At 42.8% G+C, this 57,671-nt stretch carries 53 protein-coding genes (1 of these 53 only partly in view); 2 read left to right on the top strand and 51 right to left on the bottom strand.

Translation table 11 applies throughout. The annotated features are described in order from the left end of the window. From DP73_RS07215 to DP73_RS07180, 8 genes are all read right to left on the bottom strand, one after another. Positions 1-546: the 5' portion of an HlyD family efflux transporter periplasmic adaptor subunit gene (locus DP73_RS07215; RefSeq protein ID WP_034598507.1), read on the bottom strand. It extends 387 nt beyond the left edge of the window; the window shows 546 of its 933 coding nt (coding positions 1-546); its start codon is at positions 544-546; the stop codon falls past the left edge of the window. Positions 547-592: 46 nt separating this feature from the next. Beyond that, on the bottom strand, positions 593-1,966 hold the full coding sequence (locus tag DP73_RS07210; protein WP_034598506.1) for a HAMP domain-containing sensor histidine kinase: 1,374 nt from the start codon (positions 1,964-1,966) through the stop codon (positions 593-595). Positions 1,967-1,973: 7 nt separating this feature from the next. Beyond that, positions 1,974-2,660, bottom strand: coding sequence for a response regulator transcription factor (locus DP73_RS07205; protein WP_034598505.1), 687 nt, complete (start codon positions 2,658-2,660; stop codon positions 1,974-1,976). Between the two features lie 35 nt (positions 2,661-2,695). Beyond that, the gene (gene pgeF, locus DP73_RS07200; RefSeq protein WP_034598504.1) at positions 2,696-3,511 is read right to left on the bottom strand and encodes a peptidoglycan editing factor PgeF; all 816 of its coding nucleotides are present in this window, start codon (positions 3,509-3,511) and stop codon (positions 2,696-2,698) included. Positions 3,512-3,715: 204 nt separating this feature from the next. Continuing rightward, the gene (locus tag DP73_RS07195; protein WP_034598503.1) at positions 3,716-3,991 is read right to left on the bottom strand and encodes a YlmC/YmxH family sporulation protein; all 276 of its coding nucleotides are present in this window, start codon (positions 3,989-3,991) and stop codon (positions 3,716-3,718) included. A gap of 183 nt (positions 3,992-4,174) precedes the next feature. Continuing rightward, a complete protein-coding gene (gene sigG, locus DP73_RS07190) occupies positions 4,175-4,948 on the bottom strand; it encodes an RNA polymerase sporulation sigma factor SigG (RefSeq protein ID WP_014904583.1) in 774 nt (257 codons plus the stop codon). A 57-nt stretch (positions 4,949-5,005) separates the two neighbouring features. Next, entirely contained in the window at positions 5,006-5,683 is a 678-nt protein-coding gene (gene sigE / locus DP73_RS07185; RefSeq protein WP_242865720.1) for an RNA polymerase sporulation sigma factor SigE, read from the bottom strand. Between the two features lie 48 nt (positions 5,684-5,731). Then, on the bottom strand, positions 5,732-6,658 hold the full coding sequence (locus tag DP73_RS07180; RefSeq protein WP_081962986.1) for a sigma-E processing peptidase SpoIIGA: 927 nt from the start codon (positions 6,656-6,658) through the stop codon (positions 5,732-5,734). A 508-nt stretch (positions 6,659-7,166) separates the two neighbouring features. Between DP73_RS07180 and DP73_RS07175 the strand changes: the two genes are divergently transcribed. Then, positions 7,167-8,786: a methyl-accepting chemotaxis protein gene (locus DP73_RS07175; RefSeq protein ID WP_034598501.1), complete on the top strand. Its 1,620-nt coding sequence runs from the start codon at positions 7,167-7,169 to the stop codon at positions 8,784-8,786. 71 nt (positions 8,787-8,857) lie between these two features. Here DP73_RS07175 and ftsZ read toward each other — a convergent pair whose 3' ends face one another. The 34 genes from ftsZ to DP73_RS07000 form a co-directional block, all read right to left on the bottom strand. Then, positions 8,858-9,919, bottom strand: coding sequence for a cell division protein FtsZ (ftsZ, locus tag DP73_RS07170; protein WP_014904587.1), 1,062 nt, complete (start codon positions 9,917-9,919; stop codon positions 8,858-8,860). A gap of 358 nt (positions 9,920-10,277) precedes the next feature. Next, on the bottom strand, positions 10,278-10,607 hold the full coding sequence (locus DP73_RS07165; RefSeq protein WP_014904588.1) for a small basic family protein: 330 nt from the start codon (positions 10,605-10,607) through the stop codon (positions 10,278-10,280). A gap of 18 nt (positions 10,608-10,625) precedes the next feature. After that, entirely contained in the window at positions 10,626-11,351 is a 726-nt protein-coding gene (locus DP73_RS07160; protein ID WP_034598499.1) for an FtsQ-type POTRA domain-containing protein, read from the bottom strand. A gap of 77 nt (positions 11,352-11,428) precedes the next feature. After that, positions 11,429-12,715 carry a UDP-N-acetylglucosamine 1-carboxyvinyltransferase gene (gene murA / locus DP73_RS07155; RefSeq protein WP_034598725.1) on the bottom strand — a complete coding sequence of 429 codons (1,287 nt, stop codon included), beginning with the start codon at positions 12,713-12,715 and terminating at the stop codon, positions 11,429-11,431. Positions 12,716-12,773: 58 nt separating this feature from the next. Continuing rightward, a complete protein-coding gene (gene murB, locus DP73_RS07150) occupies positions 12,774-13,679 on the bottom strand; it encodes a UDP-N-acetylmuramate dehydrogenase (RefSeq protein ID WP_205623363.1) in 906 nt (301 codons plus the stop codon). Continuing rightward, positions 13,627-14,469, bottom strand: coding sequence for a hypothetical protein (locus tag DP73_RS07145; RefSeq protein WP_034598498.1), 843 nt, complete (start codon positions 14,467-14,469; stop codon positions 13,627-13,629). Before DP73_RS07145 ends, murB begins: the two co-directional genes overlap by 53 nt. A gap of 463 nt (positions 14,470-14,932) precedes the next feature. Then, a complete protein-coding gene (gene murG / locus DP73_RS07140) occupies positions 14,933-16,042 on the bottom strand; it encodes an undecaprenyldiphospho-muramoylpentapeptide beta-N-acetylglucosaminyltransferase (protein WP_034598723.1) in 1,110 nt (369 codons plus the stop codon). Between the two features lie 62 nt (positions 16,043-16,104). After that, positions 16,105-17,199 carry a stage V sporulation protein E gene (gene spoVE / locus DP73_RS07135; protein WP_034598496.1) on the bottom strand — a complete coding sequence of 365 codons (1,095 nt, stop codon included), beginning with the start codon at positions 17,197-17,199 and terminating at the stop codon, positions 16,105-16,107. 15 nt (positions 17,200-17,214) lie between these two features. Then, positions 17,215-18,591, bottom strand: coding sequence for a UDP-N-acetylmuramoyl-L-alanine--D-glutamate ligase (gene murD, locus DP73_RS07130; protein WP_034598495.1), 1,377 nt, complete (start codon positions 18,589-18,591; stop codon positions 17,215-17,217). A gap of 31 nt (positions 18,592-18,622) precedes the next feature. Continuing rightward, complete coding sequence (locus DP73_RS07125) at positions 18,623-18,970, bottom strand: PAS domain-containing protein (protein WP_052090454.1); 348 nt, start codon at positions 18,968-18,970, stop codon at positions 18,623-18,625. Positions 18,971-19,014: 44 nt separating this feature from the next. After that, positions 19,015-20,016 carry a phospho-N-acetylmuramoyl-pentapeptide-transferase gene (mraY, locus tag DP73_RS07120; protein ID WP_034598494.1) on the bottom strand — a complete coding sequence of 334 codons (1,002 nt, stop codon included), beginning with the start codon at positions 20,014-20,016 and terminating at the stop codon, positions 19,015-19,017. Between the two features lie 21 nt (positions 20,017-20,037). Next, positions 20,038-21,450 (bottom strand): UDP-N-acetylmuramoyl-tripeptide--D-alanyl-D-alanine ligase, encoded by a 1,413-nt coding sequence (murF, locus tag DP73_RS07115; RefSeq protein WP_034598493.1) that lies wholly within the window; start codon positions 21,448-21,450, stop codon positions 20,038-20,040. Then, entirely contained in the window at positions 21,443-22,921 is a 1,479-nt protein-coding gene (locus DP73_RS07110; protein WP_034598492.1) for a UDP-N-acetylmuramoyl-L-alanyl-D-glutamate--2,6-diaminopimelate ligase, read from the bottom strand. Before DP73_RS07110 ends, murF begins: the two co-directional genes overlap by 8 nt. A 98-nt stretch (positions 22,922-23,019) precedes the next feature. After that, positions 23,020-25,074, bottom strand: a complete 2,055-nt coding sequence (locus DP73_RS07105) for a penicillin-binding transpeptidase domain-containing protein (protein ID WP_034598491.1) — start codon at positions 25,072-25,074, stop codon at positions 23,020-23,022. A gap of 52 nt (positions 25,075-25,126) precedes the next feature. After that, complete coding sequence (locus DP73_RS07100) at positions 25,127-25,606, bottom strand: septum formation initiator (RefSeq protein WP_034598490.1); 480 nt, start codon at positions 25,604-25,606, stop codon at positions 25,127-25,129. A gap of 29 nt (positions 25,607-25,635) precedes the next feature. Then, a complete protein-coding gene (rsmH, locus tag DP73_RS07095) occupies positions 25,636-26,568 on the bottom strand; it encodes a 16S rRNA (cytosine(1402)-N(4))-methyltransferase RsmH (protein WP_034598489.1) in 933 nt (310 codons plus the stop codon). A gap of 16 nt (positions 26,569-26,584) precedes the next feature. Next, positions 26,585-27,016: a division/cell wall cluster transcriptional repressor MraZ gene (mraZ, locus tag DP73_RS07090; protein WP_174278167.1), complete on the bottom strand. Its 432-nt coding sequence runs from the start codon at positions 27,014-27,016 to the stop codon at positions 26,585-26,587. A 399-nt stretch (positions 27,017-27,415) separates the two neighbouring features. Beyond that, complete coding sequence (gene lpdA, locus DP73_RS07085) at positions 27,416-28,798, bottom strand: dihydrolipoyl dehydrogenase (RefSeq protein WP_034598488.1); 1,383 nt, start codon at positions 28,796-28,798, stop codon at positions 27,416-27,418. Positions 28,799-29,057: 259 nt separating this feature from the next. Next, positions 29,058-29,762 carry a LysM peptidoglycan-binding domain-containing protein gene (locus tag DP73_RS22445; RefSeq protein WP_081962984.1) on the bottom strand — a complete coding sequence of 235 codons (705 nt, stop codon included), beginning with the start codon at positions 29,760-29,762 and terminating at the stop codon, positions 29,058-29,060. Positions 29,763-30,176: 414 nt separating this feature from the next. Then, the gene (locus DP73_RS07065) at positions 30,177-30,374 is read right to left on the bottom strand and encodes a DUF1858 domain-containing protein (RefSeq protein WP_034598486.1); all 198 of its coding nucleotides are present in this window, start codon (positions 30,372-30,374) and stop codon (positions 30,177-30,179) included. Positions 30,375-30,523: 149 nt separating this feature from the next. Continuing rightward, positions 30,524-31,600 carry a methionine synthase gene (locus tag DP73_RS07060; protein ID WP_034598485.1) on the bottom strand — a complete coding sequence of 359 codons (1,077 nt, stop codon included), beginning with the start codon at positions 31,598-31,600 and terminating at the stop codon, positions 30,524-30,526. 78 nt (positions 31,601-31,678) lie between these two features. Next, positions 31,679-33,844, bottom strand: coding sequence for a glycosyl hydrolase (locus DP73_RS07055; RefSeq protein ID WP_034598483.1), 2,166 nt, complete (start codon positions 33,842-33,844; stop codon positions 31,679-31,681). A gap of 166 nt (positions 33,845-34,010) precedes the next feature. Next, a complete protein-coding gene (locus DP73_RS07050; protein ID WP_034598482.1) occupies positions 34,011-34,439 on the bottom strand; it encodes a transcriptional repressor in 429 nt (142 codons plus the stop codon). 218 nt (positions 34,440-34,657) lie between these two features. Continuing rightward, the gene (locus DP73_RS22440) at positions 34,658-34,828 is read right to left on the bottom strand and encodes a 4Fe-4S binding protein (RefSeq protein WP_007786544.1); all 171 of its coding nucleotides are present in this window, start codon (positions 34,826-34,828) and stop codon (positions 34,658-34,660) included. A 368-nt stretch (positions 34,829-35,196) separates the two neighbouring features. Further along, the gene (locus DP73_RS07045; RefSeq protein WP_052090452.1) at positions 35,197-36,552 is read right to left on the bottom strand and encodes a VWA domain-containing protein; all 1,356 of its coding nucleotides are present in this window, start codon (positions 36,550-36,552) and stop codon (positions 35,197-35,199) included. Then, complete coding sequence (locus DP73_RS07040; protein ID WP_034598480.1) at positions 36,527-37,450, bottom strand: MoxR family ATPase; 924 nt, start codon at positions 37,448-37,450, stop codon at positions 36,527-36,529. Before DP73_RS07040 ends, DP73_RS07045 begins: the two co-directional genes overlap by 26 nt. A 62-nt stretch (positions 37,451-37,512) precedes the next feature. Continuing rightward, a complete protein-coding gene (bshA, locus tag DP73_RS07035; protein WP_034598479.1) occupies positions 37,513-38,655 on the bottom strand; it encodes an N-acetyl-alpha-D-glucosaminyl L-malate synthase BshA in 1,143 nt (380 codons plus the stop codon). Between the two features lie 74 nt (positions 38,656-38,729). Then, a complete protein-coding gene (locus DP73_RS07030; RefSeq protein WP_034598478.1) occupies positions 38,730-39,089 on the bottom strand; it encodes a YlbF family regulator in 360 nt (119 codons plus the stop codon). Positions 39,090-39,285: 196 nt separating this feature from the next. Further along, complete coding sequence (locus tag DP73_RS07025) at positions 39,286-39,975, bottom strand: hypothetical protein (protein ID WP_034598477.1); 690 nt, start codon at positions 39,973-39,975, stop codon at positions 39,286-39,288. A 74-nt stretch (positions 39,976-40,049) separates the two neighbouring features. Further along, on the bottom strand, positions 40,050-40,547 hold the full coding sequence (locus DP73_RS07020) for a hypothetical protein (RefSeq protein WP_034598476.1): 498 nt from the start codon (positions 40,545-40,547) through the stop codon (positions 40,050-40,052). Positions 40,548-40,558: 11 nt separating this feature from the next. Further along, positions 40,559-41,320, bottom strand: coding sequence for a histidinol-phosphatase HisJ family protein (locus DP73_RS07015; RefSeq protein WP_034598475.1), 762 nt, complete (start codon positions 41,318-41,320; stop codon positions 40,559-40,561). A gap of 20 nt (positions 41,321-41,340) precedes the next feature. Continuing rightward, positions 41,341-42,660 carry a metallopeptidase TldD-related protein gene (locus DP73_RS07010; protein WP_034598474.1) on the bottom strand — a complete coding sequence of 440 codons (1,320 nt, stop codon included), beginning with the start codon at positions 42,658-42,660 and terminating at the stop codon, positions 41,341-41,343. Continuing rightward, a complete protein-coding gene (locus DP73_RS07005) occupies positions 42,657-44,150 on the bottom strand; it encodes a TldD/PmbA family protein (RefSeq protein WP_034598473.1) in 1,494 nt (497 codons plus the stop codon). The genes DP73_RS07010 and DP73_RS07005 overlap by 4 nt, the downstream gene beginning before the upstream one ends. Positions 44,151-44,413: 263 nt before the next feature. Continuing rightward, positions 44,414-44,911: a GNAT family N-acetyltransferase gene (locus DP73_RS07000; RefSeq protein WP_034598472.1), complete on the bottom strand. Its 498-nt coding sequence runs from the start codon at positions 44,909-44,911 to the stop codon at positions 44,414-44,416. A gap of 254 nt (positions 44,912-45,165) precedes the next feature. Here DP73_RS07000 and DP73_RS06995 point away from each other — a divergent pair, with 254 nt between their 5' ends. Then, entirely contained in the window at positions 45,166-46,080 is a 915-nt protein-coding gene (locus DP73_RS06995; protein ID WP_034598718.1) for a Na/Pi symporter, read from the top strand. 68 nt (positions 46,081-46,148) lie between these two features. Here the strand turns inward: DP73_RS06995 and mobB are convergent, their stop codons facing one another. The 9 genes from mobB to DP73_RS06945 all read right to left on the bottom strand — a co-directional run bounded on the left by mobB (position 46,149) and on the right by DP73_RS06945 (position 57,506). Beyond that, positions 46,149-46,679: a molybdopterin-guanine dinucleotide biosynthesis protein B gene (mobB, locus tag DP73_RS06990; RefSeq protein WP_034598471.1), complete on the bottom strand. Its 531-nt coding sequence runs from the start codon at positions 46,677-46,679 to the stop codon at positions 46,149-46,151. A gap of 11 nt (positions 46,680-46,690) precedes the next feature. Then, on the bottom strand, positions 46,691-47,896 hold the full coding sequence (gene glp / locus DP73_RS06985) for a gephyrin-like molybdotransferase Glp (RefSeq protein ID WP_034598470.1): 1,206 nt from the start codon (positions 47,894-47,896) through the stop codon (positions 46,691-46,693). 163 nt (positions 47,897-48,059) lie between these two features. After that, entirely contained in the window at positions 48,060-49,991 is a 1,932-nt protein-coding gene (locus tag DP73_RS06980) for a FapA family protein (RefSeq protein ID WP_081962982.1), read from the bottom strand. 182 nt (positions 49,992-50,173) lie between these two features. Beyond that, positions 50,174-51,208, bottom strand: coding sequence for an LCP family protein (locus tag DP73_RS06975; protein ID WP_052090450.1), 1,035 nt, complete (start codon positions 51,206-51,208; stop codon positions 50,174-50,176). A gap of 194 nt (positions 51,209-51,402) precedes the next feature. Further along, on the bottom strand, positions 51,403-52,977 hold the full coding sequence (gene bshC / locus DP73_RS06970) for a bacillithiol biosynthesis cysteine-adding enzyme BshC (RefSeq protein WP_034598468.1): 1,575 nt from the start codon (positions 52,975-52,977) through the stop codon (positions 51,403-51,405). 40 nt (positions 52,978-53,017) lie between these two features. Further along, positions 53,018-54,100 (bottom strand): selenide, water dikinase SelD, encoded by a 1,083-nt coding sequence (gene selD, locus DP73_RS06965; RefSeq protein WP_081962981.1) that lies wholly within the window; start codon positions 54,098-54,100, stop codon positions 53,018-53,020. A 104-nt stretch (positions 54,101-54,204) separates the two neighbouring features. After that, entirely contained in the window at positions 54,205-55,617 is a 1,413-nt protein-coding gene (selA, locus tag DP73_RS06960) for an L-seryl-tRNA(Sec) selenium transferase (RefSeq protein ID WP_034598466.1), read from the bottom strand. Between the two features lie 566 nt (positions 55,618-56,183). Beyond that, the gene (locus tag DP73_RS06950) at positions 56,184-56,777 is read right to left on the bottom strand and encodes an adaptor protein MecA (RefSeq protein WP_034598464.1); all 594 of its coding nucleotides are present in this window, start codon (positions 56,775-56,777) and stop codon (positions 56,184-56,186) included. A gap of 282 nt (positions 56,778-57,059) precedes the next feature. Beyond that, complete coding sequence (locus DP73_RS06945; RefSeq protein ID WP_034598463.1) at positions 57,060-57,506, bottom strand: hypothetical protein; 447 nt, start codon at positions 57,504-57,506, stop codon at positions 57,060-57,062. Positions 57,507-57,671 lie beyond the last annotated feature (165 nt).

Below are 57,671 nucleotides of genomic sequence, written 5' to 3'. Positions count from 1 at the left end.
CTCATCTATATCCGAAATTTCCAAAAAGGCCATTGTTGGAATAAGGTTATTCACGATTTTCCCTATAACCTCACCAGTTTGAAAGGTATCTCCGGTTGTTTTAGCGACAGGAGTCTGGGTTAATAGCTTATTTAGATCCATCGTGATAAGGTTGTCGCTGGTAAGAATGGATTCCAGACCATCACTTTGTTGAAAAAACAATCCCCCCATAGCTGCAGTTATCGACTGATTTATTCCGCTTGCCTTAATACCTGGTGCAGCCCCCTCAGGTTTTATAGTTGCCACCTGTTCCCCACGTCTAATACGTCGCCCATCTCCTCCAATGTATTCAACTTTACCGGAAAGAGGAGCGAGTACAGACAATTCCTGGTTAGCAAAGGTTGCAGCCACAATCCGTTCATGGTTAATGGTTCCTGTTTCGGCAGTTGCAAACTTTATTGTTCCTGCAATGAATGATGAGCGATAACACCATCCAACTCCGCCGACTAACATAATGAATATTAGACCCCAAAACCAAAAATAGGGTTTTCTTCTTCTCCCCTCCATTTTACCCTCCTTGGAATTTCGAGATTCCATGTACGAACTAGGTGTTTCATTTCAATTTAGCTCTTGGTAAATAACAGGTAAAAACGGTTCCAACTCCCAACTTAGAATTTACGCTGATATTTCCGCCTAACCCCTCTACCATGTGCTTCACAATACTAAGTCCAAGCCCTGTTCCCCCTTGTTCACGTGAACGGGCTTTATCTACTCTATAAAACCGTTCGAAAATTCTCGGCAATGTCTCTTCTGGTATGCCACAACCCGTATCTCCAAATTCCAAGCGAAGAAATTCAGGTCCAACTTGAGCATTTAACCAAACTCTTCCCTCAGCCGTATATTTTACAGCGTTTTCTAATAAATTCAAAAGAAGTTGGCTTAATAAATTCTCTCCTATCTTTAGGGGAGGCAAATTGTCAGGCAAATCAACTTCTAATTGAATTTCTTTAGCTTGGGCGAAACTTTGAATTACGGGTTTTATTATTTCAAATGCATTCTGGACGTAACTTATTTTAATAGAGCTTATAGCATGATTTTGCTGACCTTCGAGGCGTGCCAGAGTCAATAAGTCTTCGATGAGTCTTTGTAAGCGCAAGGTCTCCCCCTGGATTATTCCTAGAAAACGATTTCGTAAAGAGGGATCCTCCGCCGCCCCATCAAGAAGGGTTTCTACGAATCCTTTGATGGATGTTAGAGGTGTTCTTAATTCATGTGAGACATTGGCAACAAACTCAGTCCGAATCTTTTCAAGTCTTCGTAGTTCAGTCACATCATGAAATACTATAACTGCGCCACGAGACTGACCTTGCCCGCTTAAAATAGGATTAATCTTACTTTGCACAATCCTTTGTGCAATGTTAATTTCTCTCGAGGCTGAAGGTTGGCCTGAAAGGACTTTACGAGTAAGTTGCTCTAGTTCAGTATCATAGGTCAGCTCTAACAGATATTCTAATTCCCGAACTGTTTTTTGCCGTTCAAAAATTCTCTCTGCCGCAGCATTCACTAAGACAACCCGCCCTACATGATCAACTGCCACCACACCCTCTTGCATCCCCGCTAGAATCGCTTCCATCTTCTGTGCCTCTTGAGTTCCATTTTGGACTATCATCTCAACGTGTCGTGAGAGGTTATTAAGTTCAATGGTAAATTGTCCAATTTCATCACTGGAATCTGACAAATGAATATGCTCAAAATCTCCCCTGGCAATGCGCTGGGTTGCAAAATGCAATTTCTCCATTCGGCGAATAAGTTGCCTGGTGTAGAAATAAACAATTCCTGCCGGAAGAAGCAACGCAAGAAGTACAACTCCTAAATCAATTTGCTGGCGACCGGAAATCAACCTCACACTTTCTCCAACCCAAAAAAGAAGCAATGAAAGACCAGTCATACCTAAAAAGAGGCCAGTTATTCGCCATTTAATACTCATAGTTTGACTATCCTTTGAACCGGTAACCGATTCCGCGTAATGTTTCGATATAATCCGGATTGGACGGATCCTTTTCAATTTTTAAACGCAGATGTCGAACATGGACATCAACGGTACGTGTGTCGCCATCATATTCGTATCCCCAAATTCTTTCCAATAAGTCATCTCGAGAGTAAACTCTACCTGGATGTGCTACCAGTACCCGTAGCAATTCAAACTCTTTGGGGGTTAATTCAGTCTCGATACCCCGCACATAGACCCTAAACCCTTTGACATCAATTCTTAGCTCTCCTCTAACAATTTGAGAATCCACCTCATCAGGCAGATTAATACGACGGAGACGGGCTTTGATTCTGGCTAATAATTCACGCGGACTAAAAGGTTTCGTCATATAATCATCCGCACCCAGCTCGAGCCCTAATACCTTATCTATTACCTCTCCCTTGGCTGTTAACATAATGATGGGTAAGTGTTGGTACTTGGGAATCAAACGTATTCTGCGGCAAACCTCTAGTCCATCCATCCCAGGCAACATAAGATCTAGTACTACAAGATCAGGATGTTCAGTTTCAACAATATCCAATGCTTCCTGCCCATCCTTAGCTACAGAAACAAGGTAACCTTCCTTCTCTAAGTTAAACCTTAAGAGTTCAAGGATCGGTTCCTCATCATCAACCACTAAGATTGTCGCCACCTAAATCCTCCTTACTCTATGTTCGCTATTCCATCTCACTTGGCGTGTCGCATTCTGATCCATCCCGCCATTCGTCCTGTCCGGGCACCATCTCGTCGATGAGAGAAAAACCATTCAGGATTGCTCGCAGTGCAGACTGCTGCGATATCAATGTTTTCTGGGGGTACTCCTTTTTCTAAGCACAACATTTTGTTCGCTTCCCATAGATTAAGCAAGTAGTGTCCATCCTCTTGAGGATAGAGAAAGGTCGTCTTATCATAATTCAGACGAAATTCCTCAGCTACCCGTTCATCGACTAGGTAACAACTGGGACCGATACTCGGGCCGATCGCCACCCAAGCACTTTCAGTTTGTCCGCCGGCTTTTTCAAAGTACTCTAAAGCCTTTAGACCAATTTTATTCACTGTACCTTTCCAACCGGCATGTACAATCCCTACGGCCTCAAGATTGGGGTAGTAGAAATAGAGCGGAACACAGTCCGCAAAAAAAGCCATTAGCCCCAAAGTACTCTGGGTCAGCAACCCGTCAACACTTGGAATAGCAGTTTCTAATTCATTTGCCCCTCGACCGCCGTCCTCTTCTGTAACCCAAATAACATTTGTACCATGAACCTGTTCTCCTACTGCAACTCTATCAGAAGGAACCCCCCAGTGGTTAAACCAGTATTTCCGATTTTCCAAAACCACCTTAGGATCATCCCCAACATGTAGCCCTAAATTGAAAGAGTTGTAGGGTACTTTACTTATCCCACCCACTCGAGTTGAAAACCCTAAGTCAATTCCCGCTGCTTGCCACTTGGGTATGGTGAGATAGTTTAAGCCTCCACTACTTTTTTGTCGCTTCCAGCTCATCCCTCTAACTCCTTTGTTTACATTAAATATACCATCTATTAACCTTTTGGACAAACCTCCAAAAGTCCTAGTCTAATAGTACTTTCAGCAAAAAAAAAGGACTTTAAACAATTTTCTGCGTTAAAAAGTATAATAACAAACAAAATAAGCATAAGCCTTTGCCTATTACTGACAAAAGGTTTATGCTTTTTCATTTTTCGAGGATTATCGACGATCATCATTTTCAATATTAAATTCAGGTAAATCGTTAACATCTACTAGAATAACGTCTACCCCTATTTTTTTGACATGATCCCAAGGAACAAAAAAATCTTCAGTTTTTCCGCTGCCAAAAAGTCCCCAACTGCGCGAAGGCCCGGGTACGATAACCCCTTTGACAACACCCCGCTCTAAATCAAGATCTAGATCTTTGATCGGCCCTAACCTTCGCCCGTCTTTAACATTCACAATATCTAACAATCTTAAGTCTGATACTCGCATTCTTCCCCCCCCTTTACGAGGTCGGGGCTTGAAGTTCAGAAATGAACTTTCATCCACTAGCCCCGAGCTTAAGTCCAACGATGGATTGATATCGTCATACTTTTATATCTCATCATATGAGGGGGTTCGAAAAAATAGCCTTACGTTACATAAATTTCAAAATTGAATATTGCTTAAACTGCATCACACGAACTTACGCATATGCTGCATGGCTGCCTTCTCAAGACGGGAAACCTGTGCTTGAGAAATCCCAATCTCATCAGCAACCTCCATTTGTGTCTTTCCCTGAAAAAATCGCAAGGACAAGATGAGTTTTTCTCGTTCGCTCAGTCGACGTAACGCCTCTCGTACTGCAAGCCCTTCAACCCATCCATTGTCTGACTGCTTGTCATCTCCTATCTGATCCATCACGAAGATCGGGTCGCCGCCATCATGGTAAATCGGCTCGAATAAAGAAATTGGTTCCTGGATAGCATCTAACGCAAAAACAACATCTTCCCGAGGCAACGAGAGTTTCTTGGCGATTTCAGCAACAGTTGGTTCACATGACCGTTCACTCACCAATTGATCCCTTACCTGCAAAGCCTTATAAGCAATATCCCGCAAGGATCTGCTAACTCTAATTGGATTATTATCCCTTAAATATCGGCGGATTTCCCCGATTATCATAGGAACTGCATAAGTAGAAAACTTTACGTTCTGACCAAGATCAAAATTGTCAATCGCTTTCATTAATCCAATACAACCAACTTGAAAGAGGTCATCCACATATTCTCCACGATTCGTAAACCGCTGTATCACACTCAGAACAAGGCGGAGATTGCCATGGATTAGTTTATCTCGGGCACTGCGATTTCCAGCTTGATAAATTACGAAAAGTTCTTTCATTTTTGCGCTAGATAATACAGGCAATTTTGAGGTATTCACTCCACAAATCTCAACTTTATTCAATGCCAATCTACGAGCACCTCCCCAGCAAATTCTGTTGGGAAGTATGCCCTAACATAGATTAGGTTATTCCAATCGACAAAATTCTTTCCGTAATCTACGAATAATTCTTTTCTCAAGCCGTGAAATATAGGACTGGGAAATCCCTAAACGATCAGCTACCTCTTTCTGAGTTTTTTCTACCCCGTCATCAAGCCCGAACCTTAATTCCATGATAACTTTCTCTCTATTCGTTAATCTTCCCATTGCCAGATGCAAGAGTTGACGATCTACTTGCTCTTCAATAGGCTTAGAGATAATGTCATTTTCCGTACCTAATACATCTGATAACAGAAGTTCGTTTCCGTCCCAGTCAATATTTAAAGGTTCATCAAATGAAACCTCAGACCGGGTTTTATTGTTACGTCTAAGATACATCAAAATTTCGTTTTCAATGCAACGAGAAGCATAGGTAGCCAGTTTTATTTTTTTCTGAGGATCAAAAGTATTAACAGCTTTAATTAAGCCAATCGTTCCTATAGAAACAAGATCTTCAATTCCAATCCCGGTATTTTCGAACTTTCTGGCAATATAGACTACTAGGCGAAGGTTTCGTTCGATCAAAATATCTCGAATAGAACCGTCACCCATTTCCAAACGCTCTAGTAGAACCCCTTCTTCGTCTGAGTTAAGTGGTGGGGGTAGGGCTTCACTGCTTCCAACATAATAGATTCCATTAACTCCAAAAATTTTTTGAAGCAGCATGGCCCAAAGGCCTCTGGCCTTACCATAAACATTACTCCACCACTTCATTCATCCATCTCCACCTTTCTGAACATGTTCTGGGTGTAGTAACGCTTGGTATTCACCCTCTGAGCTTAATACTTGTCTTACAAGCGCCACCGTAGCATGAATTTGTTGAGTTCCTCCGGCGCCGAAACACGTTACACTATCCGGTCTTATTCCTAGAAGCCAACTCTTACTATTAATTGTTTGAAAAGGGATGAAAACAAGACGTTTTACCAGATCGGGATTAACCTTCCACAATAGTGGCCACGGGTCTGAATAATCCTTCCAAGGGATATCCAGGAACGCTTTGATATTCTCCGGCATAGCACTTGCAGCAACCTCCTCTTCCAGCAGAATTACAGGATAGCCTGTCAATGGATCCCGCAAATGATTGCCGGTATCTAGTAAGGCCTTGATTTGAATAACCCCTTGCTCATCTCCACCAAAATTGATCTCCAGATCGAAAATATTCTGTCCTAGAAAGGACTTCTTTTCTTGCCATCGTTGCCAAAGGCGCTGTAAGGGCCACCACATCAGAGCACCTAAAGGAAGAATCCAAACTCTGTTTATAACCAGAATTAATCGTTCTTTATTCACTCCCCCATCAAATTGCGCCCATCCCCATGAAGCGTAGACAAATCCGCCTAGGCCTGCAGAAAGGAGCCAAAAGCCAACGATTTCTTTAAGAAACGCATTTAATCTTGTAGTTGGAAAAGCGACGAAGACCATAAGAAAAGGAATCAACCATTTAATGAATACAGTCCACGGTGGTAGTGAATAATAGGCAACCACAACGGGGATTTCGCCAAGTAAAACTGCCATAGAGATCCGGCTTAGACGAATTGGTAGTTTGAGCAGGCGACCAAGAAGGACAAGCAGGATAGTGTCCATTCCTCCATTAATGAGAATAGCCAGATCAAGATAGGTCTGTGCAATGCTAATTTGGTACACCCTTTCTATGCGCTTCTCTAAAAATTATACTTGAAATGCAAAGTAAAACCTGTCGCATTCAGTGGGGCATAAATGGATATTTAAGGTAAATTAGTACGAGTGGTGTAGTTTTTTATCTATGAACTCTATTCGTCGACAGTATCTGTATGCTTTAGCACGAGATTATTTGATAACAACAAATTTAGTCGATTAACTCAGCTTTCTTAAGGGAAGGTTTGGCTTAATAAAACTTATCAAAAAGAAGAGAATCTCCCATCAATATCCAACCACATCAGATACTTTAGTTAGCTGATGATTTGCACCTTTGCTTTGACAAACTATTACATTAAACGGAATTTTACGGTTATTTCTTCAAAAATAATCATTTATATGCAAATTTTATTGAATTATTGATAAGTCCGTGTTATTGTAAATTAAAATTTAGAATTTTTACATATCTCTATGTGCCTAATTACACATATTTCTCAATGCCGTTTGAACAATCAAAAATAAAGGCGGTAGATAATTAATGGCTAAAAATCTAAACTTTAACCTAAGTGACAAAAAAAACGGTCTGAAAACCATCGTTCAGATTGCCAAAGAGCTAGAAAGTATTTTGGAGCAATCGAAGGATTTTGAGAGTGCCCGTCGACCTCTGAGGGAAGCGATAGACCGTAACCTTAAGAACAATGAGTTCTTACTGCTTTGCGACTTAAAAGGGTTAGCATTAATCCACTCAAATCGCTTACGAGAAGGTATGGTCTTTAATAATGAAATTGAACTAAAGGCAGCTCAATGTAATCAACCGATTACTCAACTATATCATCGTAATACTGGAGAAGTTTTGCTAGACGCAGCAAGCCCTGTTTTTGTCAAAGGGACTCATACCTACGCCGTGCGTCTGGGTATACCACTTCAAAAAAATCTTCTGAGCAAACAAATGCTCTCAGGTATACTACCGGTTCTTCTACTCGGTGGGACATGGATTATTTTAAGTTCCTTTTCTCCCGCTTCGCTTATCTCTTCAACCATTGCCCTGGGCGCTCAACTAATCTATAGTTTCTGGCTAAAAAATAAAGTTTCATCTGCTCTTCAGGAAGCTTTTAAGGTAACAAAAGCCATTGCTAAAGGGAATCTAAAAGTTCTAGCCAAGGCCAATTCCAATGATGAATTGGGAAGCCTATCATTCGAAGTAAATAAAGTATCTCTTGGCATGAAGTCGATCATCACGGATCTGGCTTCCTTTTCTGAGCGAGCTCAAAATATGAGCCAAACTCAAGCATCCCATGCTCAACTATTCGCAGAAAATCAAGAAACCTTGGCAGCTACTCTGGAGGAATTTAGTGCAGGAGCGACTGATCAAATTCAAGGCATGCAAATGTCACAAAAGCAAGTTGACGAGATCCAATCTGCTTCTCAAAGCATTTTAATCAGCACACAGGAAGTTCTTTCCTTGACTAGATCCGCTAAATCAACAAGCCAAGAAGGCACCTTAGCGGTTAATGAGGCAATTCTTGAGATGGGCCTGATCTATCAATCAACGGAACAGGCTAATCAATCCATACACGGATTAGCTGAACAGGCCCAAAAAATCGGAGATATTATTTCTGTAATTAATGGCATTTCCGATCAAACTAATCTCCTGGCCTTAAATGCAGCTATTGAAGCTGCTCGAGCAGGAGAACATGGCAGGGGTTTTGCTGTTGTTGCAGAAGAAGTCAGAAAACTGGCAGACAGTTCAGCTTACTCTTCTCATCAGATTATGGAACTCATTTCGAATGTTCAAGGAATGGTTAACTCAACTGTCGACAAGATAAGCCAAGGAATGAACGAGGTAAACCGAGGTAAGGCAGTCATTGAAAAAGCCGGCGATGCCATTGCCTCCCTTGACGAAGTGATCAATGAAACCTCAGTAAAAGTGGAAACCAACCTGCAAAATGCTGATCACTTGTTAAATCAGAGTGAATTATTAGCTCAAACCCAGCGGCAGGCAACCACTATTGCAACTCAATTTGCCGAAGGGGCCACTCAAGCAGCAACAACTGTAGAACAACAAATGGTTTCTACTAAAGAAATCGCCTCCATATCTTCTGAACTAGCAAAAACCTCCGCTCACTTGAACCAAGTTATCCAACGATTCGAAGTGTAAACACAAAGAAAAAACCAGGTCATACCACTAGAGGTATGACCTGGTTTTTTATCTAACAAATATTATTAACCTTACCTTCTGCGCCTTAGAAACTCAGGAATGTCCACATCCCCTTCTTTAGCTACAGTCTTAATTATATTGTCTTGAACCTTACCGGGGGGTGTACCGAAACCAGCCCATTGCTGGTCGAATCCGGTAGCGATGACTGTGACTCTAAGCTCTTCCTTCAGATCCTCATCGATAACCGCTCCAAATATTATATTCGCCTCAGGATCTGCTGCTTCCGAAATAATTCCTGCCGCTTCGTTCACTTCAAAGAGGGTCAGATTTATTCCTCCAGTAATATTCAGCAGTACACCTTTTGCTCCTTCAATAGAGGTTTCCAGCAGCGGGCTGGAAATTGCCTTTCTTGCCGCATCAGCTGCCCGATTTTCCCCTGTTGCCTGACCAATACCCATTAATGCTGAGCCGGTATTTGACATAATAGTCTTAACATCCGCAAAATCTAAGTTGATTAAACCAGGAACTGCAATTAGATCTGAAATGCCTTGAACCCCTTGACGCAAAACATCATCCGCAATGCGAAAAGCCTCATGGATTGTTGTATGCTTGTCCACTACCTGTAGCAGCCGATCATTGGGAATTGTAATCAGGGTATCTACCTTGCTTTTTAATTCGGCAATGCCTTTTTCAGCTTGCATAGCCCTCTTACGCCCTTCAAAGGTGAATGGTCTTGTAACCACCCCTACTGTCAGCGCCCCCATTTCTTTGGCGACTTCTGCAACAATAGGTGCTGCTCCAGTGCCGGTTCCTCCGCCCATTCCTGCTGTAACAAAGACCATATCTGCGCCTTTTAGAACCTTAGCCAGTTCTTCACGACTTTCTTCCGCCGCTTTAGCACCAATCTCAGGATTTGCGCCTGCTCCCAGCCCTTTAGTTAATTTAATTCCTATTTGAACTTTTTCTCCCGCACGTGAGAGTTGTAATGCCTGGGAGTCAGTATTAACTGTTACGAAATCTACCCCTTGTAAACCAGCGGTAATCATACGATTAACCGCATTGTTTCCACCACCGCCAACACCAATGACCTTAATCTCTGCAAATTGGTTTAAGTCTGTATCAAATTCTAGCATTTAGGCGTTAACCCCCTCGCTCATTCTTACCTGCAATAATTTATTAACAATACAGGTTATTTCTATAATTTTGCTGTGCTTCCATATGTTCATGTGTAAACTTTCTCGCTGAATAACGGCTATATTTCTAACATTAGTCTCTAGAACTACTCCTTTAGGAGTATCTGCCATCCCATGGCTTATTGGCCAATCAATTATGTTATACACACAACATTACAAATTCTATATTCTTATCCAATAACCCTTTTTTTAATAATAATTTTTCTTTAAAAGGAACAAAGAATCTCTAAAAAACTTCCAGAATTACTTTCAAACAATTCCTCTAAAAGTGTCAAAGATATTCTTAGGTTATGATTTACTATTTTTTAAGAAGATGACGACGGATGCTCCCCAGATTCTGGAATATACGCACACCAAAAGCGACTACCGCTGCTAAATAAAGGTCAACACCAATCCGGTCACCCACATAGGCTAACAGTGCTGCAAGAAGCATATTGCTGAAAAAGCCTGTTAGAAATACAGTACTATCAAAATGGTCTTCTTGTGCAGAGCGAATCCCCCCTAAAACAGAATCTAAAGCTGCGAGGATTCCTACCGATAAGTATTTTGCATATTCGATTGGAACTGAAAAAGGACTTACATACCCAATTGCTAGTCCTAAAACTAAGCCTAATAAGGGTAACCACATATTAAAAATCCTCCTGACTTAGCGGCCAATTACCGGTTTTGCCGCTGTAAAATCAATATATCGAACCCCTTGTTGGATTGAAGTGTACCCATCGTCACTTAAGAGTTGGTAAAGTGCCATTAATTTATCTTTCCACTCATTGGCTTGTCCAAGTCGTACTTCGACCCCACTTGTCAAAAATAAAGTGATTTGCTCGATAGCATTAACATGCAACTCTCCAATCTGAGTAACTAATTCCGGCGGAGCTTGTTTAAGCAAGTTCAGACCTGCTTTAAGGAGAGAATTTTCCAGGTTCTGCCCGGGCCCAACTGTATCAGGAAGTTCAATTCCACTAATCACAGGATAATCATTTTTTGGCCAACTCTCTAGCCGGCGCAAAAAAGTCCCTTCGGAATCCACCTCTAAAACCCCTTTAGGGACTACAACTAAAGCAACAGGGGTGCGTTCAGTAACCTGAACAACCAGAGTTTGAGGGAGATTTCTTTGGAATTGAACATCTTTTATTAATGGATGTAAAGATATCTTATATTGAAGAGCCTTCCGATCAAAAAGCAATAGGTTTTGCCCTTGAATTCCGTCTGTTAACTTTAGGATTTCGCTTTCTGAAATGAGACTTAATCCTTGCACACTAACATGTTGAATAGCAAAAGCATTGGAGCGTAAAAACAGCGCCAAACCCAGGGAAAGCAGAATCGTCAATACTGCGATATAGAGAAAGGACGTATTCATTTTCTTGGGTTCCATAGTGGTATTTTCCTCCTTGTCCCAAGTATAACGAATACAGTCCTATTCTGCTATACAAAATTTAAAGTTCTTCAAAATTAATTCATAGAAATCTCACTTTTTGCCTTTTTAGAAACGCGCAAAAGCTTTGCTCCTAAACCGCAGTATTTTTCTTCAAGTTTTTCATATCCTCGATCAATGTAGTCTACCTTTTCCAGCACAGTTGCCTCCTCTGCTGCTAATGCCGCTAAGAAGAGAGCTGCTCCGGCGCGAAGATCTGTAGCTTCAACGAAAGCTCCTTCAAGAGACTTAACCCCTCGTATAATCGCTGTCCTGCCCTCAACCGTAATTTGAGCCCCCATTCTACGCAGCTCATCCACATGTTGAAAACGATTCTCGAAGATTGTCTCAGTGATTATGCTTGTTCCTTCCGCACTGGACAACATAGCCATAAACTGAGGCTGCATGTCGGTTGGAAATCCAGGATATGGCATTGTTTTAAGGTCTACCCCTCGTATCCCGCCCAACTGCTTCACCCGTACTGAATCATCCAGAAGAGTTATGGAGGCCCCGGCCTGCCGTAATTTAGCAATCACAGGTTCCAGATGTTCAGGAACGACATTTTCGATGACTACATCTCCTCTGGTCATGACAGCAGCTATCATATGGGTACCCGCTTCAATGCGATCAGGAATAACCCTATGTTCTGCAGGACGAAGGGAATCAACTCCATCAATTCTTAAAACATCCATCCCTGCTCCGCGCACTTTTCCACCCATTTTGTTGAGAAAATTTTGTAAATCTACTATTTCCGGCTCACGTGCTGCATTTCTTATGATTGTTGTCCCTTTTGCCAAAACTGCGGCCATCATAATGTTTTCTGTAGCTCCAACGCTCGGGACATCTAAATAAACATCCGCACCTTGGAGATGATCTGTCCAGGCTTCAATATAACCATGCCTTTCCTTAACCTTTACTCCTAACAGCTGCAAACCTTTTATATGCTGATCCATGGGACGGGAACCAATAGCGCATCCTCCCGGCCTAGATATTTTAACCCTACCATATCGCGCTAACAAGGGACCTAAAATTAGATTGGATGCTCGCATTTGCCGCATTAAAGCTTCATCAACCTCGCAGGACTCAAGCCCTCCAGCATCAATATGCATAGCCTCATTTTGACGTAGGACTTTACAACCAAGCCCTTCGAGCACTTCGATCATATGTTTAATATCAGCTAGCTCCGGTATCTCAAGTAAACTAGACGTCCCTTCTGCCAGTAACGATGCAGCTAATAAGGGAAGGGAAGAATTCTTTGCCCCACTAACTCGGATACTTCCTTCTAACCTTTGTTTACCTGTGATAACATAGCGATCCATCACTATAATCCACTCCCCTTTTAAACAATTCAATCCGGTTCTAACAAACTATGAGTGGCTTCCTCTAAACATCTCTTCTTCGGTTGACTTGTGCCGTTAAAATACTTTCTACTTCCGTTTGTAAGCCAATTCCATATTTCAATTGAATATCCGCCTTAATGGCTTCTATCAAGGCAAGAACATCACTGGAGGTTGCAAGGCCTGTGTTGACAATAAAATTTGCATGCTTCTCGGATACTTTCGCACCACCTATACTTCTTCCTTTCCAACCCGCGGCCTCAATCAATCGTCCGGCAGAATGTCCTGGTGGATTTCGAAAAACGCTCCCCGCATTAGGCAGCTCAAGTGGTTGATTTGCTGTCCGTTTTGTTAAGTATTCTCGCATATCCTGCAAGATTTGTTCCCGTTCACCTGCCTTGAATTTAAGGTGAGCTTCTAAAACCCAGGCATGCCCCCGCAAAGAACAGAATCTATAGGCAAACTCGAATTCATCACGCTTTAATTTCTTAATACTCCCATCCGCCCAGAGTGTTGAAACACTAAGTACACAGGAAGAAATTTCACCGCCATGGGCACCGGCATTCATCATAATGGCCCCGCCAATAGAGCCCGGAATCCCTCGTGCAAACTCCAAGCCACTCCATCCCAGTTCGCCTGCCTCTTGAGCCAAACGAGCTAATGTATATCCGGCCTCAACTCTGACCGAATGATCCCCCCAGTTAATTCCGCGTAGAGATGTTGAAACTAAGGTGATTCCAGAAAGTCCTTCATCCGGAAAGAGGACATTCGATCCACGTCCAATTAAGCGCACGGGAATTTCCGCTGCTTGGGCCCGCTGCCATACATTTAGTAAGTCCTCAATTGTTTCAGGCCAATATACAGTCTCGGCCGGCCCACCAATCCTCCACGTACTCAGTTTATGGAGCGGATAATTCTTCTCTACACGCCCCGGCATTCCATCCAAAATCATTAATATTCCACCTCAAGTTATCTGCCATTCTTTCGTTCTTCCAAATAGAGCTAAGAGCCAGCCTTATATCCAGCCAGGAAAGTCCCAGATCTATGCACATAGCTATGTTTTGAACAGCTGCTTTTTCCTCGGATAGTTTAGGCCAACGCGGCAAATGTCCCACAAACTTCTTTCTATCTTGCGAGCGGTAAAAGTCAATCTGATTTTCTCGGATCTCCCAAGCCGCTTTTGCATTTCCTCTGTCATTACCAACTCTTCTTCCCAAGGTGTTTTTTTCCATAAGACCATCTAACCAGGACTCGGATATAAGCCAATACACTCCCTCTTTCCATTCACATTGCCACTTTCCATCAGGAGTTGCCCAAAGTATGGTTGGTTCAAAGCCAGCCTGATTTAAGATGTGCGATAGCAAAGGACGTTCATTAATAAGGACTGCCGGCTCTGAAATCCAAATAATTAAGTCATCTTCTAAAAGATTATGTATAAATGATTGAACAGATTGAAATTTTATCCCCTTCGCAAAAGCCTTTTCTCTTAGAGAATCCTCCTCTTGCAGGTCAGGCCAGAAAATCAATTCTGTTACAGGGCTAAAAACTTCCGAAACTTGAACAGCATTACCATCGAAAGGCTTATCCAGCCAGTTCTCTTTAAATTCTCGGTTTAAATCCTCCTGATTCGGTTCAACCATAGAATAATCGAGCTGGATTTCTTCTAAAACTGCCCTAACCCCACTGATTCCTGGAACTGCAGAAGAAGCAGCCAGTTGTATCTTTCGCTTCGGCCACACCATGCTCACTCCTTTCATTGTTCACTGCCATATGCTATGCATCGGAGTAAAAAGGTGTGAGCGAAGTGTTAGAGGGACGGTCCTTTTAACACAGATTTATGCTATTAAAATCCAAGTCGAGAACCCTAGGCCTGCAACCTTCGCTCTAGCGAAAACTTCCAGCCGATACTCCCACAGAGGTTATCGTTACCAAAAGACTATGGAACACCGACTTTTGAAGTAGGTGTTCCAGTATTTTTAATTAACTTGTATCCTGGACTCACTCCTTTTAAAATGAGCCCAGGATACAAGTCGAGAACCACCCCTAACTTGTATTATCGCACACGGCTTTACAGTTTAGAACCTTGCTATCACCAAATATGGCAAGTTGAACCTCCCAATCTTGACTACAACGATATCACTAAACCTTTATTAAGCCAGAAAAGTAATTATCCTATGTTATTGACTTTCGAACTACGAACCACGATCAGCGCCAGGCAGTAGCTAGGCAAAGATCTACAATCTTATCTAAGGCCTTTGGCTGAGCTAAAGTTCGGGAAGCCTCTCCCATTTTTGCTAAAAGGGATGACTGAGAGATTAGCAGATTAATTTCATTCCACAGTCTTTCCCCATTACATTCTGAGTCCAAGATTACTTGAGCAGCCCCTGCTTGAACTAGAGCCTGGGCGTTATGTTCCTGATGATTCTCTGCCGCAAAAGGGTAGGGAATTAAAATTCCAGGTATCCCGGCAACCATCAGCTCAGCCAGTGATGCCGCCCCAGCCCTACCGATATACAAATCTGTACAGGCTAAAGCTTCCGGCATATCTTTCAAATATTCCACAACTCGCCATTGCGGACTTTCCCAAGGAATCTCTCTTTGTTTTAATTCTGCAATAGTTTCTGCATAGGTAACGCTTCCGGTGGCCCAAATCACTTGGATATCCCGTCGCTGGGCCAGACATTCCAAGACCTTGATCATAGCCTGATTTAAAGTGCGAGCACCTCTGCTTCCACCCGTTACAAGCAGGGTCAACCGATCCGAGCGAAGTCCAAAATGCTTTGCCCCAATTTCACGAGAATACCCACCAATTTCCTGACGAACCGGTAGTCCAACCAGTTCCATTTTATTCTTAACCCCAAAATGTGCAATGCTCTCGGGGAATGTCACCATAACTTTGTTCACTACTCTTGCCAAAATCCGATTAGTAATACCGGGCCAGGCATTTTGCTCATGAAGTAAGGTCGGAATCTTAAAAAGGGCAGCTGTCAATACCACCGGACCGGATACATATCCCCCTGTCCCGATGACTAAGTCCGGATGGAACTCACGTAAGACGTTCTTGGTTTCCCATAGGGCTTTAAAACTTTTACCAATAACCTTTATTGTATCCAGACTTAACTTACGAGGAAGTCCCTTTCCGGAAATACCTTTAAAGGCTATCCCTGCTTCCGGTACTAAACGCGCTTCCATCCCATCCTGGATTCCTACATAGAGAATTTGCGTATTAGCATCACGTGCCAACAAACCTTTGGCAATAGCTAATGCCGGATAAATATGCCCACCTGTTCCACCACCGGTCAAAATAACGCGCACCATCCATACCCCTTTCTCCACTGGAGACTATTGTGAGCCCCGAACATCCTGCCTCAAGTTCACTATCTTACTTCCCTGGAAATATTCAACAACACTCCAACACCTAACATAGTGAAAACCAAAGAAGTTCCTCCATAGCTTATAAACGGTAAGGTGATTCCCGTAACAGGCAATACCCCGCTTACAACACCCATATTGATCATTGCTTGAATAGATACCATAGCAGTTAATCCAACCGCCAGGAAACCCATGAATGGATCAGGAGCCCTCATTGCCACCCGAAAGCCTCGCCAGGCAAAAAGGAAGAAAATCAAAACCACTAAAGAAGCCCCTACAAAACCGAGTTCTTCACCAATCATAGCGAAGATAAAGTCCGTATGATTTTCCGGCAGATAAAGAAACTTTTGCCTGCTCTGCCCTAATCCTAAACCAAACAGTCCTCCGGGTCCCAAGGCTAACAGCGCCTGAATGGTCTGATATCCATTTCCCAAAGGATCTGCCCACGGATCCAAAAATGCAAAAATACGTCTCATACGGTAGGGTGCTGCTGCAATGGCAGCAACCACCAATCCTAAACCTGTTCCGGCCAAAGCCATAATGTGACTTGTCTTGGCTCCCGCAGCAATTAACATAAAAAAGGTGGTAGCAGCTATTACTAATGTCGTCCCCAAATCAGGCTGAAGCATAATCAATCCGGCAATGACTCCCATTAGACCAAGGATGGGCAAAACTCCTTTGCGGAAGGACTCAATCTTATGAGGATTAAGCGCCAAAACATGAGACATCATCAAGACCATGGAAAGCTTGATTACTTCCGAAGGCTGAATAGACAATGGCCCTAGTCCAATCCATCGATCCGCTCCATTAACCCTTCGCCCAATTCCCGGGATCTTAACAGCAATCAGCAGGACAATAGCCATAATAAGTGCAGGCTTAGCATATTTTCGCACCCAGCGCAAATCTATAACCATGCTGACAAACATTGCTACTAGCCCCATCGTAACCCAGAGTATTTCCATCTTAAGATAGTGATAAGGATCGTCATACTGAATATAGCCTCTAACAGCACTCGAACTATAAACCATAACGAAACCTATCGCTAACAGAGCTAAAATTGCCCCTAACAAGACTAAATCCGGTCGATGGTACTTTCGCATTAATAGATCCCCCTTTTATTTTTGAATGGGTTCCCTATAATGCCTACGCACTAACTCCTTAAACAATTCCCCTCTTTGCTCATAATTCTTAAACATATCCCAACTTGTACAAGCAGGAGATAATAATACGACATCTCCAGGCTTTGCTTCAGAGATGGCTTTCTCTACCCCTTCCTCGAAAGTAGAAACCCTTATAATCCTCTCAACCCCCTCATCCTTAGCCGCCTGTTCCATCTCCTCAGCCGCTTGTCCCAGCAAAATTAAACTTTTGACCTTTTTTCGGACAACCTTCATAAATTCGTGGAAATCAAGTCCCTTATTTTTTCCTCCGGCAATTAACACCAAAGGCTCGTCGAAAGCCTGCAAAGCTTTAGTTGCCGCATCTGTATTCGTACCTTTAGAATCATTTACAAAAAGCACCCCTGCAAAGGACCCTACAACTTCTTGGCGATGTTCAACTCCCTTGAACCGAGCAAGTCCTTCTGAAATCTCAGTCCAGGAAAGCCCGAATGCTCTTGCGGCAGCGGCAGATGCCATAACATTTTCCAAATTGTGAGCTCCGCGTAATTGGAGATTCTTTCGCGAAATAATAGGAATCATCGTCTTCTTTTCCTTAACCGCAAAGACAATATCATCATGCCATAGACTGATTCCATCTTGCAAAAAAGTAGTGGGACTGAAATAAATCACTTGACTTTTTAATTTTGTCCCTAATTCTCTGACTCTTGGGTCATCCCAATTTAAGATTGCTAAATCCATAGGAGTTTGGTTTTTAAAAATTTGAGCCTTAGCCTCTAGGTAGTTTTCCAATGTTCCATGCCTGTCCAAATGATCAGGGGTAAGATTTAACAAAACTCCTATATGTACATGAAGTTTATCCACAAATTCCAATTGAAAACTAGATAGTTCAGCCACAACAATACTGTTATCCCCTAAGCCGTTTACTTGCCCGCTTAAAGCAACTCCAATATTCCCCGCAACAACTGTAGGCTTACCTGTTAGCTTAGCCAATTCTCCTATAAGAGTTGTGGTCGTCGTTTTACCATTTGTCCCGGTTACGCCAACACAAAGGGCGGGACAGTCATGCATAGCCAGTTCTACTTCACTCCACAAAGTCACATTGCGAGAAAGTCCCTCTTGAACTAAAGGGAGCTTAGGGGAAACCCCCGGTGACAAAACAATTAGCTCAGGATTAATCTCAGCAAATTCCGGCATTTCTCCTAAAAGCAAATGTTTTGTATCGAGTCTGATATCCTCTATACCAGCAAGCTGTTCTGCCGACTTACTATCTGTCAAGAAAACCTCAGCTCCCAGCTTCTGAAGTTTTCGAACCGCCGCCTGTCCACTTAAACCTGCCCCTATTACCAAAGCGCGTTTGTTCAACCAATCCACAATATATACCCTCCGTTTCAAGTTCTAGACGCTATTTGTGCATATTCATCTCGAACCTCTCAAAATATCCGATCATATCCCCTTTCTCATCTCTTACAGGTACAATATTAACCCTCTCATTCCTGTAATTAACGTGCAAGAAGACCTCATTTGCGTGGTTCTTAAGTTTTTCGACAGTGGATTTTATCATTTCCACTGATTTAGGGTTTTGATGGCACTCAAAAAGAGACTTCCCAATCAAATCTCGATAGCCACGTTCTTGATAGTAATGATATTCTGCTCTTTTATTAAGGTATCTGATAACATGCTCACAATCGACAAAAACAATCGGATACGGGTATGAATCCAAGATAAAAGACAACATTTTTTCTCTATCCACAAAAGTTCCTCCTAAGTGAGTTTAGATCTATTGAGTCTCTCTCCCTACCCCAGGGTCGGCATATAGCCAATAATTCCAAGAACGGCACAAATCAAAGCGACAGACCAAAAAACAATAACTACCTTCCATTCACTCCAACCAACAAGTTCGAAATGGTGATGCAGGGGACTCATACGAAAAATCCGTTTCCCTGTTGTTTGAAAAGAAGCAACTTGTAGAATTACAGAGAGCGCCTCAACTGCAAACAAACCACCTATCACTATCAAGACTAACTCACTCTTAGTTAGCACCGCCAAGCTGGCTAAAGCACCTCCTAGGGCTAAGGATCCGGTATCTCCCATAAAGATCCGCGCCGGGTAGGTATTAAAGCGCAAAAAGCCCAGTGTTCCACCCACCAATGCCGCAGCAAATACTGCCATATCCGTCTCATGGGCCAAGACAGCCACCCCGTGAATAGCAGCCAGTAAAGCAATCACCACATAGGCGGCACCTGCAAACATTGTACTTCCGGCAGCTAATCCATCCAATCCATCGGTAAGATTTACCGCATTAGTCATTAGCACAATGAGCAGAGAAATCAATACATAGTAAAACCAGTTTAATTCTAGGTGTACTGATGTGAAGGGAATAGCAACGTCTGTTCCTCGCCCTAGCCACTTGACAGAAACCCACATTAGAATAAATGCTAAGCCAAACTGTCCAATGAGTTTTTGGTAGGCTCTAAGCCCTAAAGAACGATGCATTACAACTTTAATGAAATCATCAATGAAGCCAATTAATCCAAAACCGAGGGTGATTCCGACCAAAGTCACCATTTCCAAAGAAGTGGGTTGTTCTGCCGAAACTAGAGCACTGACAATAATACCTACTAGAAAAATAATCCCACCCATTGTAGGGGTTCCTGCCTTTTTTAGGTGTCTTTTAGGGCCATCATCGCGTACATTTTGACCGAACTTAAGAACCCTCAAGACCGGTATCAAAAAAGGGCTCAGGACCAACGTGATAATTAGGGCTAATCCTGCTGCCAAGACCAAACGCTCAGACATGTGCTATTCCATCCTTTACTCTCATCTTTCCAGTTTTGCCGTAATCTCTTCCATTCGCATACCTCGCGAACCTTTAATCAGAACCCAAGTCCCCTGTCCCAAAGCCAGCAGCCTTAAGGCCTCTTTAACAGCCTCTTCACGAGAATAGGTCACTGTTATATGATTTTCCGGAAAACCGGCCAATCGCGCCCCTTGAGCAATCTCTTCAGCCAATTTTCCCACTGTAATTAATTCATTGATTCCTAAATCTGAGAGTGCTCGCCCAACCTCTCGATGGCCTGATTCCGCGGAGATTCCCAATTCGTACATTTCACCTAATATTGCCAGAGTTCTATTACCGACACCTCGCTCCTTGAGAACTTGCAAAGAGGCCTGCATGGAAACCGGATTGGCATTATAGACATCATTAATTATGACACTTTCCGAAACCCCTCTTCGAATTTCCAACCTCATCCTTGATAATTCCAGTTTACTAAGCCCTGTGCATCCTTTGTCCAAAGAAACTCCTAACATCGTCCCAACATTTAAGGCAGCCAAGGCATCCAATACATTATGAGTGCCTGGCAAAGGGAGATTGGCTGTTACTCTCTGATCTTTATAAAGCACATCGAAGGCCGTTCCCAGTTCTCCCCATGGCCTAAGCTGTACCCCTCTAATAATTGGGTCGGCAAAGGATCCCTCAATACCATAATAAGAAATCTGATGCTTCAGATCCTTTCGGGCCTTTTCTACCGAAAACTGATCCTCGGCATTGATAATTGCAACTCCACCCTCTGGCAAGGCGTCAATTAACTCCCATTTTGCCTGGGCAATTCGCTCCTGAGTAAGCAGCAATTCCAAATGAGTAGTCCCAATATTCGTTATTACCCCAATATCCGGCTTTCCGATATCGCATAGAGCTTTAATCTCACCCAAACCACGCATACCCATTTCAAGAATTAATACCTCTGTCCCTAGGGGCGCGTTTAAGATGGTCATCGGAAGTCCTAATTCGTTGTTATGATTTTCTTTATTCCGGTAAACTTGGAACTCTTGAGACAAGACCGCATAAATCATGTCCTTAGTCGTCGTCTTGCCGTTACTTCCTGTAACACCCACAACTTTAGCTTTAAGCTCCCTACGCCAGTACTGAGCAAGATCTTGAAGCGTCTTATAAACAGACTCTACTAACAAAAGAGCTTTGCCCTCCGGCACCCTAGGCTCCCCCGTTCCCCGAAAACGGGCTTCATCTGCAATAACCAGCAGGGCTCCATTATTCCAGGCAGCGTCTATATAATCATGCCCATCTACTCGCTCTCCCGGTAATGCAAAAAACATTTCTCCACCTTGGGCTTGGCGACTATCAAGGATACATCCATGAACCTTCAGATCAGGATCTCCAAACAAATTTCCTTTGACCAATTTGGCGACTGCTTTAGTAGTCCAATTACTCATAGCCAAGCCCCCTTAAAGCTTCACGGGCTACCTCTCGGTCATCAAAGGGATGAACCTCTTTGCCAAAGATCTGATAGGTTTCATGCCCTTTACCGGCAATCAAAATTGTATCACCCGGTTTTGCTTGACGACAGGCACTCCAAATTGCTTCCCGACGGTCTGCTAGAGCAACATGCTCCACTCCTGAAACACCGGTTAGAATTTCTTGGATAATTTGATCCGGATCTTCCGTTCGGGGATTATCTGAAGTTACAATCAAAAAGTCACTTCCCCTGGAAGCAACCTCCCCCATCAAAGGCCGTTTTGTCCTATCACGATCCCCTCCACAACCGAAGACAGTGAAAAGTCTTCCTTTGGTAAAGCTCTTAGCGGTTCTTACTACATTCTCCAAGCCATCGGGGGTATGGGCATAATCTACGATAACCTGAAACGGCTGACCTTGACGAACGCTTTCAAAGCGGCCGGGGACTCCGGCTATTTCGGAAAGAGCCTCAGCAACAGTTGCCGGGGGATAGCCCCGCTCCACTCCCCAGACAAAGGCTGCTAAAGCATTATATACACTAAAATACCCCGGGGTCGCATACCAAACTTCTTGTTCGGATCCCTTAAATTGAACCTGGAAACGCACCCCCTCCGGGGTTACTTCTACATTCACTGCCCGATAATCAACCATATTATTTATTCCATAGCTCACAACTGAAGCAATTGAAGCTTGGCTTAATTCCTTAAATACCGGATCATCCCCGTTTAAAATACTAATTTTCTTTACTTGCTTAGTCCCTTTCAAATTAGAAAACAAGAGGGATTTTGCCGCTAGATAGTCCTCCATTGTTTTATGATAATCCAGATGATCTTGTGTCAAATTCGTAAAAATACCTGCATCAAATTCGCAACCGGCCACCCGTCCTAATACCAAAGCGTGAGATGACACCTCCATTACAGCCAAATTCACACCTTCAGCAACCATTTCCGCTAAAAGCTTCTGAACCTCTATAGCCTCAGGAGTTGTCCTCTCCCCCGGAATGGCCCGCCCATTAATTCGAGCACCTAAAGTTCCTATTAAGCCAACTTTCTTGCCGAGCTTTATCCCGATTTTCTCAATAAGATAAGTAATGGTAGTTTTGCCGTTTGTACCGGTTACACCGACTAGCTCAAGCTGCTCACTCGGATGATCATAGATTATCGCTGCCAGCGTTCCCATAACTTGACGCACACTTGAAACTCTAATCTGAGGAACATCTAGTGGTAAAAACCGTTCCACAACTAAAGCCACAGCCCCGGAGGCAACCGCACTGGCCGCAAAATCATGACCATCTACCTGAAGACCAGGTACACAAGCATATAAATCCCCTGACTCTACGTGCCTCGAATCCATTGACATTCCACGGACGATGACTTCACAATTCCCTAACGATTCCAGAATCTCAATACCGTCAATTATGTCTAATAATGATTTATTCGCTCTAGGCATTCATCATCTTTCCTTTCGAATGCTTTGTAAAACCAGATTGTAACTTCCCATAATTATTATAGACAAATAAGCCTTGCGACAGACCTAAATATTCTCAGTTACTGCCCTAATGGGCTGACGGAAATAGGAAAACGACCTGTCAGACTGCGAATAGCTTCAATGTCTTCATCTTCATCTTCCCACCAGGGATTAAGCGTAGGCGTCGATGCCTCTGCCCCCAGATAGAGGAGAATATTAGATTCCGCTTCCACCTGTGAGTCACCGTGAGGAATCTGGTCTAACACCACCGCTCCATCACCCTCTGTCATTGTCTTAAATCCAGCCTTAGTCAGAATATCTTGCGCTTCTCCTATAGGAAGACCTAAAACAGAAGGAACCGTTGCAGCTTTTTTAATAGGTGAGAACTCTAGCCCGGGCATAGGTTTGCCGGGAGTTAAAGGTGCCTTAGGATCAGGTTTAACACCCAGATATCTCAACGAATCGAGCATGACCGTCTGTACAACAGGAGATGCTACAACCCCACCATAAAAGGGCACGCCATCAATAACACATAAAATTGCCAGACGGGGTGCATCTGCAGGGGCAAATGCTATAAAAGACGCAACATATTCCCCTTGGATATAGCCACCGTTCTGCACTTTTTGTGCTGTCCCTGTTTTTCCCGCCACACGATATCCCGGCAGGAAGGAACGTCGCCCAGTTCCATTTGTTACGACAGATTCTAAGACCTCACGTTCGATTTTAGAAGTATCCTCACTTATAATACGCCTGATTTCTTCTTTTTTGAAGGGTGTTACAACCCTACCGCTTGGACCGACAATCTCTTTTACCAATTGTGGCTTCATCAAGGTCCCACCATTAGCAACCGCAGAAACCGCCGTTAGTAATTGGATAGGGGTAACGTTATTTGTCTGACCAATTGACATGGTCGCTAAATCTAAGGCTGTGGCCTTTTTCTTATTTGCTAAAATCCCCAAGGCTTCTCCGGACATCTCAATACCGGTCTTCTTTCCAAAGCCAAAATCTCGCAAATACTTGTAAAAAGTATCCATTCCCAATCGTTGTCCCATTTCGATAAAACCCGGATTACAGGAATTTTCAGCCACTTCCGTAAAAGTTTGATCACCATGTCCGCCTGCTTTCCAGCAACGAACATTTTTACCCAAAACCGTATAGGCACCCTTGTCAAAAAAATGCTCGCTAAGCTTAATTTTCTTTTCTTCCAAAGCAGCAGCGAGAGTAATGATTTTAAAGGTAGATCCTGGCTCATAACCATTCTGAATAGCAATATTACGTCTCGTGCTGGGATCTGCCTCCTGATATCGATTAGGGTCAAAGGTCGGTGCAGAAGCAAGGGCCAGCATCTCTCCTGTATTAGGTTCCATTACCAGGATTGATGCGTTCTTAGGCACTTGCCCATTCATATTAACCCCCTGACCGGTCATTAACTTTTGTAGTTCCCGTTCCGCAAAGGCCTGAATGTTTTTATCAATGGTTAATCTTACAGTGTTTCCCTGTTTGGGAGCCAGGTACTGATGTTCCGCTTGAGGCAAAGGAATGCCATTAGCCCCAAATTCTTGGAGAATACTTCCCGGTATTCCCTTCAGCTCCGATTCCCTTGTCAACTCTATTCCTTCAAGACCCTGATTGTCAATTCCAGCATACCCGATTATATGGGCTGCAAGACTTCCATTGGGATAATATCGCTGACTATCCTCCGTAGTTCCTATGCCAGGAAGTTCTAACGCCCTTACTTGTGCTGCAACCTCAGGGCTTACACGCTTTTGTACGTATTCCAGCGCTGAACGTTTTGTAATCCGCCCTTCAATTTCTTGAGCCGATTTTCCAAGCAGCGGAGCTAAGGTTGCGGCCATCTCTTTAGCACGGCCGGATTGGCGAACCTCCGCCGGAACTGCATACACTGTTTCTGTACTGACACTCATTGCTAGAACATTTCCTTGGCGATCCTCAATATTTCCACGTTTGGGAGCTACTGGAACACCACGAAAATGAGAATCATCTGCCTTTTTTCGCAAATCGGCTCCCTGACTTAGTTGAACGAAGCCTAACCGAACAATTAACACTACTAAAAAGGCACAAACACACAAAAAAAGAAAAGCGATTCGTTTACGCATGACGACATAAGGACTCATAAGCCCTCACCCCACCTTTCTGGGGTCTCCGCGTACCCAAAGCGCCTTTCTCTTAACGTTGTGTAGAAGCAAAAAAGCTTGTAAATTTTCGAGAGAATTGTTGAAGTGCAGTGGGTTTAGACTCTGCTTGAGTTACCGCTTGGGTCGGCGGAGCCCCCTGTTCATTTTTAGCCGCAGGCACTACACCTGCCATATACACTTTCCCCGTAGGTTTTTCCATACCCATCGATAAGGCAACACTCTCAATCCGTCCTACTGAACGAAGTTTGTCGGCTTCCATCTGAAGCAGATCATTCTTCGTTTTGATTGCGGAAATTTCATTTTCTAGGGTTCGTATCTCAGCTCCTTGGACTACTGTCAGATGAATAGTTTCCGCTCCAATGGCACCCGTCACTCCGACAACAAATGCCAAAACTACAATACTTTTAATCTTAGAGTATCCTTTCCCTTTTCTCACAAGTCGAGGATTATTCTCGGCATGTGTTTGTGTCAAAACCTCCTGCCACTCAACCTTTTCTTGCGCCACTACCATGGGTATTCCTCCTCCTATTGCTTTAGACATTATATTTTTTCGGCAACCCGTAATTTTGCACTTCTTGACCTAGGATTTTGCTCCACTTCTTCTTGGCTGGGTAGAAGTGGCTTTTTGGTTATTACCTTAGCTTTGGTTTTTGCATTGCACCGGCAGATCGGTAACTCCGGCGGACACGTGCACCTTCCCAGCCAGGATTTCATTCTCTCTTTGACGATGCGGTCTTCAAGGGAATGAAAGGTTATTACCCCTACTCTGCCACCCTGGCCCAGACAGTTCAGGGCCTGATCTAACCCACGATCTAAGACTCCCAGTTCATCATTGACTACAATTCGTATGGCCTGAAAAGTACGTTTTGCGGGATGAGGTCCACTTCGACGAACTGCGGCCGGAACCGCAGCTTTAATTGCCTGCACTAAATCTCCTGTGGTTTCAAGAGGCTTTTCTCTGCGCGCTTGAGTTATAAACTGGGCTATCCGTTTTGCCCATTTTTCCTCTCCATAGTCCCAAATGAGTTGAGCTAAATCCTCTTCAGTCCATAAATTCACAATTTCCCGAGCACTTAATTGACCTGAAGAATCCATACGCATATCTAAGGGGGCATCTTGCATATAACTAAACCCCCGTTCAGCTTCATCAAGTTGAGGTGACGAAACTCCTAAATCAAAGATGATTCCATCGACGGGAAGCAAGTTCAATTCTCCTAAAGTTTCCTCTAACGACTCAAAGTTCCGATTGATTAAGGTAACCCGTTCATCCTTACCAAGAATATCTTTGGCATTACGAATAGCCTGTATATCCTGATCAAAACAGATCAATTTTCCGGACGCTCCAAGCTTTGATAAAATCATTTTACTATGTCCGGCACCTCCTAAGGTGCAATCAACATATCTACCCGAGGGATTTGAAACGACTAAATTCACGGTTTCTTCTAATAACACTGTAACATGATGAAAATCCAAGTTAATCCGTTCCTTTCTATATTCCGAGCTGGACTAGAGATTCAGCAGCGCTGGCATAGGCACTTTCTGCTTGCTGACTGTATTCTGTCCAAAGTTTCTGGCTCCAAATCTCGACTCGACTTGACACACCTACCAGAACCAGATCTTTCTCTAATTGCGCATAATCGCGCAGATTAGCTGGTAATAGAATCCTCCCTTGCTTATCAAGTTCACATTCTGTTGCCCCAGAAAAAAAGAAACGGACAAAAGCTCTTACATCCGGTTGAGTAAATGGTAACTCACGCAGCTTTTTTTCTAAGGTCTCCCACTCTGAACGAGGGTAAACGAACAAACAGTGATCTAAGCCCTTGGTCACAATAAATTGTTCACCTAGGGCTTCACGAAACTTGACAGGTATAATCAACCGTCCTTTTCCGTCAATCGTATGAATGTATTCCCCCATAAACATAGTGCTCACCCCACTGCAGTGGTTTTCTACCCCACTTCACCCCACTTTATCCCACTATTCTCCATTCGTAAAGATAATCCTGCTAAAGAATTCTCTTTTTAGAATAAAAAATAAAAAAACAGGAGGAAGGTCCTAGTTTATTTCGAAATAAGTAGGCCTTAGACCTAAAGCAGTAAAAAACAAAAGTCTTTTCAATACTTTAATAAAGCATTAAAAAGACTAAGGACTAAGAGTGAAAAATTGATTGGGATAAAGCTTAAGGTTACTTCAAAAGTAGTTAATCGATGAATTCCGAGACTTCCACTTCTTCTAATTAGAGTTCCTTAATTCTACTTCGACGGAGTTAGACACATGGAAGTCTCGATGTTCGGCTTTAGCTGAACTAGTTCACTTCAGCTGTTAAGCAAGATGCAGTGGTTTTCCGAGTATTCCGTGGGCTGCTTCCATTACAGCTTCAGGCAATGTAGGGTGGGCATGAACTGTTCGTGCTAGATCCTCTGCGAGAAGCCCTTTTTCAATGGCTATTACTAATTCAGAAATTAACGTGCTCGCCTGCGGCCCCATGATGCTGGCCCCAACAACCACTCCTTCATGATTTGCCAAAATTTTGACGAGTCCAATGCTTTCACCTAAGGCTAAGGCCTTGCCATTGGCTGAAAACGGAAATTTACTGACTCGATAATCGACTCCTGATGCTTTAAGCTCCTGCTCAGAAAGCCCAACCGTGGCAATTTCAGGATGTGTGAAAATCGCACTGGGTATGGCTCGATAACTCATCTCCACGGAATGACCGGCAATCTGTTCCACAGCAATTATTCCTTCAGCAGAGGCAACATGGGCTAACATAATTCCCCCTACGACATCCCCGATTGCATAAACATTAGGAAGATTGGTTTGCATTTTAGAGTTCACCTTAATGGCTCCCTTGTCAATCTCTAAACCCAATCCATTTATATCGATTCCTCTCAGATTTGGCCTGCGGCCAGTTGACAATAGAACGCAATCAGTGGAAATTTCTTTAACTCCTTTAGCATCTTCAATCTGAACTAGAAGACTCTCACCTGCTTGACTAATCTGCTTGACTAATGTTTTTGTAAAAATATCGATTCCATTACGTTTTAGTAATGGGGTTATTCGCTTTGGAATTTCCTCATCAATAGTTGGTAACAGACTCGGAAGCATTTCCACAACACTTACTTTTACCCCAAAGGCTTGATAGATCGAAGCAAATTCTAAACCAATAACTCCTCCTCCGATAATAACAAGACTTTTAGGCATATAAGTAAGGTCGAGAATCTCATCACTGGTTACTACCCCTGGAAGATCAGCTCCCGGAATGGGTATTCGTACAGGGGTAGATCCTGTTGCCAGCACAAGGTTCTCTACCTCTAAATCTTCCTCACCATTCACTGTCGTTACGGAAATATGTCCTAATTGTTTAAATTCGCCCCATCCCTTGATAACACGAATATTTGCGGCTTTCATTAATTTCTCCACACCGCCAACTAGAGAGTTGACAACTTGTTCTTTTCGAGCAACTACAGCCTGATAATCGACTCTTTTGTCACCAACATGCAAACCAAATTCCGAAGCGCGTCCAATTTCCCGCCATAAATCAGCACTCTTAACGAGAGCCTTCGTAGGAATACACCCTCGGTTCAAACAAGTACCACCTAATTGTTCACCCTCGATGAGAACTACTGACATACCTAATTGAGCAGCTTTTAACGCACATACATATCCTCCAGGACCTCCTCCGAGGACGCCAACTTTATAAGCCACGTCTTTCCTCTCCTTCCCTATAGTTTTCAACTAATTCTATTTCGGGGGACGTTTTACCTGCAAAGATGTTCAGTCTAAAGCCGAACAGGAATCTGTAAACAATATGTCCAGCTCAATTTGATCGTATGCGCAGGGACTCTGTTCAGTTCAAGAATGTCCTAGGTTCCTCTGTCCACAGACTATATATTAGGAAAGGACCTAAACCCCGAGTTTAGCTCAGGATTTAGATCCTTTCAAGATTATTCTCTACTCTTACGGTTTAACCGAAAAACTCTCCTGAAGTAACGGGTATTATTAGGATTTGCCCAGGATAGATAAGATCGGGGTTGCGAAGATCATTAGCTAGTATAATGGCCTGCATTGTTGTGCCATAGCGTTGAGCAATTTTCCAGACAGAATCGCCTTTTTTTACCACATACACTTCATTTGAAGGGGTAGGTGTAGGCATTGGTGGGCAAGGACGCTTAGGATGATGTTGATGATATTCATGTTGTTGATGATGATGCTCCATCACAGGGGTACCACAAGGTGAGCACGGTCTTGGCCCGTCAAGGTCAAGGGAAACAAAGCCCGGATCTAAATCAACATCTAGATTTACAAATCCTCCTGGGGGATACATGCCAGGAGCTCCATGCATCATACCATACATACCTGGCATTCCCTGCATTCCTCCCATGCCTTGCATGCCTTGCATTCCTTGCATTCCTCCCATACCTTGCATTCCTCCCATACCTTGCATTCCTCCCATACCTTGCATTCCTCCCATGCCTTGCATTCCTTCCATACCTTGCATTCCTTCCATACCTTGCATGCCTTCCATACCTTGCATGCCTTCCATGCCTTGCATTCCTCCCATACCTTGCATTCCTTGCATTCCTTGCATTCCTTGCATACCTTGCATTCCTTGCATACCTTGCATTCCCGGTGTAAGAGTTGGGTTATAAGCAACGGAACGTAATTCCATATTATTTTCCTCCTTTATCGTTAACCAGCTTGCTTCTCAACAATTGATTCTTGCCTTTAACTAATAACAATATATGGTAGTAAACCCATAATGTGTTTGTACCTTGCTAAACTATTTGTTTTTTTAAAATCATATAATTTAAAACCCAAGCCATAATAGTGCCCGAATCAAATTCTAACTTTACACCCAATTTAGCTAAAAACTTGTACTTAAAATACAAGTTAATAGCAGTTTCTAAGAGAATAAAAATACCACAAAGGATATTCTTGAACTCGAAGTTTGTATTTACTGGGTAAAACACCTTTATCAAAAGTCTACTCCATCTATAAAGGGGCTGATGCTTACGAACCTTTAGTTCGTTTGCACAGCCCCTACATAACTAACAATATTAGTTTAACTTCAAATATAGATTTTCTATACCTCAGTAATCGCCTTATTAAGCTTTTCAATTAAATCATCCGGATTTTTCCCATGAGTTAACGCCGCACCTTCAATGCTCTCCATTGTTGAAGAAGGACATCCTAAACAGTGCATCCCAAGTTCTAAAAAAACTTGAACAGTTTGCGGATATTGGCGAAGAACTTGGCCTACTGTCATCTCTTTAGTTAACAATAAAATTCCTCCTTTGCATTTCTTATAAAAACACTCGGTTTTATTATATAGTATTTTTGTCGGTTTATACAATAAGTAAAGATGCGAAGCACCGAACTCATTTTTATACATTTCTACACTATAAATCCGAGTCGTGATTACAAAGTTATTTACACCGTTCCCCTCATAGCACTTCCAACTTCCGACAAAAGCTGATAAATGTGTTCTGAAAGATCTTTCTGAAGAGTACCGGTCCCACAACTTGGCGTTAACATACTTTGCTGGCGCAAGAGGTTTTCATCAACGCCACGTTCTACAAGCGCAGCAATATTGTTTTCCAAACGATGTATTAGACCATGAGCAGTTTCTTCCCAAGCATCTTGATTTGTAGGGACAATTCCCCAGGAGAGGATGCCACCACGTAATAAAAACTTGTTAAGAGGCTCAGCTAAAACCATCATACTCTGTAAATAAGCATAGGCATCAAAATTCACAATCTGGGCTTTAGAGTCAAAAAGAAGCGTCCAATCCATTCCTGCACAAACATGGACGCCGGGGATCCCTTTTTGACGAATAATTCCCTCAAAAATCGAGTTTAACTCTGTTATTAGTTCCTCTCTGTTTAGGGTTATATAGGAGGAGGCACCTACACCATAGAGTCCGGGGTCATCGACCATCATAATTACTGGCAATTCGAACTTGCTCAGTCGCTTGGTCTGCCACTCGGCATGTAATGTAAGAGTCTTAACCAAGATATCACGAAGAGTTTCATCATAATAGCTGGATCTTCTATTTTTATCCGTGATTTGCATACCTAACGTAAGGGGTCCACTTAGTTGTCCTTTTAAAAACTTAGCGTCCCTTGTTCCATGATTTTCGAGATTAAGGCAGAAAGCTTCAAACCCTTCTCCACCTTGCAAACTAAAGCCAAAGCGACCTAAAGCATTATCGGATCCCTCAATTCCCTCTAAATACAGAGAGAAAAACCCGGTCATTCGCTCTACCCAGTCCGTTTCTTCAATTAAAAACTTTGGATTTTTAATATCACCAATAATTCCTGTTTCTATTAAAACATTGAGGTATTGCCCAATAAATGAGCTTTCTGCTCCGGAATTAGGGAGTTGAGGCCAATGAGGCGCCAGAGGGACATTCTTCCATATCAAATCTAAGGCCTCTTCACTATTTGTTTGAGGAACACTTCCAACTCCTGTGGTTAAAAAATGAGGTTTGAAATTATTTCTATTCATATCCTAACCTCCCCATCTAGCTTAATTTAATACAGCCTCGAATTTTAGAGTGTTATATCGGGTATTTAAGAATATGGATCATTTTATCAGCTCATATAATTGTTCAACTATAGTATGAGTAAGCGGTTGGATCATGTTCCAAATAAAAACCCAATCTGATATGTAAAACGATCCCCACACAAAAACTGCTCCAGCAATAATCCCGGGAACCCATAAAAAGGGTAAATACCTCCCCCCAATCCGGTGAATATCATGAGCCCGAATAGGAGCAAACAGGAATCCCAACAGGATATAGCCAACCACAGGTGCATAAAATGGAACTCCCCAAGGGACCAGAGCCCAGGCAATGGCAATAAATACCGCCCAACGATAACGTCTTTCCAACCAAAAAATAAGACCAGCTTCGTTAGGCTTCTCCGGTAAATGCGGAACAACCACTCCAATTTGGAGCAATCGAATAAGAATAAATAGACCAACTAATACAGCCCATATTAACCAAGGGGATTGAGACTGTAATAACTGCATACCAGGCCATAAGTGAGAAAGCCATGGGCTAACGTTCAGAGGAATACGAAATAATCCAGAGGTGAATAGCCCTGCTACCATAGAAATGCGAGCTAAAAAGAATAGTCCATTCCAGAACCAAGCATTGCGCAGACGACGCTTGGGCTTATTATTCCCGATCTCTTTATAACGCCAAGTTGCTGATCGAATATTCATCCATCCCAGAAAAACCATAAGCAGAGCCCAGAATCCAGCAAAGATTTGTTCTTTATCCCATTTGACACTTGGGGTCAAAGGAGTTTCCACCGCTACAGTTCCCCAGGTTCCCTTAATCGAAGCTCCTTCAATTAAAGTCGATTGCTCTTCTGAAAGCCCTGTGTGAAAATCTGATAAAGTCAGCGCAAAAGCCAAACTAGGCTCTACTTCTTGCTCTGCGTGTTGCAAGTACATATTCGCAGAATCACTAGAGTCTAAACCTTTTCCCACTGTCCATGCCCAAAGAGAAGGGTGAAGCCGCTTTTCTGCGATTAGGCTTCGAAAATCATCTGCTTGAGGAAGTCTCTTAGACGGAACTAACTCCACAGGTAGCTCAGCCCATATCCCGATACCTACTCTGTCTGCAGTTTGCAGCCAAAGTTCATCCGGAACTTGTCCAATGAAATAAACAAGGTTTTTTCCTTCTTGACGTTTAGATATTAACCATGACTCTACCTCCCCGGAATTACGAAGACGGCTTTCCTTCTGAGGAGTTAATGCTTCTCCCGAAATCAATAGTTCCTGACCATTTAATTTCCAATTCCCAGATTCAAAGGAAACCGCGCTTAAACCTAAAGGCAAGGATAAATCGTCAACATCACCCTTACTGTTCGTAACCTTTAGATGTAGTTGATAGAGGTAAGGGTCTTCCAGCGTCCAGCGACGGGCATCAGGCAATAGGAATGTTAAGGTAACCGGTTGACGATCCGGACTTTCTTGGGTTTCCACAACAAGTGTTTGCTCTGCTAACCCAGCAGATCCATCAGAGATAACCCCATATACTGTCCATGGCCCTTCCGGAGAAAAACCACGGTGCAGCAAATCTGTTGCCACTGTTATTTGAGCAGTAGACTCGAGCCATTCAATCTTTACTTGCGGCAACATTATGGTCGTTTCCACAACGGCGTCCAAACGAATATCACCTTTAATATACCCGGATTTTGGCCAAGGGGAGCCTAACAAACCGGAACGCTGCCCGGCACTTCCAGTAAGCTCAACTAAGAGAATGTTGTCTTCTCCATAACGAAAGGCTTTAGGTAAAATTTCCAACTCGTCACTTCCACCACTGCCTTCAAATTCACCTATTTTTTCACTGCTTGAGATTCCATTTAAGTATACATTGGCATGACCTTGTACCCCATTAAAGGTAAGTACCATTGTCCGGGAGCTCCACTCACCTGGGATTTTTAACCGTTTAGTAACTACGGAGAATCTTGCGCTAGACGGAAGAACCAACGGACGTCCTTTAGTTAGAAAAAATTTACTGTATTTACCCTCGGAAGGTTCTGATTCTGTAGTCCAAGCCTGACGTAAAGACGAGAACTGATTCCAACTTCCATTTAAGTTTTGAGTATAACGTGAGGCACTAATTGCACTCTGGCCGGCATAAAGAGAATCTCCTTCTGAACTCTGCCAATTCCACCAAAGAACGCCTAACGTTACTACCCATAAAATCACAAAAACTATGAAGCGACGATTAAACATATAACAAGCCCCTTCTTGTAGCACTTTTCAATCCGATGATACTTTGACATATTCGTGAAAAATCAACAAAACCCTTGCTAACAATAAAAAAAACTCATTTAGTAAACTAGTCCAACCAGAGGACCAATTTCCAAAAATGAGTTTCCCTAGAAATTAAACTTGCTTTTTAATTCAGCTGCTCATTACTCCGGCATTCCGGACAGACACCATAAAACTCCATGCGGTGTCCTAATATTAGAAATCCGGATTTCTCCATTACTTCTTGTTCCATATTAATCAGAGGTCCATGGAAATCAGCTACCTTACCACACTTTGAACACACAATATGATAGTGATTATTGGGGTTGCCATCGAAACGACTGGCCATATCCCCATATGACAACTCCAACAGGTGTCCATGCTCTTTTAACATGTTTAAAGTATTATAAATCGTACCTAAGCTTACCCCAGGAAATTTTGCCTTGACATGATGGTAAATTTCATCGGCCGTGGGATGGGACCGTGTTTCAAGCAAGAACTCCAAAATTGCCTGTCTCTGTGGTGTAAAACGGACACCTTTATCTTTCAATTGCTTAAGAATTCCAATTGCATTCATGTCCCTATCCTCTTTCCTCAGTATTTGTAATCATTTTTAATTAGATTTTAAGTCAATATAATAAATTTGTCAACTATCAAGTTTCATGATCAGGCACATGCTTAAAAAACACTTCGCTCAAGTATTCACACATCTCTGTTTACAAGAATAACATCTAAAAAATGGCATAAAAAAAGAGAGTTCTAACTCTCTTTTTTTATGCCATTCAAACTAAATTTTTAAGCAGGATTTGGTGCTTCTACTGGACAGACAGTGGCGCAAGAACCGCAATCAATGCAAAGCTCTGCATTGATAACGTATTGACCGTCACCTTCGCTAATAGCAGATACTGTACATTCTCCTTCACAAGCACCGCAACTTATGCATTCCGAGCTAATAACGTATGCCATACCCAACATCCCCTCTTCTCCGAACTTCAGAATCAATATACCAAAGCCATAGAGAAAAGGCAAGCTAAAAACTATTAGGTTATCACATAATAAGTTAAATTATTCATTCGTTACATTCGGTAGTTATAGATCACGCCCCGGTCTGTAAGGTACTTGATAAAGTCTCCTTAGACAATGGGAACAATAGGGGAGCACCCTATTACTTACATGATTTCTTCGAAAAAGAATATGTCCTAGATCTTCATGTTCAAATCCACAAGCACGACACTTTTCCAACATAAAATTTTACCCCCTCACACGTTTGTGCGTTTCTGTACAAGTAATTTAGTTATAGTATGCTCCGTTTTATAAAAAAATAAACAAGCAAATTAAAATTGCTTGTTTAAGATCTGAGTCAAATGCCCTAGAGTGTAACACTCGTACATTTGGCAGAAAGGAAGAAAGGCTTTAACATAAGGAGTTTCTGACCAACGCCGCTCCGGAAGAGTATTTAACCATAGAACTTTACGAACCTTTCTATTGGCCCAACTCAATAACTCTGCTGCCTTTTCCCCTTCAAGTGTCTGAGCATCACTAACAATCAGCAGCAGGGTTTGCTTTGAAAACACATCTGAATTATGCCTGTGCAGAGCTTCTAAGGCATTAGCAAGATTAGTCCCTCCTCCCCATTCTTTCCCGGACATGGAGAGAGCATCTTTCACCATTGTTTCAAATGTCTGACCTTTTTTAAACTTCTGGTTTAAGGGTACTAACATTTCCCCAAAGGCAAATGTTTTAATTCCGCTAACAACATTCGAAAGTCCATAAACAAATTGCCAGATAAACTCACTATATTTCAACATAGACCCGGAGATGTCACAGAGTAACACAATCCTGAGGCGTCCCTTACGGCGGTTCCGATAACTACGGTCAATCAATACCCCGCCATATCTTAAATTCTTGCGCAGAGTCAAGCGCATATCCAGGCCTCCCCGGCGACGGGCGGCTCGATAGCGACGAGTCACTTGATTGGCAAGTCGTTGGCTAAGACGCCTAATTAAGCGAACAACCTCCGGCCATTCTTCAGGAGAGATCTTCTTTAAGTCCCGACTTATGACCTCAACCTCGCGGTCACGTAGTGCTCTTTCCACCTCAGAGAGAATTCCATTCGTTGACCCCGGGGAAAGTATTGGTTCATCTTCATTTAATTTCCTGCGCCAATACTCTAAAGATCCGCGGAGAACCCGTTCCACCATAGGTTGATAGGAATGATCCAGAGGCATTCCGCCACGAGTTCCATTCGAAGATTTTTCCAAGAAATCTCGCAAGCGTTGTTTATCCTTTTCAGGCATACTTGCATACACTGCTCGCTGCTCTTCAGTAATATCCAATTCATTGTCTTGAAAACGCAGATCTTGATAAGTACTTTCAATCTGCTCGTTCCATTGGTCAGCTTTTTGAGCAGCCTCCTTATTCCAAGCCTCTTTTTGTTCTTGAGTAGCAAAATAAGCCCGAAAGGTTTCTCTGAAAGCGGAGATATTCCTAACATCCTTAACCATGGTCGCTTGTAAAATGCTCTCAACTCTATCTCGATCCACTAAACCGATAAGGGACAAACCTTCTGCCGCATCAAAGATTTCAGAAGGGCTTATTTTAAGCCCTACCGTTCTCAATAACTGTGCAAATTCCACTAAGTACTTATCTAATTCACTGACCTTCCTATCGATGTTGGTGTCCATGCACATTCCGTTCTCCTTGTGCTATTTTCCCAGACTCAAAAAGAAGGCGTTCTGCTCCCATCTCTTGATAAAATAGCTCTACATCATCCTGACTCTTAAGCAGCAAGGTTAATGTAGCTTCGACCCAGGCCGGATCCAGTCCCGTCTTACCCATTACGAGCAGAGCCTTTGCCCAGTCCATTGTTTCTGATACAGAAGGGGTTTTATTGAGAGAGAGTCGTTCCCGCAGCACATTAACAGCTCGTGCTACTTCCAGGGCTAATCGTTCCGGCAAATCCGGGACTTTTGCCCTCAGAATTCGAACTTCCTTGTTAACTGAGGGCGGCTCTACGTGGAGGAAAATACATCGTCGCTTCAAGCCATCAGAAAGCTCTCTTTCTCCATTTGAAGTTAATACCACCATAGGACGTTCCTTGGCTTTAATAGTTCCCATTTCTGGTATTGTCACTTGGAACTCTCCAAGGAGCTCGAAGAGAAAGGCCTCAAATTCTGAATCTGTCTTATCAATTTCATCAATAAGGAGTACACATCGCTTTTCACTTAAAAGTGCCTGCAGTAACGGGCGAGGAAGCAGATATTCTGTTGAGAAGAGGTCAGCTTCTTGAAGATGTTCCCGACCCATCTGTATCTTCAAAAGCTGCCGTTGATAATTCCATTCGTAAAGTGCTTTTGTCTCATCTAGACCTTCATAACATTGAAGACGAATTAGAGGAGCATCTAATACTTGGCTTAACACTTTCGCAATTTCCGTTTTCCCTACCCCAGCAGGTCCGGAAATCAAAAGTGGTTTTCCCAGCTCAGTCGCTAAAAAGGCAGTAAGCGCAATTCTATCATCCCGTTCGGTAATATAGCCGATAGTATCTAACTCTTTCTCAAATAGATCTAAGGTCCTTCCCTCCGGCATTTACCCCACCCCCGTATCGTAGTCCGATATTCGTTGTTCGTAGTTCGAAACTCTAGCTGGAATTAATACAAATGAACTCGTTCTTGAATAACACTTTCATAAACTGCCTCATACCTTCTCACTGCTCGGTCAATGGGAAAGGCTTCTCTTGCCCAATTTGCTGCTTGCTCGGAAAAGCTTTTATATCTTGAGCAATCAGTTAATAGTTTAAGCACAGCCTCACTCATTCCATAAATATCTCCTACATCAGCGAGATAACCCGTTTCACCATCTTTTATGACTTCCGGCAACCCTCCTACCCTGCTAGCAACCACCGGAACTCCACAGGCCATCGCCTCTAAGGCTACCAGTCCAAAACTCTCTTGTTCTGAGGGGAGAATGAATACATCGGTCATCTGCAAAATATCCTGTACAGTTTCTTGTTTGCCTAGAAACTGTACTTTTTTCTCAAGTCCACGTTTAGTGACTTCCCGTTCTACCTTAACCATTTCAGGACCATCTCCCACAAGTAAGAGGCGGCTAGGAATAGCCTTTTCAACCAGATCAAATATTTTAACCACATCTACAACCCTTTTGACTTCTCTAAAATTTGAGATATGAGTTAAAATCTTCTCACCAAAGGGAGCAAAGTGCTCTTTGCATTTAGACATTAATCCCCCTTTGGGCAGGTACATCGATGGATCGATAAAATTGGGAATAAACTCTATTTCCTGATCCAGCGACTCAAAGGCAGCTGCGGTTTCTCTTGCCAGGGAATTTGAAACAGCTGTAATACGGTCACTAACCTTAAGCGCTAAGCAGGTTAAAAGCTTAAACTCTTCATAGGCACCTACTAAAGTAACATCTGTTCCATGCAGTGTTGTAACTAACGGAATAGGCTTAGTCATCATTTGTTTTGCCAAATATGCGCTAATACTATGGGGAATAGCATAATGGGCATGGATTAAATCCAGCCCTACATAATTAGCTACTTCTACGATTTTATTAGCAAGCAACAAAGTGTAGGGCGGATATTTGAACACTGGATAACTTACATCTGTCACCTCATGATAAAAGAGTTTCTCATGAAAGCGACGCAAACGAAAGGGGCGAGCCGAAGAAATAAAATGAACTTCATGCCCTCGTTCGCCCAGTGCATACCCGAGTTCAGTTGCAACAACACCGCTTCCCCCATAACTCGGGTAACATACCATTCCGATTTTCACTAATTGCACCTCTTTTAATTAACCTGAAATAAGAAGACCTGTAATGCCGAAGAGTGCTGTATAATTCCCTAAATTCAGGAATTCATTTCTTCAAAACCTATCGGCATTGCATCTTGAATGGCCTCCCCAATAATTTTCTGAATATCATTTACCATACAAGACACTTCAAATTCAGCTTCTAAATACTCTCGTGCAGTTGGGTTTATGCTTACCAAACTGTATAAGCGTTCCAGTTCTTGCTGTTTTTCCTCGCTGATTTCTTGCTCTAACATTTGGGCTTCACGGATCTCCCATTGTTTCAATTGAAATTCTCGAACCATCTTATGGTTATTAGCATCACTCATAACCTTTTCCTTTGATTTAAGAAAGTGCTTGAATTGATCCGATTCTTTTAGAGTACGAGCTAATTCGTGTGCCAAATCAGTAGTAGCCATATCCCTTCCCACTCCTCTGTAACTAGCTTCTATGTAGTAATATAATTAGTTTGTTAAAACCCCTTAGCCCAAACTTTAATATCTCATTATATATAATTTTACCACAAGAGACAAATATAGACTTGCCCGACACTGACTAGAGTCCCGTCCAGGATGGACAATTTCTCGAACTATTAGATTGTTGCATAAGTTGTTCTTATTGATTCTTATTCACAATCTCCGCTAATATTTCAAAAGCCTTCAAGCGACTGAATGACAATAAGTCTGTCCATTGTACTTTGGAAATAATCCATGGACAATGGGCAGCCATTCGGCTGGTAAATCCAATCGGACTCCCTCCATACATTTTTTCCAACCTGCGTTGGGCAAGACTTACTATGCCGGGGGAATGAGCATTACAGGCTATCGGTTCCAAGCAAAGCATTGGTTCATCTTTATAGGTGACTAACAAGCCGAATTTAAAAAGTTGTTTAACACCTACTTTTTCACCACAAATTGATCCCTCTAAAGGGACAGGATCCGGTCGGATAACCCCACCAAGTTTACGCCAAAAACTCTTATCGGAGAAATCCGAACTGGAGACACAAACCCCTAACGCTCCCATTTGTAAAGCAAACCGAACAACAAACCGTGCAAAGTCAGATTCTACATTTCTATTCAAGGACAGTCCCTTTAAAATAACAAGCCGCTCAGTACTGCTAAGAGTCAGATCTCCAATTCCCGTCTCTCCTAGCTGAACGACATTATACCCCGGCAACATACGAATTTGTGGATCTAGCTCAGTCCCTTTCTCATTAAGGAAGGCCCCAAGGGCTAATGCCCAATCCTTAAGGCCGTCTTCATTCCATTCCGAGCGGGGAGAAAGGGCAATTTCTATCCAAGGCATTTTTCTCGACTCCTTCACAAACCGGCTTAACCATATACTTAGTGTTGCACCGGAATGTGAAGTCTATCCAATTATCAGCGCAATTGTTTTAGCAAAGTCCATTGCCTCTCGACAAAGTCATAGAAAAGCAGCCAAATGTACTGAAAATCAGAAGGAGGCACAATAATTCCGGACCGATATACCTTGAAATTACACATGTGAAAAAGTGGCGAAACCACCCTAATTAAGAGGGCTAAAGGATAATCATGATTGTATCCTTTAGCCTTCTCGCTCTTTTGTTGTAACAAAGCATTTAGCCTTCGTACATACCCTTCAAGGTATTCGGGAGCCGGAGGATTATGACGTTCGTTAGATCGTCCGAAAACATAACGAGCTTCATCTGAATCATAGAACAAGTGAGTAACCTCTACTCCAAGACGTGTCCCATCTGTTTGATTTTCGATGACAATATCCGGCCGATCCCTATGATCAAAGATTATATAGTTTTTTCCATACTTACTATTCAATATCTCCACTAAAGCCTGGGCAGCCGTTTCCTCAATGAACCATTTCTCATCAAGTATATTTTCCAAAGTGTTCCCCCCTAATCCAGGGAATAACTTATTTTATCTAGTCTGGAAAACCCAACAAGGGATTTCACGCCGACCTCATGTAGTAGCTGACTTGCTTCAGATAGATCTCGTCCTACATTTCCAGCACAATGCGCATCTGAACCTAAAGTAAACTCAATCCCGCGCCGGTGAATATCCTCTATGAGACGTCTTTCCGGGTAAAACTCCTGGACTGGTTTATACCTTCCATTTGTATTAACTTCCAATACTAACCCCTGCTCAGCGACCACTGTTAAGGCTTCATCAGCCAGTGCCAAAATATCCTTGGAAGGCCTTGCTCCAAATATTTTTATGAGATCAAAGTGTCCAATCGTTGTAAACAATCCACTCTTAGCGGCAAGTGTCACAACTTCAAAATATCTGCTATAAAACTGATCAACATCTTTCTTCCAATGCATGTGTTCTTCTTCAGGAATATCAAAAACCCAGCCATCAAATTCATGCACTGATCCAATAATAAAATCAAAAGGAAACTGCTCTATTAAGTTCTTAATCCTTCCTTCTTCATGGGGACGATATTCAGCTTCCAATCCAATTCTGACAGCCAAATGAGGGTAGTCCTCAGCAACCTGACGGATCATGGGGAAGTTCATTTGATCCCAATAATAATCATGATCCGCAAACCCAATCTCTTTTAATCCTCGCCGAGTGGCTTCATCTAAAAAAGCCGCAATAGTTTCCCGGCTAGCCTCTCGATCATTATGCCCGAGAAGATGCACATGCAAATCTAACATTACTAACTCCCCTCTATCTCTTATAGATTCTGTACTCCGGTTCTGATCATTAAATACGGATAATTATCAAGTTCTGACAATGCCGTCTTTGTTGTTGCAGCAGCTAAATCAGCCAAAAAGTTACCCGATAGTTTAACATCTGTTTTTCCTACGATTCGACCCTTTAAAATTCTTAAGCTATGGGGTGCACTTAAGGAATATGAACCAGAAACTGAATCCTGGGTATGTAACCCAAGAACTGATAGAATGAGAACTCCATCCTCAATCCCTTGTAACAATTCCAGCCAAGGAGCCTCGCTCTTATGCTTAATATAGAGGCCGGCCGTCCCCTGTGGAAGGCCAGTCGGCTTCGCACCCCAGCGAACAGCATCTTTCACTCTCAGGTAAGGAGTCTTTAATTGCCCATCCTGAACCAAGACTGTTCGAGATGCCGGAATCCCTTCAGGAGTAACTAAATAAGATCCCAATTCTAAAGGACGGAATGGATCAATCATTAAGGAAAGCTGTTCGTTAAAAACTGGCTTGTTATTTAGAAAACTTTCCTTCGAAAAGGCCCCCTGCCCTTCAATCACTCGATCTCCCGAAAAATTAGGAAGTATAAATTGCCTCACCATGTCTTCGGTCATGCCGGGTGCAAGGATTACTTGAGTATTAGCACCAACAGGAGAGGCATCCTTTTGCATCCATTCATACTGATTTACTGTTTGGAGCCATAATTTCTCCTGTTCCTCAGGCCGAATTAGTCTACGCTTAGCAAATCCTGCCCCAATTAAGCTGTCAAAAGAAAACCCTGAGGCAAATTGAGATTGTTGATAAGTCACTGCAAGCCCTGTTGAGGTTCGAACATGCCTATAACCCCAAGCAGCTTGAATACTCCCCTGCATCTTTACATTTTTAGGTATGTCCTTTAACCAACGATCTGCCTGATCAAATAGAATTTTGTCATCACCGGTAATAATTGATTTAATCGACCGATCTTCAACCGCTACAAGGGGTAAAGATTCCGGAGCAGGTATATGTATGGCATCCGGGTCTGCATAGGATGCTTGCTTCCATTGTTCTAATGCTCTTGGCCAATAATCCGGGTCGCTGGAAAACGGGAGCTGAACCATAGTCTGACTGCATGTCCCATCCGACCAGACTAAAAAAACATCTCCACTTTCCCCTTGACGATAACTTGGCGGAGTATAGACACTACCTGGGGAATTATCTTTTATTCCCAAGGCAACTACTTCCGATTCATGAACCACAATCCTCCAAGCTGAGAGTTTAAGCTCCTCACTCTTCGGAGCCCGCTGAGCCTTGTAGAGCAGATCCTCTAATTGAGCTACAAGTTTCATGCCTGTTCTCCTCCTAAGCTTACTTGTTGATCCACATCCATCAGCAAATAGCGATGACTACCACCGCTTGAGGCCACGGATTGACCACCTTTTCCACATGTACCAATTGCATCATAACAGCCTTCACCAAGCCCGCCGCGAATAGCCTCTAAGGCGGAAAGGATTTTTCCACTAAAGATGGAAGGCTGATAAATCGGGAGATCAGGATCAGCAACATCTATGATACCATCACATTGAAAAACAAAATCCCCTGTTTTAGGATTAACTTGGCCGCCTCTATACCCTAACAAAAGCAGATTCTTCTCCCCTTCAAGCAGCTCGCCGTGTTGCAATAGTGTCTCTCGTACAGCTTTTACCTCATCCATTAAATGCTCTTCCGGGGTTAAAGGCAGCATACGCTCGACCAACAACCGAATATTACTCATTCGGGGCAGCGGAACATGTCCGTAACTCTCTGCACGACCTGCCCCGGTGACAGGCATCCCCGCTTCCTCCGCCGAAAAAACGTCCCCTAATCCTGCTTCCAAGACCCCATCTCTCACAATAGTTACAGTCTGCCTTGGTAGACCATTCGCTGAAAATGGCTGATTCGCCCAGTCCCCAATCAAGGGGCCATCGATAATACTTACACCAGGCCTGGCAACCCGAAGACCTTTGCGCAATTTCCCATTTTCACCAAGTACCGATTCATTCATATGATCAGATTCTACTGCATGCCCAAAGGCCTCATGGGCCAGTCCTTTGGCTAAACCGTAATCAATAATCAAGGGATAATGACCACTGGGCAATTGGGGCGCAGCACACACTGCTAAGGCAAATTCAGCTCGGTCGATTGCCTTCTTTTCCAGAATACTGTCTGCCAGTTCGTCTATTAGCAGGGTTGCATCCATTCCGCTGCGATGAATCAATGTACTTTGAGCCTTGCCGTTATTACGTACCGTCCCTTGATGCATCAGTACCGCTCGTGGAATCACAAAAGACACTAGTGTCCCATCACTTCGTCCAATACACCATACTTCTTCGATTTGACGATAGCTGGATTGCCAAACCCCTTTAGGGAAAGAACTACTCAGACGAGAATGAAGGGTCATCACCATCTTTTCCAGCTCCGCTAAAGGAATCTCTTCAAACTCTTTTTGGGCAGTATTAGCTACTTCTTCCTGAACAGGAGGTGCCGCCCAGATTTGCCGATTCCCCTTCGAGCCGATACCTTCGTTTCTCTGTGCCAATTGAATAGCCTTTTCGACAAGTTTGCGCCCAGTCTCTTTATCTAAGACATCAGAATTAGCAAAGCCTGAGGCCCCCTTCTCGGTGAAGGCTTGAACTCCGATTCCACTGTCTTCGCCGGTGGATACTCTTTCAAAACGTCCGTTACTTAATCGCATACTCCATTCTCTACGAGACTGAGCTCGAACTACAAAATACCCGGCTATACCTTTAGTTTCGTCCAAAACGGATTGAACTAATGCTTTAATTTCTAGTTGCTCCAAAAAGTAACCCCCCTATATAACCATCTGGTACAATTATGCTTAAAAACCAGTCTAGCTACTCATTATGGTTATTATACCACTTCGAGCCACGAACCTCGAACTTCCCATTGCCCCTATGGATTTCTCGGAAAAAAATATCCTGAGGCAAGTATAAATACTAATGCCACAGGACATGATTTTAACAGTCTCACTTTTTATTTTTTATCCCCACTCCTCTCTTTACTTCACTTGCGACAGTTAATCCGTCGCAAGCTTTTTTTGTTTTAATCTAATTGCTTAACCAATAACTTTCGTTCCTCCGCAAAACCATAACTCTCGTATAGCTTGAGAGCTTTAATATTATGACTGCTAACCGCAAGACCCAGATAGGAAATTCCTTGTTCCCTACAATGATTTTCTGCTGCCTTGAGTAATACTTTCCCTGCACCCTTGCCTCTCCACTCCGGAAGAACCACAATGTCCATAATCCACCCTTGATTAAGTCCCGTCAGCTCTTCTTTTGCTGAGTCATGTAGAACCAAATATCCTAGCGGATGTACACTTTGACCCTCCTCCCCTTCCTGTTTTACCTCTTCCACAATAAAAACTTTAGCTTCAGATTGCTGAATCCAGGTCCAAAATCCTCTAAGAAATTCCTCTCGGTATTTAAGCGTCACCTCCATTGGCTGCTTGCGCCATGGAGAAATACTCTCAGGAATACCAATTTTCCCAAGAGCATACATGAAAGGCCAATCACGAACATTTCCTTGACGAACCTGCATATAATCACCCCTTAAGTAATTTTATGCAATCATCGCTGCTGTCGCTTTTAACCTCAAAAATATAATTAATGATGACAAAATCATTGATAAGGCTCCATTTATTAAGTTCGTTGTCAAAAGAAACTTTATGTTTGGGAAAAAAAGTTCTTGATACTTTTATTAGTCAATATATTTAAATTAGCATAAGAATTAATTGCTGAGACTTTCAACCGTCAAAGTCGAAAAACCAAGCTTGAACTAAAGAGGTGAGCTATCTGTACTTTGCAATCCTGGTGCTGGGCCTTTGTCTTTTACTCTGGGGGATGAAAATCCTTCGGCAAGGACTTCAATCATTTGCCGGTCATCGTTTACACCAAACTCTTCTTTGGATGACAGCGACTCCCTGGCGCGGATTCTGGAGCGGCTCAATTTCTACGGCAATCCTCCAATCAAGCACCGCCTTAACCGTTATGGCTGTATCCTTCGTTGATGCAGGTCTTCTCCCTTTTGCCAACGCTTTTGCTCTGATCCTCGGTAGTAACATAGGAACTACTTTAACCCCCCAACTCCTTGCTTTTCCTCTCGATCAGATAACCCCTTACGTTATGGTTTTTGGTTCCCTAGGTTTTCTTTTCATCCCATCTCACTGGCGTTATCTATCCCAGTCAGTTTTCGGTTTAGGTGTACTTTTCTTCGCTTTAGGATTGCTTGAAGTCGGGATGGCCCCACTTGTTAATTTGCCTCAGATTCAGGATTTCCTTCGCCAACTCGGCGACAATCATATTCAAGGAGTCATCGCAGGTACGGTAATATCCGCTTTACTTCATTCCTCTAATGCAACTACCGGTATCATTATGCTCCTCACGGCAGACGGATGGATTACCCTCCCTACAGCCCTTGCCTTTATCTTCGGAGCAAATATCGGCACCTGCTTCACCGCCGTAATTGCTGCCCTTGCTTCATCGCGAGGAGCACAACGTGTTGCACTATTCCATGTTTTACTCAATGTATTTGGAGTACTGGTCTTTTTCCCCTTTGTCGAGCCCTTAGCTTATGGCCTAACCCTCATAGGAGGCAGCCTCTCAAGACAAGTTGCTAATGCTCACACAATTTTTAATTTACTGTCGTCACTATTTGCCTATCCTTTGCTGCCTCTGGCAACTAAATTTCTGAAGAAACTATTGCCCTAACTTTCTCTTATTCAGTCAACGATATTAAGTCGATGTTCTATCTCCTAAAAAAGCCCAATGAAAGTTTGTTACACCCGCTGTTTAACATCAAATTTTTCTGCTATTAAATCACATATTCCCTGAGCATCATCTAAGTCAAAACAGGGTATCCCGTTATCAAATTTCACATCACTAACAATAGCAATAAGATCTTGAAGTTTAGAGTAAAGCTCTTGATGCACACCAGATCGAAACACTTCAATCTTTGGTTTATCGGCGGACTTATACCCTTCGGTAAAGATCAGATCCACTCCTCGAATTCGATCTAATACCTCATCCAGGGGCTGATCCTCAGAAACACGTTCTAAGATCCCAATTCTCTGGGGAGAACTGATTGCCACGATATCCGCACCTGCACGGTCATGACGCCAAGTATCTTTGCCGGGTTGATCCATCTCAAACCCATGGACATCATGTTTTAAGGTTGCCACCCGCCATCCCCGGCGTTTAGCCTCACCTATGAGTTTTTCTAGAAGCGTTGTTTTTCCCGAGTTAGACTTTCCACCAACTATCGAGATAACAGGAATTCCAGAAGGCTTTAAGCTAATATTTATAGTCATTTTCTTACTCCTCAGTCAACAATCCAGCGTGCCGCTAAGAGTTCTCCGACTTTTACAGAACCATGATTTGCCGGTACATCCACCAATAAATGACTGCCTATCATCGAGCGAAGTATTCCTGACCCCTGTGCCGAAGCCAGATCCGCCCAGATTACTCCGTCTTTAAAAACCGCCTGAGCCCGTAAGAAGCGCCGTTGTTTACCACTCTTTTCAAAGCTGTTGGCCATTCTTACCTGGAATTCCTTCGCTTTATAGTTGGCATGTCCTGCCAATTTAAGAAGTATTGGACGAACCAAGAGTTCAAAGGTTACCATTGCAGCGGCCGGATTTCCCGAAAGAGAGAAAAAGAATTGCTTTCCTTTTTGCCCCACTGAAGCCGGCGTTCCCGGTTTTAAGTTCAATTTCCAAAATAACATCTCACACCCAAACTGGGTAAGAGCCTGCCGCATTATATCGTATTCCCCTACAGAGGCTCCACCGGTTGTTATGACCACATCTGCTTCTGCAACCTTCTCTAAAGCCGCGAGGGTATCCTCTATTTGATCTGAAACAGTGGGGATAACTTCAACCTCACACCCTGCCTGTCGGAGCATTCCGCGCAAGGTATAACTGTTACTGTTATAAATTTTTCCCGGGTTCAAAGACTCGCCCACATCCATCAGTTCAGAGCCTGTGGACAGTAAGCCAACCCGAGGACGGCGAAACACTTCAACTTGATTTACACCAACAGCAGCAATCAAGCCAATTGCCGGAGGAGTCAGACAAAAACCTCGTTTTAGCAGAATATCCCCTTCCTTTATTTCTTCCCCTTTTGGGACAATATTTGAGCCTGGGAGAACAGGACGAAAAATCTTCACTTGATTACCTTCCTGCTCAGTGTCTTCCATACGCACCACACAATTAGCTCCCGGCGGAATCGGGGCACCGGTAAATATCTTGGAGGCCTCATCCAAGCCGATGATCTGTTCCGAGGGAAACCCTGCCGGAATTTCATTGACTACTTTGAGTTTAAGTTCTTCGGCGATAGCCTCTGTTGCCCGATAAGCATACCCATCTAGGGGCGAACGTGCAAAGGGGGGCATATCAATTTTTGAGCGCACATCCTGGGCCAAAACACGGCCATAGGCATCAGCAATAGAGACGGACTCAGTTTCGACCAACTGAATATTAGCGAGAACCATCTCTAGAGCCTCTTCTAATTCGATCATTATTTTCATACTATTGATTCCTTCCGTTAGAAGTTGTTAACGGTTATATAATTTCTTTATAACTATTTTTTAATGAACTTGAACTCATTACTAGAATAAGTGTATCGGTAATTCCCAAGGTTGTCAAAAAGAACCTGCCAAAGTGACAGGTTCTTCTTCTCTGAAGTTAAGCTTAAGGATTAGCACGTATTTTCTCGATTTGTACTCTACCCGCTTCGCGATAAATATCTAAACTTCGATAGGCTTCTTCTATTTGAAGGATTTCTTTACCCACAGCAATTACCACATTTGCGTGGCAGTATTCTACATGTAGACGGCTGGTGGGACTTATCTGAACAAAGGTAGAACTTACTTCCGAACCCCCTAGTTCCCGAATCTGAACCTTGCCCCCGGCTAGTATTTTCCCGCCCCGACATACACCTTGTATGGTAACGTCTCCTTCTACTCGGATGTGGGAATTGTAGGTTCCCTTAAGACATTCAAAGGATCCTCCACACTCAACGCTAGCCCCCTGTAAATAATTAACACTGAAGCTTAGCTTGTCCGGGAGTTCGACAGTTAAGTTTTCGATGAATTGGCTAAGGGCCTGATTTACACGCTGCAAGAATGGTGTGGACTGGAGTTCTAATGGGCCTAGCCCTGTTAGGAAGTGTTTTGCTGTTCGGATAGATACGATAAGTCCTTCAGTAATAATTTCGTCATGCTTATTTTCTAAAACAAATTTTTCCACCTTTTGTGCTAGTTTGGGCAGTTCGAAGAATTGTCTTTCTATAATCATCTTTAAACATTGCCCGGGTTTAAGATTAATTGCGTCAGGAGAATTACCGAAATCTGCAGAACGTTGTAAGCAAAGGGAAAGTTGAGCCTCTAATTCAGAAACCAGACGGAGAAGCTCTGAACGAATAACATATTTTTCTCCGATAATAACCTTCCCGCCAATAAGATTTTGATAAATCTTAGCCCCTTTTTCCGCTCTTATCTCAGCATGGGACACTGATCCTTTAATTTCCAGTTTCCCTCCAACGAAAACTCGAAGCCCATCTTGAACATTGCCATTTATAAACACATCCCCCGGAAATTCAATACTTCCGGAAGCTAGATCTACATCACTATTTTGAACTAAGATATTCTCTACCATATAGGTTCGTTCATCGATCCGAATAGGTTGTCCGGAACAGGCAGCTATTACTTCAAGTTGATCCGGGGAAAGACAAACATTCTTTTTTAGCCGAAACTGAAAATCCTTTACCCCCGCTGCCGGGAGGTCCCTCCCTAAGACGTCCTTACCTGGGATACCGGGCCTGCCGGGGATTTTACGAGCTAGAACAGCCCCTTCCTTAACCACTTGTAACTTAGAGGCAAAAAAGTCAATTTTTTTATTTTCTGCAGTATTTTGTTCTTGAGGACTTCCTACAAAATCTTCTAACCGAGCATGTTCGGGGGGAACAGGCAGGGTTCCTTGAGCGATTACAAGCTCTTTATACCCTTTGACTCTCAATATTTCCTCCCAAATCCCCTGCTTTATGCCATAAACGATCTTTAGCCTTTCTAAGTCTGAGATTAACTTTGCCTCATTCCACATCTCATCCTGTTCCAGTGAATTTTTCCATAAGGCATGGGTAGCTAAATTAATTTCTTCTGACCCCGGAAGACTCTCAGGTAATATATAATGCCCCCCAGGCTCATGCTTTACTTTCGCCATAACAGATAAACCCTGAAAACGTATATCCAACTCCCAGGTCAAATGGCCCTTCTGAACAACCGGCTGGAACTCAACTTGATCGCCAGCTTTAACTATGAAAGGTCTAACTTGGAGAACCCCGTTAAACCATACTTCGCCAACCTGTCCGGATGGTATGAAGAGTCTGGATCCTTCACCAAGAACTATAATATACTTTGACCCATCTTTTTTTACTAGACTAGGTTCTGAAACCCGAGTTTGACTCACCTCAGCCCAAATAACCTTCACCTTCCACATACGGGATAATATACTGGGTTTATCGATCACTTCAAGGTTGATCTGTTCCGGCAAAATATTAAGTTTGAGCGCCCATTCTTTTTTTAGCTCTTCAAGGTTTGGAGACTGAACAACTATTTCAGGCATAATACCACCTGCTTTCAACGAGTTGCTATTCTTTTTATAATATCATAATTTTCCTTTAGCCCTATAGGTCTTTAGTCCTAAATGATCTGAAATCTCGGGACGAAGGACACTTAAGGGGATGATTCTTTCAACATAATTCATTGTGTTAAAAGAATCATCCCCTTAATATGAACCTATATACTCTATTCCATCTGATAGCCAGGTGATTTTCTTCCATTAGGATCTTGGCTGTTCCCAGGAACCTGAGGAAGTGGTTTTGTAGGCGTAGGAATTACTGGCTTTAGCAAATCTACAGGTTCCTGACCAATGATTTTTTCCGTTGTCTTCCCTTGAAATAAATTCTTAACGACTTGCTTCACTTCAAGAGGATCAACTTTCCAATAGCTTATCCCCTCTAAATCCAGAAAAGAGCCGGGCAGAGTTTGAGCCACCACATTTGAACTATCGAATCCAACCGCTACTTTAGCTAAGGTAAACATATCTTTAGAGGATAAATTAGTGTTCACTGCATCCATAATCTGGGGAACAAGAAATGGAAGTTTGGGGATAGTGCTTAACTGGAACATTTCTTTAGCTACAGCTTTTAGTACGACTTGTTGTCTTGCGGTTCGTGAAATATCTGCTAGAGCATCATGCCGGAAACGAGCATATTGTAACGCTTTAGAACCATTTAAGACCTGTTCCCCTTTGCGAAGATTTATATAGCCATCCTCATCATCACCAGTCTCGTAATACATATCTTTCTCGACATTGACTGTGATCCCGCCTAAAGTATCGATAATCTTTTTAAACCCTTGAAAGTTAGTTTGAACATATCCCGCTATCTTTTCCCCTGTTAACTCTTCCACGGTTTTCTCAAGAGTAGCTAAATCTGTCAATGAAACAATCTCATTAATTTTCTTGTAGCCGTGCCCTTTAAGTAGGACTCTCGTATCCCGGGGAATAGAGAGTAAGCTTGTCCGCTTAGTTTTTGGATCCACGCTGGCTAGGATTATAGTATCTGTGCTAAATTTCTTTTGTTCCGGACGTTGATCTGCTCCGATGAGCAATACACTAACCCGGTCTTTAATTCCTTCATCTATAGAATCTGATAAATTCTTACTATCCCCGCTTGTTTCCTTTCCCGAATCAAAAAACACCATGTAGCCGACAGCACCGGCTGCTACAACTACAGTAAAGGTCACAGCCATCAGGATTATCTTCATCGCACGAAGCACAGTACCAACTCCATTAAGTAACATCCTCTATACTATTATACCCAACTTTATCGTTTAAGAAAGAATGCTCACAAAATCTTCAAGAAATGATGTCACAAATAAATGACTTCTATCGGTTAAAAAAATAATTGAAGTAAACTTGTTCTTTACACTGATCATTGAGACTTCAAGTGAGAATCCTGTCAGGCCTGTAGTTACAAGAGTATCGGATATTCGCCAAAATCACCCAGAGGAATTTCCGAAACCCTATCCACAAAGCTATGTCCATACCGCATGACAAAAGTTAAGGGATTCAAAACCCGTTCTTGCCTGGAATTGTTAGGAGTAATCCCATCTTCAAGCTGTTGCAAGCGGCTTAACTGATCCTTACAACGTTTTCGCTGGGCCTGCCAAATTTTTCTTTCTAAATACTCTAACTGATATTTTACTTTTGCTTGATTTCGCTCCAGCCATTCACTTACATTGACATCAATATCCTCCAGCGGCTTAAGCTCAGCATAGCTCATCCTTATCTGATTACGTAAATGCTGAAAACGTTCCTCAATATTTAAGGTATCTTGCTCACGGACACAACGATTTCGATGTTCCTGCAAACCGCTGTAAACGTCTTCAAGAGTTAGTCCTTGCTTTTTTAAATATTTTTGCCAAGAAACCGTTAAAACAACCGCGGAAAGCCGCGGATAAAGGATCGGCATCACGAATCCTAACTTCGTAAAAACTTCTCCCAGTTGCGCCCAGTAATTCAACTCTCCCGGTCCGGGAACATAAGCCAAGGTTGGAAACAGATATTCCTGAACGATAGGACGGGTCACCACATTCGGAGAAAAATTTTCAGGATTTCTAGTCAGGAGTTCGTTAAGGGCATCCAAACTCCATGCTTCCTTTTGTCCACGCAAATAAAATGCTTCCTCTCTGAAGAGAATTGCTCGGCGTTCCGGTACAGAAAGAAATAAATTCACCTCTCCACCGGTTGGCTGTATTTGTGGCTTGAATCCCAGACTGACCCATTTTTTTGTCCCTTCGGCCAAGGCATCCCGTACATCCCCGTGCATTTTTAAGATCTGCTCGTACATCGGCGAAGCCAGTTGCTTAAATTGCGGAATCATTGGATCGAAGAAAATTAGCCCCCATTTCTGTACAAGCCACTGCAATGTTAAAGCAAACCAGTGAGTCAAGTTCTCAGCTTGTTCGGTGATCTGCCGACATTTCTTTATAACGGAAGACCTAAATTCGCTCTCCGGCATGTCTAATAGTTGGACTTCAATCGTTTCCCAAGCGGGTACCTTTTGGTGACCAATAGATTTTCCGCCCCCGTCACCCGGTATTAGACAAGGAACTATATTTCCCCGAGAATTTAACAAGTAGGTCTCGCGAATCTCTTGCCAGTCATGATCTTCCCCGGCAATCCAAAAAACCGGAACAACCGGACGTCCGAGTTTTTCACGCTGTTCTTTAGCCAGTAGTATAGTGGTCATGGCTTTATATAGGGTATATAAAGGTCCTGTCAAAATTCCCGCTTGTTGCCCTGTGATCACCGCAAGAGTCTCTTTATTTCTTAGTTCTTCAATCATCTTAAGGGTTTCTGAATTAGACCCTAAATTGAGGTGATACTCTTGCAAGGTATCTGCCAGAAGCTCTCTGGAATAAGTTCTGGAGTCCAAATAGACTGCTCTTCTTTCAAAGCTTGCTTGGGCTTTTGGATCTCCACCGGGAAAAAATAAAGCTACTTGTTCAAAACAAGTAGCTATGGTTTGCACTAGATCTCTCATCTCTATCCCTCCGCTACCTTACCAGTACAGCGGTATTTTATCATGCACGACTGGAAACCGCAATTCTACCATGCTCGCCTTGATTAACTCGTCCGATTACGGCAGCAGCAGGAGTGTTATTGGCCTGTAGTTCCTTAATCAGTAACTCAACACGATCTTCAGGAACAGAGATTAGCAACCCGCCGGAGGTAATGGCATCAAAGAAGACAATTCTCAGTTCTTCTGAAACCTTCTCCTCAAAATCCACTTTATTCTCAAGATGACGTCGGTTAGCCTGAGTCCCACCCGGAATGGCTTTTTGTTGGATACAATCCCAAACACTATCTAAAACCGGTACAGCCTCTGCATAGATATCTGCACTACAGCCACTTGCCTCCAGCATTTCGTGCAGATGGCCTAACAGTCCGAAGCCTGTGACATCCGTCACAGCATGAACCCCGACAGAGATTGCCGCTTCAGCAGCCCCCTTATTTAGAGTTGCCATAACTTTAATGACTTCAGCTTCCGCCTCAGGTGAGACAATGCCACGTTTTATCCCGGTAGTAATAATTCCAACCCCCAGAGGCTTAGTAAATACCAAAACATCCCCTGGCTTAGCTTTAGCATTAGACAAAACATGGTCTGGGTGCACAATCCCCGTAACTGACAAACCGTATTTGGGTTCAGGATCATCAATAGAGTGTCCGCCTACAAGTATCGCTCCGGATTCTCGAATCTTATCACTGCCACCTTGCAAAATCTTCGCTAAAACTTCCATGTCAAGTTTCTTCACCGGGAAAGAAACTAAGTTCATAGCAGTAAGTGGCTTAGCCCCCATTGCATAAATGTCACTCAGCGCATTTGCGGCAGCTATCTGACCGAAAGCATAAGGATCATCTACAACTGGAGTGAAGAAATCAACACTTTGTACAATGGCTTGTTCTGCATTAATCCGGTAAACCCCGGCATCGTCAGAAGTTTCCATGCCTACTAAAAGGTTAGCATCCTCTTGATTAGGCGGTAAATAGCGCAATACTTGCGCTAGGTCCGAAGGACCTATCTTGCATCCTCAGCCAGCTTTGGTAGACAACTGGGTCAACCTAACCTTATCTGTCGTTACATTCTGGGAGATATTCAGATCCATCTTCAACACCACCTTGTTATATTAATTATCACAAAATATCACCCTTTAATTATAACTTGTAATTATGCTACGTCAACAACTCTCCAAACCAACTTACATTTTTATTACTCCCACTCTTCTAACCGCCTAACAACTTCCTCTCTATCATCCTTTAGAAAAGTTCTAACATCCATTACTATCCAATCCTTATGAATTCTTGACAGAATAGCAACCGAACCTAGGCGCAAAAACTTCTCCAATTCAATAACGCTTCCTTTTCTCGGTCGAATAGTACATACCCAGGTAGGAAGCTCAACCGTTGGCCATGCTCCTCCACCTACCTGGGAGACATCTTCTTGCAACTTAACTTCAATCTTTTGGTTCCGCTGAAGTGCCGTAAAAAGTTCAAACCCAGTTTCATATAGTCTATCCAAAGGAGCAGAGAGCATCCTCCAAACAGGAATCTCATTAAATTCACCGTTGTCATATAGGCGAAGAGTTCCTTCTAATGCGGCTAAGGTTAATTTATCAACTCTTAAGGCTCGAGTTAATTGATTTGCCCTTAATTGTTGAACAAAACTTTTTTTGCCAACAATAATGCCAGCCTGTGGTCCGCCAAGCAATTTATCTCCACTGAAGGTAACAAGGGAGAGACCCGCTTTAACAGTTTGTTTAATAGTTGGCTCTGGTGGAAAACCTAAATTAGCCCCATCGAAGAAACTCCCGCTTCCTAAGTCTTCCATCACAGGCAGACCCTTGTCTTCTCCGAGTTTTACAAGTTCCGCTCCTGAAACAGTATGAGTAAATCCTTCCACCCTGTAATTACTTGTATGAACTTTCAAAAGCATTGCTGTTTCCGAACTAATAGCAGCTTCATAGTCCTTTAGCCAAGTCTTATTGGTAGCTCCGACTTCTACTAACTTTGCTCCCCCAGCTTTTAGAACCTCAGGAATTCTAAATGAGCCCCCAACTTCTACTAATTCACCCCGGGAAACGATAACCTCTTTCCCTTGGGCAAAGGTATTCATCATCAATAAAACCGCCGCAGCATTATTATTAACTACCATCGCTGCTTCTGCACCCGTCAACTTACAAAGCAGCTCTTCCACATGAACGTAGCGTGAACCCCGCTCTCCAGTCTGAATATTTAACTCAAGGTTACTGTATCGTTCTGCCTGTTCTGAAATAAATCGGGCCACTTCCGGAGCCAAGAGGGCTCTGCCGCAATTTGTATGTAAAACAACTCCAGTGGCATTAATTACCCGCCGCAAACTAGTTTCACCCTTAATCATCTTGTTAAAAAGCTCTTTTTTTATGTTGGGCCACAGAGCAACTTCAAATTCTTCAAAAGGATTAGCGTAATTTCGGTTAATATCTTCCCTAATACTTTGTAGAACCTGTCGAACATACAGAGTCATGCGAGGCGTCCAACCCTCATTCGCCATAAATGGACTGAATTCTATTTCATCTTCTAATCGAGAGAGCACTTCATGAACAGCCGGAAGAGCCCTTAAGCGCCTAAGTATCTCTTGTTCCACTGATTATCAACTCCTTAGAGGGAAACTATTTTATCGACCAAATTCCCTGAATCCAGCCCGCAAGCTTTTTAGGATTTCGACAGCAGAATTAGCATATGATAAAGGAAACCTAACACACTTGCTGAAGCAATAGTCATCAGGCCTCCTTGCCTTTGACCTTTGACTTCTGATTTCGAGGAGGTATTCCATGTCTAATATTAGCCCGGACTTAACTTGCGCCATCATACAGCCCTCTCATCAAGCTGTAATCCTTCCCTTCAAAGCACGCCCACAATCAAGAGAGCAATACTCCCCTTGTATCTTTTGCGGTAAGACTATGAGAATACATAAATTCAAAGGCAAAACCGTATGTATCAATTGTTTACGTCAAATACCTGCTATTTTCTCTTGTGGCTAATGGTCAAAGGGCTATAATATTTCTATTTATGTTTTTTGTAACCCTGATCAAAAGACCTAACATTGTTTCATAAAAAAGGTGGCTAAGGTAAATTCCTCAGGTTCAGGCTGATGAGTGAGGATTTAAGCCTAGTATAAGAAAGGGAAGCATATTGCTTCCCTTTTTGAGTCTAGTTTTCTGTCGGCTTATTGAAAGCTGCATTCAATGTCTGCACGGCTTTTTCTCGAATTATTTCTTTTCCGTGTTCAGTGAGGAAAGACTTTGTTAAACCTACGATTTCACCGTATTCATCAAGGATTGCTTCTGCCAAATACCTTTTCTTGCCTGTACCCATTCTATTGAGTACAAGATAGTATTCGCTTTCGAACTCATACAAACCCGAACGAAGCTGGGCGAATTCCGGTAACCTTCCTATAGCCGAGATTACATCTTCAAAATCGTTAAAAACATAGACCAATTCCGTAATTCGGCCTCTGGATACTTTTCGGCCAGCTTTCTCTTTAACAGAACCCTCAATTTGGTCTTCTTGCTTCATAATTGTTATCACAAACTCATCATTAGTCGCCACAGTAGCCTGGATCCAGAAAGGTTGATCTAGGTTAAATTCAACCTCTTCCCTTGCTTGCGCGATGAGTTCCCAGAACAATTGCTCCGTCTTAGCTGACCGCTGAAAAAGATCAGCCATCGTAATATCCCTGTCAGTTAATTCTGTTAAAGAGATAAAGATGCGGATGGTATGCTCATTAACTTTCTGGACACGCATATTCCCACTCTCCTTTCCGCATCGCTTCTTACTTTAGAATATACATATTCTATCATATTCACATTATAGCATATTACGCCAAGACTTTTCCTGTGAAATCCAATAAGATTGCACTTTGTTCATACACCTAGAGGATTAAAACATCATGTCCGATCTATCCCACCTTGTTATAGAAAGTTTAGATTTAGGGCACAGAGGTATAGTCTTTCCCATTTTAGACTTTGGCAACCGTCAGTATCCCCCCTGATCGCAGATTATCCAACCAGGTTCAGCCAACTTACTTTAGAGCAAACTGCTAACTATTTCACATCGTATAACCTCACGCCTCATAGGCAAATACATTAGCTTAACTTGATCATCAATATTTAATCGTTGATAAACAAAAAAATCTATATACAATTTCGTTTGATCAGTCCCACTACGTATATCCACACTATATATGTTTGAAGCTGAGTCAAAGCTCTTTCCTTGAACGGAACCTTCAATCAGGCCTGGCTTAGCAAACCAATCCGGCTGGGAAAACAATAATAATTGAGTATATACGCCTAATACCCCTACCCAAATTACCATTTTCAGCGACAAGAGCAAGAAACCCCAGACATGGCGAGCATTACGCCATGTAATGACAAATTTCCAAACTAATCTGGAAAGTATAACTCCGAATATCAAAAAGAGTACGCCTAAATTGGGCCAAGTCGTACTCCATAGATAGCCATAATAGTCTGCCATTTCCTACCCCTTTACAGAATCGACTAAAATACTGTGATTTATCTAAACACCCAATAATTCTTACCCTTTCAACTATAAAATTCGCTAAAGAGTCATAATCTCCTTCTCTTCTACAGAAATTTTATGGTAGTTGAAATATGAAATGAGGAGCGGTATTCCACGCTC

The sequence above is a fragment of the Desulfosporosinus sp. HMP52 genome (genome assembly GCF_000765145.1).
Taxonomy (GTDB): Bacteria; Bacillota; Desulfitobacteriia; order Desulfitobacteriales; family Desulfitobacteriaceae; genus Desulfosporosinus.
This window is presented reverse-complemented; position numbering and strand designations above follow the sequence as displayed.

Bases quoted from the DNA above. Each gene is read 5' to 3' on its own strand.
- DP73_RS06945 (WP_034598463.1), bottom strand. From the start codon at position 57,506: ATGGCAGACTATTATGGCTATCTATGGAGTACGACTTGGCCCAATTTA.
- DP73_RS07105 (WP_034598491.1), bottom strand. From the start codon at position 25,074: ATGAGTCCTTATGTCGTCATGCGTAAACGAATCGCTTTTCTTTTTTTG.
- murB (WP_205623363.1), bottom strand. From the start codon at position 13,679: ATGATTTTGGATGGAATGCCGGGGCGTGTAGAGAAGAATTATCCGCTC.
- DP73_RS07100 (WP_034598490.1), bottom strand. From the start codon at position 25,606: ATGGTAGTGGCGCAAGAAAAGGTTGAGTGGCAGGAGGTTTTGACACAA.
- ftsZ (WP_014904587.1), bottom strand. From the start codon at position 9,919: ATGCTAGAATTTGATACAGACTTAAACCAATTTGCAGAGATTAAGGTC.
- DP73_RS22445 (WP_081962984.1), bottom strand. From the start codon at position 29,762: ATGGAATTACGTTCCGTTGCTTATAACCCAACTCTTACACCGGGAATG.
- DP73_RS07050 (WP_034598482.1), bottom strand. From the start codon at position 34,439: ATGAATGCAATTGGAATTCTTAAGCAATTGAAAGATAAAGGTGTCCGT.
- DP73_RS06980 (WP_081962982.1), bottom strand. From the start codon at position 49,991: ATGCCTGAAATAGTTGTTCAGTCTCCAAACCTTGAAGAGCTAAAAAAA.
- DP73_RS07110 (WP_034598492.1), bottom strand. From the start codon at position 22,921: ATGCCTAGAGCGAATAAATCATTATTAGACATAATTGACGGTATTGAG.
- DP73_RS07195 (WP_034598503.1), bottom strand. From the start codon at position 3,991: ATGCGAGTATCAGACTTAAGATTGTTAGATATTGTGAATGTTAAAGAC.
- DP73_RS22440 (WP_007786544.1), bottom strand. From the start codon at position 34,828: ATGGCATACGTTATTAGCTCGGAATGCATAAGTTGCGGTGCTTGTGAA.
- DP73_RS07165 (WP_014904588.1), bottom strand. From the start codon at position 10,607: ATGTGGTTACCCTTATTAGGCTTAGTTTTAGGACTAGCAATTGGGTAT.
- DP73_RS07060 (WP_034598485.1), bottom strand. From the start codon at position 31,600: ATGAATAGAAATAATTTCAAACCTCATTTTTTAACCACAGGAGTTGGA.
- pgeF (WP_034598504.1), bottom strand. From the start codon at position 3,511: ATGAGCTGGAAGCGACAAAAAAGTAGTGGAGGCTTAAACTATCTCACC.
- spoVE (WP_034598496.1), bottom strand. From the start codon at position 17,199: ATGCGAAAGTACCATCGACCGGATTTAGTCTTGTTAGGGGCAATTTTA.
- DP73_RS07055 (WP_034598483.1), bottom strand. From the start codon at position 33,844: ATGTTTAATCGTCGCTTCATAGTTTTTGTGATTTTATGGGTAGTAACG.
- DP73_RS07210 (WP_034598506.1), bottom strand. From the start codon at position 1,966: ATGAGTATTAAATGGCGAATAACTGGCCTCTTTTTAGGTATGACTGGT.
- DP73_RS07040 (WP_034598480.1), bottom strand. From the start codon at position 37,450: ATGCCGGAGGGAAGGACCTTAGATCTATTTGAGAAAGAGTTAGATACT.
- bshC (WP_034598468.1), bottom strand. From the start codon at position 52,977: ATGAGAGATCTAGTGCAAACCATAGCTACTTGTTTTGAACAAGTAGCT.
- DP73_RS07145 (WP_034598498.1), bottom strand. From the start codon at position 14,469: ATGGTGTGGCCGAAGCGAAAGATACAACTGGCTGCTTCTTCTGCAGTT.
- DP73_RS07175 (WP_034598501.1), top strand. From the start codon at position 7,167: ATGGCTAAAAATCTAAACTTTAACCTAAGTGACAAAAAAAACGGTCTG.
- DP73_RS07000 (WP_034598472.1), bottom strand. From the start codon at position 44,911: ATGCAGGTTCGTCAAGGAAATGTTCGTGATTGGCCTTTCATGTATGCT.
- murF (WP_034598493.1), bottom strand. From the start codon at position 21,450: ATGAGTAATTGGACTACTAAAGCAGTCGCCAAATTGGTCAAAGGAAAT.
- DP73_RS07025 (WP_034598477.1), bottom strand. From the start codon at position 39,975: ATGCCTTGGATAGAAATTGCCCTTTCTCCCCGCTCGGAATGGAATGAA.
- DP73_RS07045 (WP_052090452.1), bottom strand. From the start codon at position 36,552: ATGTGCATGGACACCAACATCGATAGGAAGGTCAGTGAATTAGATAAG.
- DP73_RS06950 (WP_034598464.1), bottom strand. From the start codon at position 56,777: ATGCGTGTCCAGAAAGTTAATGAGCATACCATCCGCATCTTTATCTCT.
- DP73_RS07015 (WP_034598475.1), bottom strand. From the start codon at position 41,320: ATGTTAGATTTGCATGTGCATCTTCTCGGGCATAATGATCGAGAGGCT.
- DP73_RS07160 (WP_034598499.1), bottom strand. From the start codon at position 11,351: ATGGAACCCAAGAAAATGAATACGTCCTTTCTCTATATCGCAGTATTG.
- mobB (WP_034598471.1), bottom strand. From the start codon at position 46,679: ATGACTATAAATATTAGCTTAAAGCCTTCTGGAATTCCTGTTATCTCG.
- mraY (WP_034598494.1), bottom strand. From the start codon at position 20,016: ATGTCTGAGCGTTTGGTCTTGGCAGCAGGATTAGCCCTAATTATCACG.
- glp (WP_034598470.1), bottom strand. From the start codon at position 47,896: ATGAAAATAATGATCGAATTAGAAGAGGCTCTAGAGATGGTTCTCGCT.
- DP73_RS07030 (WP_034598478.1), bottom strand. From the start codon at position 39,089: ATGGCTACTACTGATTTGGCACACGAATTAGCTCGTACTCTAAAAGAA.
- DP73_RS07010 (WP_034598474.1), bottom strand. From the start codon at position 42,660: ATGAAACTTGTAGCTCAATTAGAGGATCTGCTCTACAAGGCTCAGCGG.
- sigE (WP_242865720.1), bottom strand. From the start codon at position 5,683: ATGCTGCTTCAAAAAATTTTTGGAGTTAATGGAATCTATTATGTTGGA.
- mraZ (WP_174278167.1), bottom strand. From the start codon at position 27,016: ATGTTTATGGGGGAATACATTCATACGATTGACGGAAAAGGACGGTTG.